This is a genomic window from Roseomonas sp. GC11 (assembly GCF_024437745.1).
GTDB lineage: Bacteria > Pseudomonadota > Alphaproteobacteria > Acetobacterales > Acetobacteraceae > Pseudoroseomonas.
This window is the reverse complement of sequence record NZ_JANFNY010000001.1, coordinates 56,707-113,090: the sequence shown is the minus strand read 5'-3', so window position 1 is coordinate 113,090 and position 56,384 is coordinate 56,707. Positions and strand designations below refer to the sequence as shown.

Sequence of the window (56,384 nt, the reverse complement as noted above, 5' to 3'; positions counted from 1 at the left end):
CCATCTCCGCGCCTTCCTGATGGTGGCCGAGACGCTGCACTTCGCCCGCGCGGCGGAGCGCCTCGGCCTTTCCGCCCCGGCCCTGACGGAGCAGGTGCAGGCGCTGGAGCGGCATCTCGGCGCGCGGCTGTTCCGCCGCAGCAAGCGCAGCGTGGCGCTGAGCGATGCCGGCGCGCTGTTCCGGCCGGAGGCCGAGGCGGCGCTGCGGCAGGTGGAGCAGGCGGAGCGCACCGGCCGGCAGGCCGGGCGGGGGGAGCGCGGCATCATCGGCATTGGCTTCGCCGCCTCGGCGGCGTTTTCCGGCGTGCTGGCGGCCAGCCTGGGGGAATGGCGCCGCGCCCATCCCGAGGTGCTGCTGCGGCTCCAGGAAATGGAGACAGTGCCGCAGGTGGAGGCGGTGGCGAGCGGGGCGCTGGATATCGGCTTCATCCGCCCGCCCTTCGTGGCGCCGCCGGGCGTCACCGCGCTGCGGCTGCGGCGGGAGCGGCTGCTGATCGCCCTGCCGGAGGCGCACCCGCTGGCGGCGCGGGCCGGGGTTTCCCCGGCCGCCCTGGCGGGGGAGGATTTCATCGTGCCGGACCCGGAAAAGGCGGGCTTCCACCACTTCACCCGGCAATTGGGGGAGCGTGGCGGCTTCACGCCGCGCATCGCGCATGGCGGGCGGGACCTCGTGGCGGTGGCCAGCCTGGTGGGGCTGGGGCTGGGCGTGGCGGTGGTGCCGGATTCGCTGCGCGACTGCGTGCGCCTGCCCGGGCTGGCCTACCGGCCCCTGGCGGGGGAGGCGCTGGTGGCGGATATCGCCGCCGTGTTCCGGCGCAATGAAGCTGCGCCGGCGGCGGTGGATTTTATCCGACAATTGCGCCAGATAGCCCGCGACATGCCGCCCGTTGCTCCGCAACCGATTGAAACGAACCCTCCCCTCGCCTAGAAGGAAGAGGTGCGGCGACGCCCAATGAAGCGCCGCGGGAGGAACATCCGATGAGCATGCTGCGCCGCGCCGCGCTGGCCCTGGGGCTGGCCGCCACCCTCTCCGCCGGGACCGCCCTGGCCCAGACCGAGATCACGCTCCAGCACCCGCTGCCCACCGCCAACAGCCACTACGGCGCCGGGGCGATGGTCTTCAAGGAGACGCTGGAGCGGCTCTCCGGCGGCAAATACCGCGTCACCATCCAGCGCAACGACAATGAGCGCGAGATGATCGAGAGCGTGCAGATCGGCACGCTGGATTTCACCATCACCTCCACCGGGCCGGTCGGCAATTTCGTGCCCGAGGTGCGCACGGTGGACGTGCCCTTCCTGTTCCGCGACTACGCCCATGCGCGCGGCGCGCTCGATTCGCCGATCGGGCAGGAGATCCTGGAGAAGTTCCAGCGCCGTGGCCTGATTGGCGTGATCTGGATGGAGAACGGCTTCCGCCACCTGACCAACAGCCGCCGCGAGGTGAACACGCCCGCCGATATCCGTGGCCTCAAGGTGCGCACCATGGAGAACCAGGTGCATATGCGCGCCTTCTCCACCCTCGGCGCGCTGCCGACGCCGATGGCCTTCTCCGAGCTGATCCCGGCGCTCCAGCAGGGCACGGTGGACGGGCAGGAGAACCCCATTCCCGTCATCGTCGCCAACAACATCAACCAGGTGCAGAAATACCTGACGCTGACGGGCCATGTGTATTCGCCCGCGCTGCTGATCGGCTCCCCCGCGCTGTGGGGGCGGCTGAACGCCGATGAGAAGCGCATGTTCCAGCAGGCCGCCACCGCCGCGCGCGACGCCAACCGCGCCAAGGTCACGGCCGACGAGCAGAGCGGCGTGGACGAGCTGCGCCGGCGCGGCATGACGGTGGTGACGAGCGTGGACACCGCGCAGTTCCAGACCGCCCTCGCCGCCGCCTTCACGCAGTACGAGAAGGAGCTGGACGGCAACCTGCTGCGCCGCCTGCGCGACTGGAAGTAAGCGCGCCCGCCCCTGCACCGCCCGCCTGCCGGGGGCGGCCATGCGCCCCCGGCCCCATGATCCAGCCTCCAGGGAAGAGACAGACCCGTGCCCAGCCGCGTTCCGCCCCCCTCCCGCCCGCCCTTTCGCGGCCGGCGCGCCGCATGAACACCCTGCCCCTGCAGATCATCGGGGCCGCCAGCCTGCTGGCGACGCTGCTGGCCTGGTGGCTCGGCGCCCGCCCCGGCGCGGCGCGGCGCGGCCTCCTGGCGGTGGACCGGGTGGTGACGGAGCTGGCCGCTCTGCTCGCCTGCCTCGCTCTGGCCGTGGCCTGCCTGGCCGGGCTGTGGCAGGTGGTGGCGCGCTTCGCCACCGAGACGCCGGCGGTGTGGAGCGAGGCGCTGGTGCGCACCGCACTGATCTGGATGGCCATGCTGGGCCTCGGCGTCGCGCTGCGGGCCGGCGCGCTGGTCTCGATCGACGCCGCGCACCGCTACAGCGGCGGCACGCTGCGCCGCGCGCTGGAGGCGGCGGCGCTGGCCAGCAGCCTCTCCCTGATGGGCGTGCTCTTCTGGTTCGGCTGGACCATGGCCGAGCGCGTGAAGTTCCAGGAGATGGCGGGGCTCGAGGTCTCGATGGCCTGGGGCTATGCCGCCATCCCGGCCGGGGCGGTCTTCGCCATGGTCGGCGCCCTCGCCAATTTCCTCGACCGCCGCTCGGACGAGCTGGAGGCCGCCGTATGAGCAGCCTCATGCTCACCGTCATGCTGGTGGGCTTCGCCGCCGGCATTCCCGTCGCCGTCGCCATCGGCCTCGCCGCCATCCTCGGCATCGAGGGCTTCACGCGCTTCCCGCTGATCGTGGCGGCGCAGCAGATCTTCGTGGCGCTCGACAAATTCCCGCTCGCCGCCATTCCCTTCTTCATCCTGGCGGGCAACCTGATGGATGTGGGCGGCATCAGCCGCCGGCTGGTGGAATTCGCCAAGTCGCTGGTGGGCGGCATCCAGGGCGGGCTGCCGGCCACCTGCATCGTCACCTGCATGATCTTCGCCGCCATCAGCGGCTCCTCGGTGGCCACCACCTTCGCCATCGGCACCATCATGATCCCGGCGCTGGTCAAGCATGGCTATCCGGTGGGCTTCGCCGCCGCGCTGCAGGCCACGGCGGCGGAACTCGGCGTCATCATCCCGCCCTCCATCCCGATGATCCTCTATGGCGTGACCACCCAGGTCTCGATCCCGGAGCTGTTCATCGCCGGCTTCATCCCGGGCTTCCTGATCGCCGCGGCGCTGATCGCGACCGTCCTGGTGTGGTGCCGCATCAAGGGCTGGGGCAAGCGCGACGGGGATGGCCGCCTGCCGCCGCTGGTGGCGCTGAGGCAGGCGGGCTTCGCCCTGCTGATGCCGGTCATCGTCCTCGGCGGCATCTATGGCGGCGTCACCACGCCGACGGAGGCGAGCGTCGTCGCCGTCTTCTACGCCATCATCGTCGGCATGTTCCTGCACCGCGAGATCGCGCCACGCGACCTCTACCCCATCTTCCGCAAGTCGGTCGTCTCCTCGGCGGTGATCATGTTCATCATCGCCTGCGCCGCGCTCTTCTCCTACCTGCTCAACCGCCAGGGCGTGCCGGATGCGGCGGCGGAATGGCTGGTGCAGACCTTCGACGGGCCGGGGATGTTCCTGCTCGGCGTCAACATCTTCCTCTTCATCGTGGGGATGTTCGTCGAGACCAGCGCCAGCATCATCGTGCTCGCCCCCATCCTGGCGGATGCGGCGCAGCGCATGGGGCTGGATGGCGTGCATTTCGGCACCATCATGGTGGTCAACCTCGCCCTCGGCATGATCACGCCGCCCTTTGGCGTGAATCTCTTCGCCGCCGCGCAGGTTGCCGGTTGTGGCATCGAGACGATGATGCGCTATCTTGGCATCTTCATCCTCGTGGTCCTGGCCTGCCTGATGATCCTCACCTATGTGCCCTCGCTGACGCTGGCGCTGCCGCATCTGGTGTTCCGCTGATGGCCCCGGCGGCGGCCCCGCTGCGCCCGCGCGCGGCGCGCAGCTTCCTCGCCGCCGACCCCATCCTGGGGCCCGTGGTGCGGCAGGTGGGGGCCATCACCCTCAAGCCCGCCCAGCGCGAGCCCTATGAGGCGCTGGTCCGCGCCATCGCCCACCAGCAGGTGCATGGCCGCGCGGCGGAGGCAATGCTGGGCCGCCTCATCGCCCTCTTCCCCGGCCAGGATTTCCCGCCGGCCGAGGGCGTGCTGGCCCTGCCGCCCGAGGCGCTGCGCGGCTGCGGCTTCTCCGGCGCCAAGGTGGCGGCCATCCGCGACATCGCGCTGAAGGCCACGGGCGGGCTGATCCCCAGCCGCCGCGCCGCCGCCCGCCTTGCGGACGAAGCCCTGATCGAGCGCCTCGTCGCCCTGCGCGGCGTCGGGCGCTGGACGGTCGAGATGCTGCTGATCTTCACCCTCGGCCGGGGCGATGTGCTGCCGGTGGATGATTTCGGCGTGCGCGAGGGCTACCGCCTCGCCACCGGCGCCGAGGCCCAGCCCAAGCCGAAAGAACTGGCCGCCATCGGTGCCGCCTGGGCGCCGCACCGCTCCGCCGCCGCCTGGTATCTGTGGCGGGCGGCGGATCTGGCCAAGGAAGGGCGCTTCAAGGCGCCTGTAGCGATTTAATCATTGAAGCATTCTTCTTTTTCTGAAGAAAAAGAAGCAAAAAGACTTTTTTCAGGCTGCCGCCGTCTCCCGTCCTGGCGGGACGCTGAACGGATAAAAGTTTTTTGGTTCTTTTTTCCAAAAAAGAACCTTCTTACTTCAAAAACCCTTCGACTGCCGCCGCGAAGGCTTCGGGCTTCTCGGCATGCAGCCAATGCCCGGCGCCCTTGAGCGTGGCGAAGCGCGCGGCGGGAAAGAGCCCGAGGAACAGCACGCGGTGCTCGGGGCGGATATAGTCGGAATTCTCCCCGCCCAGCACCAGCACCGGCCCGCCGAAGCGCGCGCCCTCCGGCAGGGGGGGCGCGTCCTCGATGACGGGCAGCGCGGTGGCGATGGCGTCGAGGCCGATGCGCCAGGCCGGGGGGTTGGCATCCAGCCGCAGGTTCTGCAACAGGAAGCCGCGCACGCCCGGGCCGGGCACGGCGGCGGCCAGGGCGGCATCCGCCTCGCGCCGCGTCAGGCCGGGTGAGAGCGGCAGGGCCTGCATCGCCTCGGCATAGGGGCGGAAGGCCGGCGGATAGGTGACGGGGGCGATATCCGCCACGATGAGGCTGGCCACGCGCCCCGGCTGGGTGAGCGCGAGCGTCATCGCCACCTTGCCGCCCATGGAGTGGCCGAGCAGGTGGAAAGGCCCCTCCCCCGCCAGTGTCTCCGCCACATCGGCGGCCATGGCGGGGTAGTCCATGCGCGCGTCATGCGGCGAATGGCCGTGGTTGCGCAGGTCCAGCGCGATGACGCGGCGGCGCGCCGCCAGCATCTTCTGCACGCTGGCGAAGTTCTGCGCCTGCCCGAACAGCCCGTGCAGCAGGATGAGGGGCGGCCCCTCCCCCTCCCCCAGGGTGATGGCGCGGAGTTGCATCGCTCCCCCCTCAGCCGCGCGTGGCGGCGACGACGCTGGCGCCGATCAGCACCCCGCCGATGATGACATCCCAGCCCAGCGGCTCGCCCAGCCAGAGGGTGGAGACGATGACGCCGATGGCCGGCGCCAGCAGGAAGCCCACGGAGGAGACGGCCCCCGGCAGGCGCCGCCCGGCCTCGATCACCGCCCAGGTGCCGACAGGCGCGACCAGCACGCCGATCAGCAGCGCATGCGGCCAGGAGGACCAGCCGATGCCGCCCTGCGGCTCCATCACGATGGCCATGGGCAGCAGCACCAGCCCCCCGAGCAGGAAGCACCAGGGCAGGTTCTCCAGCATGGTGGTGCGCGGCGGGTAGCGGCGGGTGACGATGATGGCGCAGGACCACAGCAGCGCCGCCAGCAGCAGCATGCCATGGCCGAGCAGGATCTGCGGATCCGCCCAGTTCACCGCCCAGGGGCCGGTGAGCGCGGCGACGCCGGCGAGCCCGAGCCCCGCCGCCACCCAGCGCGCGGCGGAAATGGCCTCGCCCAGCAGCAGCACCGACATCGGCACCAGCCAGTAGATGGTGACATTGGCCAGCACCGCCGTGCGCCCGGCCGGCACCAGCGCCACGGCGAGATGGCTGAGCGCGAAGAAACCGCCCAGTTGCAGCAGGCCCACGCCGAGCACGGCGGGCCAGTCCTGCCGGGTGGGGAAGGCGAGGCGGCGCACCACCGCCAGCCCGAGGGCGGAGACCAGCGCACCGAGCAGGGTGCGGGAGACCGCGAACCACAGCGGCGTCGCATCCGCGAGCGCGGCCTTGGTAACGGGCCAGGCCCCGCCGAACAGCGTAACCGCGATCAGCAGGAGCCGGAGATCAGCCAGACGAAACATGCAGGCCCTTAGGCGGAGAAATCGAGCAGGATCTTGCCGACATGCGTGCTGCTTTCCATCAGCGCATGCGCGGCGGCGGCCTGCCGGAAGGGGAAGACGCTGTGGATGACGGGAGAGATCCGCCCGGCGGAGAGCAGCGGCCAGGCCTTTTCCTCCAGTTCGGCGGCGAGGGCGCCTTTCTCGGCCGTCGTGCGCGGGCGCATCGTGCTGCCGGTGACGGTCAGGCGCTTCAGCATGATGGGGCGGAGATCCACCTTTTCCGCCTCGTGCCCGCCCAGGAAGGCGATGATGACCAGCCGCCCGTCCTTCGCCATGCAGCGCAGGTTGCGCGCGAAATAGCCCGCGCCCACCATGTCGAGCAGCACATCCACGCCGCGCCCGCCGGTGAGGCGCTTCACCTCCTCGGCGAAATCCTGTTCCTTGTAGTCGATGGCCGCATCGGCGCCGAGCTTCAGCATCGCCTCGCATTTGGCGGCGCTGCCGGCGGTGGCCAGCACCGTGGCGCCGAAGGCCTTGCCGAGCTGGATGGCGGTGACACCGATGCCGGAGGTGCCGCCATGCACCAGCAGCGTCTCCCCCGCCGCCAGCCGGCCATGGCCAAAAACATTGGCCCAGACGGTGAAGAAGGTTTCCGGCAGCGCGGCGGCGCGGAGCGCGTCGAAGCCCGCCGGCCAGGGCAGGGTCTGCGCCGCGGGTGCGGTGCAGTACTCGGCATAGCCGCCGCCATTGGCCAGGGCGCAGACCTTGTCGCCCACCCGGTATCTTGTTACCGTATCGCCCAGCGCAACCACCTCGCCAGCCACCTCCAGCCCCAGCACCGGGCTGGCGCCGGGCGGCGGCGGATAGAGGCCCTTGCGCTGCTGCACGTCGGGGCGGTTGACGCCGGCGGCCTCGACGCGGATCAGCACCTCATCGGCGGCGGGCTGCGGCACGGCCATGGAAGAAGGCACCAGCACCTCTGGCCCGCCGCCCGCGCCATGCGCGATAAAGATCATCTGCTGCGGCAGAGTGGTCATGCTGTGTCGTTTCCTTGCGGCCTGGGCTGTGGCAGGGTCGCGAGGGTCGGCGCCCGGCCGCTTCCCGTCAAGCCAAGCACGAGCATGTCACGATGATGCCTCCGTCCGGTTGCGCGGCCGCCACGCTGGCGGGAGTGCGCCACCCCTCGCGGCGGCGCCTGCTGGGCGCCACGGCAGGGCTGGCGATGGCCGCGCGCGCCGGGGCCGCGCTGGCGCAGGCGCGCGCGCCGGGGGCGGAATTGCGGCTCGGCGCCATCTATCCCTTTTCCGGCCCGCTGGCGCTGCTGGGCGATGAAAGCTTCCGCGGCCTGGAACTCGCCGTGGAGGCGCGCAACGAGGCCGGCGGCGTGCAGGGCCGCCCGCTGCGCCTGATGAAGGCCGAGGCCACCGAGGCCAGCCAGGCCAGCGATGCGGTGCGCCGCTTCACCGGGGCGGACAAGGCCGCCGAGAAGGTGGCGGCGCTGTTCGGCAGCTGCGCCTCCCCCCTCTCCTTCGCCGCGACCCAGGCGGCGGAGCTGGTGGGGATGCCTTTCTTCGAGCTGGGCGCCATCGCCGATTCGATCACCACCCGCGGCTTCCGCTACCTGTTCCGCGCCTGCCCGCGCGGCGAGGATTTCGCCGCGCTCGGCCTGCGCGTCGCGCGGGAGCTGCTGCCGGCGCAATGGCAGCAGCCGCTCTCCGGCCTGCGCGCCGCCATCCTGCATGAGGACGGGCTCTACGGGCAGAGCGTCGCCACGGCGCAGGAAGCGGGGCTGCAGGGGCAGGCGGCGCTGCTCGGCCGCTTCGCCTATACGCCGGGCGGGCAGGATCTCGCCGCGCTGCTGCCGCGCCTGCGCGCGGCGGATGTGCAGTTGCTGCTGCACACCGGCCACGCCTCGGAAGTGCTGCTGCTGTTCCGCGCCATGAAGGACCTGGGCTGGCGGCCGCGCATGGTGCTGGGCTCGGGCGGCGGCTACGCGCTGGCCGATACGGCCCAGGCTCTCGGTCCCGCGCTGGAAGGCGTGCTGAATGTCGATGTCCCACCCTATGCCAGCGCCGGCCGCGCCGGCGAGGAGGCCCGGCAGGTGGCCGAGTCCTACCGGCTGAAATACGGCCATGATCCGCGCTCGGCCCATAGCCTCGCCAATTATGCCGGCGCGCGCCTCTTCCTGGAGGCCATGCACCGCGCCGGGGGGATGGAGAAGGAAAGGCTGCGGGCCGCCGTGCTGGCCTTCGAGCTGGACGAGGCCCATGCGCCCTTCGGCTGGCCCGCCGATTTCGACGAGACCGGCCAGAACAGGCGGATGCGCCCGGTGCTGTCCCAATGGCAGGGCGGGCGGCTGGTGGCGGTGCTGCCGGAGAATTTTGCCCTGGCGCGGCCACGCGCCGAAATGGGGTAACAGCGGCCACGCGCCGAAATGGGGTGATCGCGGCCAGGCGCGGCCTGAAAAAAGCCGGGGCGCGGACGCCCCGGCGCAGGGGCATCAATCGGCCTTGATGCCGGCATCCTTGATGATCGGCTCCCACTTGGCCATTTCATCCGTCAGCCATTTCTGCGTGCTGGCCGGGGTGGAATCGCTGCGGGTCTGCATCGTCAGGTCGGCCAGCCTGGCCTGCACCGCCGGCATCGCCATCACCTGGTTGACCGCCTGGTTCATGCGCTGGACGATCGGCTCCGGCGTGCCGGCCGGGGCCAGCACCATGTGCCACGTATAGGCCTCATAGCCCTGCACGCCGGCTTCCTGGAAGGTCGGCAGATCGGGCAGCTGCGGCAGGCGCTGGGCGGAGGAAATCGCCAGCCCCTTCACCTCGCCCCGCTGCACGAAAGGCAGCGCGCTGTTGGCCACATCGAGCATCATCGCCACCGTGCCGTTCAGCAGGTCCGGCATGGCGGCGGCGGAACCGCGATAGGGCACGTGGTTGACCTTCAGCCCGCCCGCCTGCCGCAGGAAAAGCTCGGTCGCCAGATGCAGCGCCGCGCCATTGCCGGTGCTGGCATAGTCATACTTGCCGGGGTTCTTCTTCAGCAGCGCCACCAGCTCGGCCAGATTGCTGACCGGCACCTGCTTGTTGACCATCAGCAGCATCGGGATCACGCCCGTCAGCGCGACGGGGATGAAGTCCTTCACCGGGTCGAAGGGCAGGCTGGGATAGATGGCGCGGATCGCCGCCTGGGCGATGGTGGTGTAGAGGAAGGTATGCCCGTCCTTCGGCGCCTTCGCCACGGCATCGGCGCCCACCACCGTGCCCGCGCCAGAGCGGTTGTCGACGATGACGCGCTGCGGCAACAGCTTCGACAGTTCATCGGCGATCAGCCGGGCCGGGATATCGGTGGGGCCACCGGCCACGAACGGCACCACCAGGCGGATCGGCTGGCTGGGCCAGCTCCCCTGCGCACGCGCCACCGAAGGCAGCAGCGCCGGCATCGCCAGCCCCGCCGCAACAGCCATCACATCGCGCCTGTGAAGCTTCGTCATGATGTCGTTTCCCCAGTCCAAAAATTACCGGGGTTTTATATCCCCCCGGGCCAGGGCTTGGAAGGCACCGCCGCCCGGGGAGCCATCATGGATATGATAAGTATCTGATAATCATCTTCTTTTTCTGAAGAAAAAGAAGCAAAAAGACTTTTTCCAGGCTGCCGCCATCTCCCGTCCAGGCGGGACGCCAAACTGAAAAAAGTTTTTTGGTTCTTTTTTTCAAAAAAGAACGGCTGTCCTGAACTTTCTGTCAGAGCGGGGCGTAATCCAGCGCCGGCTGCGTCTCCCTCTCCAGCGCCAGCCGGCGGCCGGTGACAGGGTCGAAGAGATGCAGCCGTTCCGCCGGCAGATGCAGCCCGGCGCGCCCGCCGCGCGCCGGCGCCGCCTCGGCCGCGGTGTGGAAGGCCATGGCGAGCCCCTCGCCCAGCCGGGCATGCACCAGGGCGGAACTGCCCAGATCCTCCACCATCTCGACCTGCGCGGCGATCTCGCCGGGCTGCACATGCTCCGGCCGGATGCCGAGGGTGACAGCCGCGCTGCCATGCCGCGCACGCCCCGGCAGCGGCAGCACCGGGCCGCCGGCGATGCGCACCGCGCGCCCGCCCTGCACCAGCTCCGCCGGCAGCAGGTTCATCGCCGGGGCACCGATGAAGCCGGCCACGAACAGCGTCGCCGGGCGCTCATAGATCTCGCGCGGGCTGCCCACCTGCTCGACGCGGCCGGCATGCATCACCACCATGTGGTCGGCCAGCGTCATCGCCTCCTGCTGATCATGCGTGACCAGGACGGAAGTGGCGCCCAGCTGCTCATGCAGCCGCCGCAGTTCCAGCCGCATCTGCACGCGCAGCTTGGCATCGAGGTTGGAGAGCGGCTCATCGTAGAGGAACACCTTCGGGCGGCGCACCATGGCGCGGCCCATGGCGACGCGCTGGCGCTGCCCGCCGGAAAGCTGCCCGGGGCGGCGCTCCAGCAGCGCGGAAAGCTCCAGCGCCGCCGCCACCTCCGCCACGCGCGCCTGGCGCTCCGCCTTCGGCAGCCCGGCGACCTTCAGCGGATAGGCGATGTTCTCCGCCACCGTCATATGCGGGTAGAGCGCGTAGTTCTGGAAGACCATGGCGCAGCCACGGTCCTTCGGCTCGCGCTCGTTCATCCGCGTGCCATGGATGAGGAGGTCGCCGCCGGAAATCTCCTCCAGCCCCGCGATCATGCGCAGCAGCGTGGACTTGCCGCAGCCGGAAGGGCCGAGGATGACGACGAAGGCCCCCTCGGGCAGTTCGAGGTCCACGTCATGGATGGCGGTGTTGGCGCCATAGGTCTTGCGGGCCTTGCGGAAGGCAATGGCGGCCATGGTCACTTCTCCGTCTGAACGAGGCCGCGCACGAACCAGCGCTGCATCAGCACCACGATGGCGAGCGGCGGCAGCATGGCCAGCAGCACGCCGGCCATGACGATATTCCATTGCGGCAGCGCGTCGCCGCGCGGCACCATGCGCGAGAGCTGCACCATCACCGTCGCGCGCTCCGGCTCCGTCGTCACCAGCAGGGGCCAGAGATACTGGTTCCAGGCATAGACGAAGAGGATGGTGGCCAGCGCCGCCATGGTGGTGCGCGAGAGCGGCACCAGCACGTCGCGCAGGAAGCGCAGCGGCCCGGCGCCATCCATCTTCGCCGCCTCCACCAGTTCCTCAGGAATGGTGAGGAAGAACTGGCGATAGAGGAAGGTGCCGGTGGCGGTGGCGATCAGCGGCAGGATCAGCCCCGCCGGCGTGTTCAGCATGCGCCATTCCAGGCTGATCTCGATGCCCGTCAGCATCTGCACCAGCGCCGTCAGCCCGGTGGCGTCGAGGATGGCCTGGAAGGGGCGCAGCGCATTGGCGGCCACCGCGTAGGTCGGCACGATGCGCACCTCCAGCGGCAGCATCAGCGTCAGGAAGATGGCCCAGAAGACCAGCATCCGCGCGCGCCACTGGAAGAACACGATGGCGAAGGCGGCCAGCATGGCCAGCACGATCTTGCCGAGCGTGACGCCCACGGCGACGATCAGGCTGGTGGTGAAGCGCGTGGCGAAGCCGCCGCGTGTCCACGCCTCCTGCAGGTTCTCCCACAGATGCGGCCCCGGCAGCCAGTTGATCGGGATGCGGCTGACCCCGGCGAGATCCTGCGTGGCGGCGACGAAGGCGAGCCACACCGGCAGCAGCAGCGCCAGCGCCGAGAGCAGCAGCAGGAGATGGGTGAAGATGTCGAGCAGCGGGCGGCGTTCGACCATGGCGGTGCTCCCTCCCCTCAGCGGTAATGCATCTTCCGCTCGACGAAGCGGAACTGGACGAAGGTGAGCAGCACGACCAGCAGCATCAGGATGATGCTCTGCGCCGCGGCGCCGGAGTAATCGAGGCCCTTGAAGCCATCGGCATAGATCTTGAACACCATGAGGTCGGTGGAGCGCGCCGGGCCGCCATCGGTCATGATGTGGACGAGGCCGAAGCTGTTGGTGAAGCTGTCGGTCAGGTTGATGACCAGCAGGAAGAAGAAGGTGGGGGCCAGCAGGGGCACCTGGATGTCGCGCATGCGGCGCAGCGGGCCGGCGCCATCCATCGCCGCCGCCTCCGTCAACCCGCGCGGGATGGATTGCAGCCCGGCGAGGAAGAAGACGAAGTTATAAGCCACAAGCTGCCACGCCCCGGCGAGGATCAGCATCAGCATGGCGTGCGTGCCGTTCAGCGAGGGGTCCCACAGCCCCGGCATCATCTGGTTCAGCATGCTGAACACGCCCGCGCGCGGGTCGAAGACGAAGCGGAAGATCATGCCGATGGCCGGCGCGGCGATGGCGTAGGGCCAGATCAGCGCGATACGCCAGTGGCGGCTGCCCTTCACCTCGCGGTCCACGAAAAGCGCCAGCAGCAGCGCGGAGCCGATGGCCAGCAGCGAGGTACCGAGCGCGTAGACGATGCTGATGCGCACGGAATGCCAGTAGTGGACGCTGGAAAAGATCTCGGCGAAGTTCTGCCACCCCACCCAGGCGCGGCCGCCGCCCCAGGGCTGTTCCAGCGTGAAGGCCCAGACGAAGGCTTCTCCCGTCGGCCAGTAGAAGAAAACGAAGATGATCAGCAGCTGCGGCAGGACGAGCAGCCAGGGCAGCAGCGGCGTGCGGAAGGTGGCGCGGCGTTCCAACGGGAAACCCTCACAGGGAACGGAAAGAAACCCGCGCCACCCGGAAGGGCGGCGCGGGGCGGGCGTCAGGGATCAGGGCAGCTGGCGGCCGCGATAGGTCTGCTCGAAGCGGCGCAGCAGCTGGTTGCCCTGCGTCTCGATGGCGTCCAGTGCCTGGTCCATCGTCTTCTGCCCGCCGAAGGCCGCCGCCATCTCGTTGGCGTAGAGGGCGCGCACCTGGGTGAAGTTGCCGAGGCGCAGGCCGCGCGAATTCTCGGTGGGCTCGGTGGCCAGCAGCGAGGTCATCGCCACCTCGCGGCCCTGGTTCTGCGGCTGGGCGTAGAAGCCGCCGGCCTTGATCGCGTCATAGCCGCCGCGCGTCACCGGGATGTAGCCGGTGTTCTGCACCATGAAGAGTTCCTGCTGCGGCTGGGCGATGAAGGCCAGGAAGGCCGCGGCCCCCTTGTATTCCGCCGCCGGGCGGCCCTTCAGCACCCAGAGCGAGGCGCCGCCGACCATGCTGTTGGTGCGGTGGTGGCCCGCATAGAGCGGCAGCATGCCCACGCTCCACTCCAGCCCCTGCTTCGCGGTGCGGGTGATGCCGACATGGTTGGCGATGGAGCCCATGATCATCGCGCATTCGCCCTGGGCGAAGGCATTGACCAGCCCGCCGGCCTGCGGCGTGCGCACCTGCACCAGCCCTTCCTTGAACCAGGAGAGCAGGTTGTTGGCATGGCGGCGGAACAGCGCGTTGATCCTGATCTCGGCGTTCAGCCCGCCGAAGCCGTTCTGCTGCGTCGCCATCGGCAGGTTGTGGATGGCGTTGAACTGTTCCCAGTGCTGCCAGGAATCAAAGTCGATGGCGATCGGGCAGGCATGGCCCTGCGCCTTCAGCGCGCGCGCCGCCTTCTCGATGCCCTCCCAGCTCTCCGGCGGGTTCTCCTGGCCCACGGCGCGGTAGGCGCCCTTGTTCCAGTACAGCACAGCGGTGGAGGAGTTGAACGGGAAGCTCAGCATCTCCCCCTTGCTGGTGGCGTAGTAGTTGCCGATCGAGGAGATATAGTTGTCCCACTGCACCTGATAGCCGTTCTCGCTCATCAGCTGCCGGGCCGGCACATACTGGCCGGAGAGCATCAGGTCCGTCGTGCCGACGTCATAGACCTGCACGATGGTCGGGTGCTCATTGGCGCGGAAGGCGGCGATGGTGTTCTGCAGCGCCTGCGCGTAATCGCCCTGGCCGGTGCAGACGATCTCGTACTGGGTCTGCGCCTCGTTGAAGTTCTTGCAGTAGGACTGCATCACCTCGCCGAGCTGGCCCGTCAGGCCATACCACCAGGTGAAGCGCTGGCGCTGCTGCGCCTCGGCATTCTGCGCGCCGAGCGTCAGCGCCAGGCCCGTGGCCAGCGCCGTGATGGCGATCTTCCGCATGAAGGGTCCCCCGATTGTCCCGTTGGCGCGGCAGGGCCGCACCGGTCGGGCGGGGGATTAACCCTCAGCGATGACGCCAGCTTGACGCTTGCGTGACACTACGGAGACAGCGCGCCGACAAGGCGTGCATAGAGATCCGGATCGGTCGCGCCCTCGGTGCCAAAGAGCAGCACGCGGCTGCCGGCATCGAGGCCGAGCGCCGCGCGCGCCGCCGCATCCCCGGCGGCCAGCAGCAGCCCGGCGAGGCCCGCCACCGCGCTCTCCCCCGCCACCACGCGCGGGGCGCGCCGCGCCAGCAGCCGCATGGCATCCACCGCCGACTCATCAGGCACGGCCATGAAGGCGAAGGCGGCGCGCTCCAGCTCCTGCCAGGCGAGCAGGCTCGGCTCACCGCAGGCGAGGCCGGCCATCAGCGTGTCCAGCGCGCCCCCCACCGCCACCGGCGCACCGGCGCGGGCACTGGCCAGCAGGCAGGCGGCGCGCTCCGGCTCCACCACCACCAGCCGCACCCCCGGCGGGCATTGCGCGCGCAGCTGCACGGAAACGGCCGCCGCCACGCCCCCCACGCCGCCCTGCACGAAGACATGCGTGGGCGGCTCCGGCAGCGCCGCCAGCGCCTCCCGCGCCATCAGGCGGTAACCCTGCATCACGTCGCGCGGCACCTCGGTATAGCCGGGGTAGGAGGTGTCGGAGACGACGAACCAGCCCTCCCGCGCCGCCACCGCCGCCGCCTCGCGCACCGCGTCGTCGTAATGGCCGGGCACCACGCGGATCTCGGCGCCATAGGCGGCGATGGCGGCGCGCCGCCCGGCGCTGACATGCTCATGCACGAAGATGACGCAGCGCGCGCCGAAGCGCTGCGCCCCCCAGGCGACCGAGCGGCCGTGATTGCCATCCGTGGCGCAGGTGACGGTGATGGCGGCGGTGGCTTCGGCATGGGCGCCGGCCAGCAGATCGGCCACACGGGCGGCGGGCGCCACGCCACGCCGCGCCAGCTCCGCCACCAGCAGCCGCGCCACCGCATAGGCCCCGCCCAGCGCCTTGAAGCTGCCCAGGCCGAAGCGCCCGGCCTCGTCCTTGTAGTGGACCGCGGCAACACCGGCGGCGGCGGCGACATCGGGCAGGGCGAGCAGCGGTGTCTCGGCATAGCCGGGCCAGGATGCAATCTCCGCCGCGGCACGGCGGAAGCCGCCCTCGGGAAGGACAACCACGCCCGGAATGCCCTGGCCGGGGTTGGGGAAACAGGCGAAGGGGCGCTGGGGAATCATGCTGGGCGCTTTCGGAAGCCAGAACTGGAAAAAAGAGTCCGGGGGAAGGAATTCCCCCGGGCCCCCTTCTCTTTCTGTCAGTTGGGGGATTGCGCCTTGCACCAGCGCGCCAGCTCGGCATGCGTGCAGAACCACACATCGCCATGCATCTTGATATGCTCCACCAGGCGGTCCAGCAGGGCAATACGGCTGCGATGGCCAATCACATGCGGATGCATCGTCAGCAGGAAAGTGCCGCCCTCCGCATAGGCGCCATCGAACTCGGCCTTGAAGATCTCCTCCACGGCCGAAGGCGCGGTGTAGGGGCGCAGGGCCGAGAAACGCAGCATGTTGAAATACACGGCATCATCGCGGATCCACTCGGGCGGCAGCTCGACAATGCCCGTCGGCTCGCCATCGGCCAGCAGCTCGTAAGGCTCGTCATCGGCCATCAGGCTGCTGTCATACAGCAGGCCCATCTCGCGGATGATCGACATCGTGTCCACCGAGAAATCCCAGCTCGCCGTGCGGATGCCCACCGGGCGCTGGCCGGAGACCTTTTCCAGCGTGTCGGCGGCGCGCAGCGTCAGCTCGCGCTCCTTGCCCGGCGGCAGCGTGGTGTTGGCCTCATGGATCCAGGAATGGATGCCGATCTCATGCCCCTCCGCCGCCACGGCCCGCACCTCCTCCGGGTGCAGCAGGGCGGAGACGGCGGGGTAGAAGAAACTGGCCCGCACGCCATGCTGCTCCAGCAGGCGGCGGATGCGCGGCACGCCCTGCCGCGCGCCATACTGGCCCTGGCTGATGCGCATCGGGCTTTCATCCGCATCGCGCAGCGGAATGGTCTCATGGTCCGCGTCGAAGGACAGCGCCACGGCACAGCGCGCGCCCCCCGGCCAGCTCCTGGGCGAAAGGCTGCGCCCGGCATAGGCACGCCCGACAATGCGGCGCCACTCGGCTTCCTCCCATTCCCAGGGCTTGGCGGCATCGGTCATCGCGCATCTCCTCCGGCAGGCTGATTCGGCCGGCAGTCTGCCCCCCACGCCCCGCCCCGCCAAGACATCCCCCTCCTGGCGCGGCGTTTGCATAACGGTTCTCCATCGCAACAGGCCAGGGAGTGCCTTTCCCCATGGATGTCGGCGTCTTCATTCCCATCAACAACAATGGCTGGCTGATTTCGGAGAATGCTCCGCAATACATGCCGAGCTTCGATCTGAACCGGCAGATCGTGCAGAAGGCCGAGGGCTATGGCCTCGACTTCGCCCTCTCCATGATCAAGCTGCACGGCTTCGGCGGAAAGACGCAGTTCTGGGACCACGGGCTGGAAAGCTTCACCCTGATGGCCGGCCTCGCCGCCGTCACCAAGCGCATCCGCCTCTACGCCTCCACCGCCGTGCTGACCCTGCCGCCCGCCATCGTCGCCCGCATGGCCGTCACCATCGACAGCATCTCCGGCGGCCGCTTCGGCGTGAACATCGTCTCCGGCTGGCAGCGCAACGAATACAGCCAGATGGGCCTCTGGCCGGGCGAGGCGCATTTCGCCCACCGCTATGACTACAGCACCGAATATGTGCAGGTGATGCGCGAACTCTGGTCGCAGGGCGTCTCCGACTTCAAGGGGACCTATTTCCAGATGGATGCCTGCAAGCTCAGCCCGCCGCCCCAGGCCCCCGTCAAGATCGTCGCCGCCGGGCAGAGCGAGCGCGGCATGGAATTCGCAGCACAGCATGCCGACTATAATTTCTGCCTCGGCCAGGGGGTGAACCAGCCCACCCTCGCCGCCCCCATCCCCGCCCGCATGGCGGAGGTGGCGAAGCAGGCCGGGCGCGATGTCGGCTCCTACATGCTCTACATGGTCATCGCCGAGGAGACGGACGAAGCCGCCTGGGCCAAATGGGAGCACTACGTGGCCGGTGCCGACCAGGGCGCCCTCGCCTGGCTCAACGCCAAGACCAGCGAGGACACCAAGGCCAGCGACAGCTCCACCGCCCGCGCCATGGTGCGCGGCCCCTCGCCCATCAATTTCAACATGGGCACGCTCGTCGGCTCCCATGCCAGCGTCGCGCGCATGCTGGACGAGGCCGCCGCCATGCCGGGCGTGAAGGGCATCATGCTGACCTTCGACGACTTCCTGGCCGGCCTCGACAAGTTCGGGCAGCGCATCCAGCCGCTGATGGAAAGCCGCGCCCACCTGCTCGCGGCCGCCTGACCCCTCCTCCTGGCGGGCGCCGCGACCGCCGCCACCCGGCCTCCCGCCGGGTGGCGGCCCCCCCCTCTCTCCCCCCTGCCCTGGCATTCGCGCGCCGGGCGGGGCAAGTTGGCGGCCTGTGGTGGCCGCCCTGCCGCCGCCCCTCCTGATGCTTGAGAAGATCCGCGGATGTCCGAGACCGATCCCGCCCTGATGACGGCGGAGCAGCTCCTCGCCCTCTATGCCAGCCGGCGCCTCTCCCCGGTCGAGGCCTTGCAGGCGGTGCTGGAGCGCGTGGCGCGCAACAACCAGTGGGTCAACGCCTTCGCCATGCTGAACCCGCGCGCCCTGGCCCAGGCCGGCGAGTCCGAGGCCCGCTGGGCCGCCGGCCGCCCCATGGGCCCGCTGGACGGCGTGCCGGTGACGGTGAAGGACCTGCTGAACGTCCAGGGCATGCCCACCCGCCGCGGCAGCAAGACCACCGACAGCACCCCCGCCACCGAGGACGCCCCGGCCGTGATCGGCCTGAAGGCCGCCGGCGCCGTCATCCTGGGCAAGACCACCACCACCGAATTCGGCTGGAAGACGCCGGGGGACAGCCCGCTGCACGGCATCACCCGCAACCCGTGGAACTCGCAGCGCACCGTGGGCGGCTCCTCCTCCGGCGCGGGGGCGGCGGGCGCGGCGGGCTTCGGCCCGCTCCATGTCGGCACCGATGCCGGCGGCTCCATCCGCATCCCCGCCGCCTATTGCGGGCTGGTCGGGCTGAAGCCGACCTATGGCCGCATCCCGCAATGGCCGCACAGCGCCTTCGGCCAGGTCTCCTGCGCCGGGCCGATGACGCGCAGCGTGCGCGACGCCGCCCTGATGATGACGGCCATGGCCCAGCCCGACATCCGCGACCCCTATTGCGTCCATGAGCCGCCGCGCGACTGGCGCGAGGGCATCGAGGAGGGCGTGGCCGGGCTGCGCGTCGCCGTGGTGCGCCGCCTGGGCTACGCGCCCCCGATCGACGCCGAGGGCGAGGCGGCAGTGCTGGCGGCGGCGCAGGTGCTCTCCCGCCACGGCGCCATCGTCGAGGATGCGGACCCGGAACTGCCGGACACCCGCCACATCTTCGGCCGCGTCTGGGGCGTGGCGCTGGCGCGGATGGTCCACACCATGCCGGCGGAGAAGCGCGCCCTGCTGGACAAGGGGCTGGAGGAAGTGGCGGAGCGCGAGGGCGGCATGTCCGCCATCGACTTCCTGGGCGCCGAGGCGCTGCGCACCGAGGCGGCGCACGCCATGGCCCGCTTCCACCTGAAATACGACCTGGTGCTCTGCCCCACCACGCCCACCGCCGCCTTCGACGCCGATGCGCCGACGCTGAAGCCCACCGAGGCGCTGTGGCGCGACTGGGCGCCCTGGACCTTCACCTTCAACCTGACGCGCCAGCCCGCCATCACCGTGCCCTTCGGCCTGGATGAAGAGAATATGCCGCGTGGCGTGCAGCTCGCCGCGGCGCAGCTGCGCGACGACCTGTGCTTCCGCGCCGCCCGCGTGCTGGAGAAGGCCATCGCCGCCCAGGCGCCCAGGCCCGAGCCGCAGGCCTGCGCGCATCATCATCACTGAAGCTCTGGGGAGGCTCCGCCTCCCCAGAACCCTCCGCCGGGGTGGCGCGGCCACCCCGGACCCCGCGATCAGAAAGTGCCAGCGGATGGCGGGGTCCGGGGGGACCCTGTCCCCCCGGCGGGGGTGGGGGGGCAGCGCCCCCCCCAAAGCTCTCAGGCCGCCTTCACCCGCTCCCGCAGCCCGCGCAGCGCGTCCTCCAGCTGCATCATGGCGAAGGGCTTGGCCAGGAAGCCCATCCCCTCCCGCAATTCGGGCGGGATCTCCACCGAGCTTTCGGCATGGCCGCTGGCCAGCAGCACCGGCAACCCCGGGCAGCGCCGCCGCGCCTCCACCGCCAGCGCCACGCCATCCATCCCCGGCAGGCTGAGATCGGTGATCAGCACCGCAGGCGGCGGATTCGTGGCCATCCAGGCCAGGGCGCGGTCTGCCCGCCCGGCCTCCACCACCTGAAAGCCCAGCATCTCCACCATCTGCACCAGGTTCATGAGGATCAGCGGGTCATCCTCCACCACCAGGGCCACGCTGCCCTCCGGCCAGCCGGCGCCCTGGCCCCCGCCCTCCGGCTGCGGCGCGGCCAGGGCCGATGAGGCGCCGGCAGGCAGCGGGGCCGCCACGGCATCGCCACGCCGCCGCGCCGCGCCGGGCCGCGCCGGGCCCAGCGCCCGCCGCACCTGCCGCGCCAGTTCCTCCCGGCGATAGGGCTTGCTCAGAAGCTGCACTTCCCGGTCCAGCCGCCCGTCATGGATGATGGCATTGGCGGTATAGCCAGAGGTGTAGATCACCTTCATCCCCGGCAGCTGGCCCTGGGCGCGGCGCACCATCTCCCGCGTCGGCAGCGGGCCGGGCATCACCACATCGGTGAACAGGAGATCCACCTGCACGCCGCTCGACACCACCGTCAGCGCGGCCTCGGCATTCTCGGCGCGCAGCACGCGGTATCCCAGATCCTGCAGCATCTCCACCACGGCCTCCCGCACCTCCGCGTCATCCTCGACCACCAGCACCGTCTCCGTCCCGCCCATCACGGGGCCGGGCACCCCGCCACCCGGCACCTCCTCCGCGGCGAGGGAGCGGGGCAGGTAGAGCTTCACCGTCGTACCCTGCCCCGGCTCGCTGTAAATCTTCAGATGGCCGCCGGATTGCTTCACAAAGCCGTAGACCTGCGACAGGCCAAGCCCCGTGCCCCGCCCCTCCCCCTTGGTGGTGAAGAAGGGCTCATAGGCGCGCGCCGCCACCTCGGGCGTCATGCCGCTGCCGGTGTCGCTCACCGCGATCATCACATAGGAGCCCGGCTCCACCTCCAGATGCGCGCCGGCATAGTCCTGGTCGAGCACGCTGTTGCCGACCTCGATGGTCAGCTTGCCGCCCTCCGGCATGGCATCGCGCGCATTCAGCGCCAGGTTGAGCAGCGCGTTCTCCAGCTGGCCGGGGTCCACCAGCGCGTTCCATTGCCCGGCCGCCACCACCGCCTCCACCGCGATGCGCTCGCCCAGGGTGCGGCGCAGCAGGTCCGCCATGTCCTGCACCAGCCGGCCGGGGTTGAGCACGCGCGGGTCCAGCGGCTGGCGCCGGGCGAAGGCCAGCAGCTGCGCCGTCAGCCGCGCCCCGCGCGCCAGGGCCGAGATGGCATGCCCGAGATAGCGCCGCACCGGATGATCCGGCCCGAGGTCGCGCCCCATCAGGTCCAGATTGGCGCTGACCACCTGGAGCAGGTTGTTGAAGTCATGCGCCACGCCGCCGGTGAGCTGGCCCACCGCCTCCATCTTCTGGCTCTGGCGCAGCAGCGCCTCCGCCTCCACCCGCCGCGTGACATCGAGGCAGGAGAGCACGAAGCCACCATCCGGCATCGGGTTGCGGTAGAGTTCCAGCTCTCGCCCGGCATGGCCCAGCGGCAGCCGCGCCCCGGTGCCGGCCGGGCCGCGCAGCGTGTCCGGCGCCTCCAGCACCGGCACGCCACGCCGGCGGTCGATGGCCAGGAAGGCCGAATAGGGCGTGCCCGGCCGCGCCAGCGCCTGCGGGAAATCCAGCAGATCGAAGAAGCGCAGGTTGCAGGCCACCAGCTGCCCGGCAGCGTCGAAGCTGGCGATGCCGTCCTGGATGTGGTCCAGCGTCGCCTGCAGCACGGCGCCATTGGCGGCCAGCGCCGCCTCCGCCCGGCGCAGCCGCGCATTGCCGCGCAGCACCAGCCAGGCGCCCCCCGCCAGCAGCGCCAGCGCCAGCCCCATGCCACCCAGCGCCAGCAGCAGGTTGCGGTCATCCGCGCGCTCCGCCGCATCCAGGGAGCGACGCAGGCCGCTGGCCTGCTCGGCCAGGATCTCCTCCAGCAGGGCGCGGATTTCCTGCATCACCTGCCGGCCACGGTCGGTCTGCACCCGGGCGCGGGCAGCCTCGGTGCCCTCGGCGCGGGCCAGCGCCAGGGTGGCGGCCAGCTCGGCCATCTTCTCGGCCACCAGCCGCTCCAGCCGCTCCAGCCGCGCCGCCCGCGCGGCCAGATTGGCCGGCGGGCCGCCGCCGCCCGGGCTGGGAATGCCAAGGCTGCTGCTGGCAAGCAGGCCGCGCAGCCGCGCCAGGGCGGCCGGCACCTGCACCAGCGCCCCCTCGTAAGGCGCCAGATAGCTCTCCTGCCCGGTCAGGATGAAGCCGCGCTGCCCCGTCTCCGCATCCAGCACGGCAGAGAGCAGGCTGCGCGCCGCCTCGCCCAGCCGGAAGCCCTGCACCACCGCGCCACGCTCGGCGCGCAGTTCAGCCGAAAGCTGCCACGCCACCAGCAACCCACCCGACATGCCGAGCAAGGTGAGCGCCGTGATCACGACATGCCATTGGCGGCGCAGCGTCCTTGGCATCGCCCCGTCCCCGCACCCGTCGTTGCGGCTCTGGTTTAACCCGCCCGCCACGCCGGCGCCATGCCTCCCGCCCAGCGGGCTTTTTCCGGCCGGGCTTTTTCCAGCCAGCCTTTTCCTGGCGCGGCGGATCGGCCACCCTGCCGGCCGCAACAGACCGGATCACCGCGCATGACCACCCCCGAAAGCCGCATCACCGCCTGGCTCGCCACCCAGCAGGAGGCCATGCTGGCCGAGCTGGAAGCCATGGTGAACATCGATGGCGGCAGCTACGACAAGGCCGGCGTCGATGCGGTGGGCCAGCGGGTGAAGGAGTTCTGCGCCCGCTTCGACATCCCCGTCGAGACCATCCCCGGCGAGAAGCATGGCGACTGCCTGCGCGCCCTGGTCGGCGGCGAGGACGGCGCGGGGGCCAGCGGCAATGCCCGCACCAACATCGTGCTGATGGGCCACCGCGACACCGTCTTCCCCAAGGGCGAGCCGGAACGCCGCCCCTTCCGCATCGAGAACGGCATCGCCACCGGCCCCGGCGTCTGCGACATGAAGGCGGGGCTGGTGCAGAACCTCTTCGTCCTCGCCGCCTTCCGGCAGTTCGGCGGCGCGCCGGGGCCGCTGGTCGGGCTCTTCACCGGGGATGAGGAAATCGGCTCGCCCGAGGGCCGCCCGGTGATCGAGGCCGAGGCCCGCCGCGCCCGCGTCGTCTTCAACTCCGAGCCGGGGCGGCCCACCGGCGCCGTCGTCACCGGGCGCAAGGGCGGCGTCTTCATGGTGATGGACATCACCGGCAAGGCCGCCCATTCCGGCGGCAATTTCGAGGCCGGCATCAGCGCCATCGAGGAACTCGCCCGCAAGATCCAGGCGATCCACGCGCTGACCGACATCCCGCGCGGAATCACCCTCAATGTCGGGCTGGTCTCGGGCGGGCAGAGCGTCAACACCGTGGCGCCCTGGGCCCAGGGGCAGATCGACCTGCGCTACATCCACCCCGAAGACCGCGACGACATCATGGCCCGCATCGAGGCCATCATCGCCCAGAGCTTCGTCCCCGGCACCCGCGCCACGCTGACCATCCGCGGCGAATTCCTGCCGCTGGCGCGGAATCCGGGGACGGAGGCGGTCTTCGCCGCCTATCAGGCCGCCGCCGCCGAAAGCGGCTTCGCGACCATGGGGGAATTCGCCGGCGGCTGCGCCGATAGCGGCTTCACCGCGGCCCTGGGCGCGCCCACCCTCTGCGCCGTCGGGCCGGTGGGCGGCAAGGCCCATAGCCCGGAGGAATATCTGGAGGTCGCCAGCTTCGTGCCGCGCGCCCAGGCCCTGGCACGCGCCATCCTGAAGCTGGATGCGGCGGGGATATAAGGAGGTAAGTCTTTGAAGAACTTCTTTTTCTGAAGAAAAAGAAGCAAAAAGACTGTTCCAGGCTGCCGCCCTCTCCCGGCAAGGCGGGACGCCAGACTGAGGGCGGGGTCTGGGGGGACCCTGTCCCCCCAGCGGGGTCCGGGGCAGCGCCCCGGCTAGCCCAGCCCCGCCGGGTCGCCACACCCCTCGCCCTGGCGGCGATAGATCTGCAACCCATCCACCGTGCCGATCTGCCGGTAGCGCGCCCAGACGGCGGCGAAGCCCGCATTGGCCTGGGAGAGGATGGCGGGGTAGTTCAGCGATTCGCCGCGCCGGTCCACCACCACGAGGTCCGGGCAGCCCTCCATGAAGTCCTGCACCACCCAGTGGCGGATCGGCCATTCATCCGGCGCCACGCCATCCTTGCGCGAACGCCAGATCTCGCCGCGCAGCGCCCACATCGAGTCGAAGCGCGAGGCCCAGGTGACATTGGTGTTGTTCACCACCGGGAAGCCCAGCCCGATCCACTCGGAGAAGGCCATGTAGCTGCGCACCTTCTCGCGCTTGATCAGCCGCTCCAGCCGCACCTCGGTGCTGAGGTCCGGCTCTACCGCCAGGACCAGGCGCTCATACAGGCGGCCGGAAGTCTGCTGCGCGTAGAGCGCCAGCGGCAGCACGGCCAGCGCCAGCAGCGCGCCGCGCCAGCGCAGCGTGGCACCGCGCCGCAGCAGCACATCCGCGCACCAAAAGACCAGCGCGAAGGTCACCGCCATCAGCGCCGGAATGCGGTGGTAGAACCAGTTCTTGCCATCGAGGAACATGGCCAGGGTGGCGGCGGCGGCGAAGGCCGTCAGCACCAGCATCACCCCCGAGGCGGCGCCGCCGCGGTCCGTGCGCAGCGTCAGCACCGCGCAGGCGGCGAGGCCGAGCAGCAGCATCCAGGACTCGGCGGCCAGCGCCAGCAGCCCGGTATCCGTGCCGCCATAGAGCGTCAGCGCCAGCGGCACCGCGCGTTCCACGAAGGCGGGGACGAAGAGGATGACGCTGCCGAGATAGAGCGCCGCCGCCAGCCCGGCCACCACCGGCCCGAGGCGGATGCGGAAGCCGCGATGCAGCCAGCCCGCCAGCTCGATGGCGCCAAGGCAGAGGATGTAGCGCGGCTTCAGCGCGCAGCCGAGCCCGGCCAGCACGCCGCTGCCCACCACCATGCCGCGCGAGACCGGCAGCCCCTCCAGCATCCGCACCAGCACCGCCAGATGCGGCAGCACGGCGATGATGAGGAGATGCTCGCGCTGGCCGAACTCCACCCCCGGCATCACCAGCAGCACGCAGGCGATGGCGGCGAAGACGGCCGGCCGCCGCTCAAAGACCGGGGAGACGCCGCGCAGCAGCCCGGCGCTGGTCCAGGCCGAGCCGAGCGCCGCGGCGGCGATCAGCGGCAGCGCCACCTGCTTGGCCGAGAGCCCGAACAGATCCCCGAGCATCACCGGCAGGGCGCTGAGCCAGATGATCAGCGGCGGATTGACCTCGACGAGGTCGATATAGAGCTCCTGCCCCAGCAGCCATTGCCGGGCCACCCAGAGCAGCCAGGCGAGGTCGTCCTTCATCGGCGAGCGCAGCAGCGCGAACAGCACGACGCTGAGCGTCAGCGCCACGATGCCGAAGCAGATGGCCGCCTGCCGCGTGCCATCGCGCAGCAGGCGGTGACCGGGCGCCACACCCTGCGGCGCCCCTGGGAAGCTGAAGCTCAAGCGTACCCCCTCATCCCCGGCTGGAAAGCCGTCCTGGCCGAGGTTCCCCTCTCATTCTGGTGAGAATGAGGCAAAACGACCGGCAAGGCGAGACGTTCCGCGAGCGCCGCACGTGTCTCACGCCACCCGCCGGGGCGTCTCCTCCAGGCCGAGCAGGCTGCGCGCCACCGCCTCCGCCATCTTGATGCCATCCACCCCGGCGGAGAGGATGCCGCCGGCATAGCCCGCCCCCTCCCCGGCCGGGAACAGGCCGCGGGTGTTCAGGCTCTGCCCATCCGCGCCCCGCTTGATGCGGATGGGGGAGGAGGTGCGCGTCTCCACCCCCGTCATCACCGCATCCGGCCGGGCGAAGCCCTTGATCTGCCGGTCGAAGGCCGGCAGGGCCTCGCGGATGGCCTCGACCACGAAGGCGGGCATGAAGGCGGCGAGGTCGGTGGGGGTGACGCCCGGCTTGTAGCTCGGCGCCACATCGCCGAGGCTGGTCGAGGGGCGGCCGGCCAGGAAATCCCCCACCGTCTGCGCCGGGGCTCGATAGTCGCCGCCCCCGGCGACGAAGGCCGCCTCCTCCAGCCGGCGCTGGAAATCGACACCGGCCAGGACATGCTCCGGATAGTCGCGCTCCGGGTCGATGCCGACGACGATGGCGGCATTGGCGTTGCGCTCGGCGCGCTGGTACTGGCTCATGCCATTGGTGACGACGCGCCCCGGCTCGCTGGTGGCGGCCACCACCGTGCCGCCCGGGCACATGCAGAAGCTGTAGACGGAGCGGTTGTTCCGCCCGTGATGCACCAGCTTATAGTCGGCGGCCCCCAGTTCCCGGTGGCCGGCGAAGGGGCCGAAGCGGCACTCGTTGATCATGCGCTGCGGGTGCTCGATGCGGAAGCCGACGGAGAAGGGCTTGGCCTCCATATAGACCCCGCGGTCGCGCAGCACCGCGAAGGTGTCGCGCGCGCTGTGGCCGATGGCCAGCACCACATGGTCCGACTCGATCACCGTGCCATCGGCCAGGGCCACGCCGCGGATCTGCCGCGCGCCATCCGCCGCCGTCTCCACCAGGAAATCCGTCACGCGGCTGCTGAAGCGGTATTCGCCGCCCAGGCGCTCGATCTCGGCGCGCATGTGCTCGACCATCTGCACCAGGCGGAAGGTGCCGATATGCGGCTTGGAGAGGGTGAGGATCTCCTCCGGCGCCCCGGCCTTGACGAATTCCTCCATCACCTTGCGGCCGTGGTGGTGGGGGTCCTTGATCTGGCTGTAGAGCTTGCCGTCCGAGAAGGTGCCGGCCCCGCCCTCACCGAACTGGACATTGGATTCGGGGTTCAGCTCGGAGCGGCGCCACAGGCCCCAGGTGTCCTTGGTGCGCTCGCGCACCGCCTTGCCACGCTCCAGGATGATGGGGCGGAAGCCCATCTGCGCCAGCACCAGCGCGGCCAGCAGCCCGCACGGCCCGGCGCCGATCACCAGCGGGCGGCGCGTGAAGCCCTCCGGCGCGTGGCCGACGAAGCGGTAGCGCATATCCGGCGTCGGGTTCACATGCGGGTCGTCGCGGAAGCGGCGCAGCACCGCGCCCTCGTCCCGCAGGGTGACATCCAGCGAGTAGATGAAATGGATGGCGTGCTTCTTCCGGGCGTCATAGCCCCGGCGGAAGACCTCCACCGCCAGGAGATCGGCCTCGGGGATGTGCAGGCGGTCCAGCACCACCTGCCGCAGCGCCTCCGGCGCATGGTCCAGGGGCAGCTTCAGCTCGGTCAGTCGCAGCATCGGGGGGTTTCTATCCACCAGGGGAGCGATGCGGCGCCTATAGCGCGCCCCGGGCGCGGGATTCCAGGGGAGGCTTTGCCTCCCCTGACCCCTCCACCGGGGTAGCACGGCCACCCCAAATCTTCCCTTGGGGCCCCCGCGAACAGAAGGCGGGGTCCGGGGGGACCCTGTCCCCCCGGCGGGGGTCAGGGGGCGGAGCCCCCTGGCCTTTTACGGCTTCAGCGCGCGACGATGCGCAGCGCCGCGCAGACGGTCTCCACCTGGGCGTCGCTCAGTTCCGGGTAGATCGGCAGGCTGAGCACCTCGCGCGAGGCCAGTTCCGTCTCGGCGCAGCGGGCGGGGCCGAGGGGCACGCGCCCGGCATAGGCGCTCTGCTGATGCACCGGCACGGGGTAGTGGATGCCGGTGCCGATCCCCATGGCGCGCAGGCGGTTGGCCAACTCGTCCCGCTCGCCGCTGCGGATGACATACTGGTGGAAGACATGCTCCGCCCCCTCCCGCCGCGTGGGTGGCGCGATGCGGCCTTCCGCCAGCGCCGCGTCATAGGCGGCGGCGATGGCGCGGCGGCGGGCATTGCCGCCATCGAGCAGCGGCAGGCGCACGCGCAGCACGGCGGCCTGCACCTCGTCCAGCCGGCTGTTCACGCCGATGCTGTCGGAGATGTAGCGCTGTTTCCAGCCATATTGCCGCAGCGCCGCCATGTTGTCGGCCAGCGCCGCATCGGCCGTGGCGACGATGCCGGCATCGCCCAGCGCCCCGAGATTCTTGGTGGGGTAGAGGCTGAAGGCCGCGGCATCGCCCAGCGTGCCGAGCTTGCGCCCGCCGAGCGTCGCGCCATGGGCCTGGGCGCAATCCTCGATCACCAGCACGCCGGCGGCGCGGCAGGCCTCCAGGATCGGCCCCATGGCGCAGCCCTGACCATAGAGATGCACGGGGATGACGGCGCGGACGGGCGGCAGGCCCGGCGGCGGGTCCTCCAGCACGGCGGCCAGCTCATCCGGGTCCATCGTGTAGGTGTCGGGGTCGATGTCGAGCAGCAGCGGCGTGGCGCCCACCATCTCGATCGCCGCGACGGTGGCCACGGCGGTGTGGGAGACGGTCACGACCGTCATCCCCGGGCCGATGCCGAGGCCGCGCAGAATCAGCATGATGGCATCGGTGCCATTGGCGCAGCCGACGGCGCGCGGCAGGCCCAGCCAGGACGCGAATTCCCGCTCGAAGGCCGCGCCCTCGCTGCCCAGGATGTACCAGCCCGAGCTGAGCGCGCGCGACAGCGCCGCGTCGATCGCCGGCTGCTGGGCGCGGTAGGCGGCGCCCGGGTCGGCCTGGGGAACGGTGATCACGGGCAGATCCATTGCCCATCTCCTTGATGCCTGCGGGGGGTGCCTGCGGGCAGGCTGTCTGAAAATGTCAGAGATAATCGTGAAGGCGGGGGCGGAACCAGTCGAGGCTGCGGCGCAGCCCCTCCTCAAGGCTCACGGCCGGGGCCCAGCCGGTCGCGGCCCGGAAGGCGGTGTCATCGGCGTGGAAGCTGCCGATATCAATAGGCGCCCGGTCGGCGGGGAATTCGCGGGTGACGTATTCGCCACCGCCATGCGCCGCCACCACCGCCGCCGCCAGCTCCAGCAGCGAGACGGGCGGCGAGCCGCCGAGGTTGAAGGCCCGCCCGGCACAGGCCGGCGTTTCCGCCGCCCGCAGGAAGGCCGCCACCACATCGTCCAGATAGGCGAGGTCGCGCAGCTGCGCGCCCCCCCACACCTCGAAGGGCTGGCCCTCCAGCAGGCGGCGGAACCAGATGCCGAGGAAGGTCTGCCGCGCATCCTTCACCCGCAGCCGCGGGCCATAGCAGTTGGTCAGCCGCAGCGAGACGACGGGGCGGCCCTGCACGCGGCCTTCCATCAGCCAGTATTGTTCCCCGGCCAGCTTGGAGACGCCATTGGGGTCGGGCGGGTTGATGGGGTGTTTCTCATCCACCGGCAGGTAGAGCGGGCGGCCATAGAATTGCCGGGTGGAGGCATGCACCAGCACCGCCTTCGGTGCGCCGGCGCGCAGCGCCGCCATCAGCCGCAGCTGGCCATGGCCGTTGATGGCGAGGTCCGTGAAGGGATCGGCCAGGGACCCGGCATGGCTGGTCTGCCCGGCGAGGTTGAAGACGGCATCGACCCCCTCGCAATGCGGGGCGAGATCGGCCTCGCAGAGATCGGCCACCACCAGTTGAACCGGGCTGCCGGCCAGGTTGGCCGGGTTGGCGCCGCCATCGGGCCGCATCGAATCGAGCGCCGTGACGCTGGCCCCGCGCGCCACCAGGGCGTGGCAGATGCCGCTGCCCAGGAAGCCCGCGCCACCGGTGACGAGGACGCGCTTGCCCTGCCAGACATCGCTCATGCCGCCACCCTCCACCGCCGGCAGGGGGCGGGGCGACAGGGCGTGGAACCTTCAGGCACGGCGGGCATCGGCGGTGTTCTCCCGGCGGATGAAACGGACGCTGCCCAGGCATTGCGGCGGAAGCTGGGCCGCCTCAAGGCCGCGCCAGGGCAGGCGCCGCCTGCCGGGAAGCGGCGAGCATGCCCGCTCCCACCCCTCAGGTGAAGAGCGTTCACGCCCGCGCGAGCACCAATCCTGGCAAAGTTTTGTCACCGCATCGTTTCGACACCCCGAGAAACCGCCGAAAACAGCAGCAGGAGCGCAAACACCGCAGCGCAGCAAGTTTGGGAAAACAATGGGGTGTATTCTTCTTTTTCTGGAGAAAAAGAAGCAAAAAGACTTTCTTTCCGTAAACCGCCGCGCCCAAGGTCAGGGGTGCGGCACCTGCCACGCCCCGAAGCACCCAGGCCCCGAAGCCCCCAGGCCCCGGGGCCGCCGGGCCTCACGCCACCGGCGCCGGACCCCGCGCCAGCTCCGCCCGCAGCGTCTCCCCGTCCAGCTCCCCCTCCCAGCGGCTCACCGCCACGCAGGCCACGCCATTGCCCACCAGATTGGTCAGCGCCCGGCACTCGCTCATGAACTTGTCGATGCCGATCAGCACCGCCAGCGCCTGGATCGGAATGTCCGGAATCACCGACAGCGTCGCCGCCAGGGTGATGAAGCCCGCCCCCGTCACGCCCGAGGCGCCCTTGGACGTCAGCATCGCCACCAGCAGGATCGTCAGCTCCTGCCCGAGCGTCAGCGGCGTGTTGGTGGCATAGGCCAGGAACATCGTCGCCAGCGTCATGTAGATGTTGGTGCCATCCAGGTTGAAGCTGTAGCCCAGCGGCACCGTCAGCCCCACCACATTCGGCGCGCAGCCCAGCCGCTCCATCTTGCGCATCACCTGCGGCAGCACGCTCTCGCTGCTCGAAGTGCCGAGCACGATCAGCAATTCCTCACGGATGTAGTTGAGGAAACGCAGGATCGAGAAACCGCAGGCCCGCGCGATGGAGCCCAGCACCAGCAGCACGAACAGCAGCGAGGTGATGTAGAAGGTCGCCACCAGCTCGCCCAGCCGCAGCAGCGAACCCACGCCATACTGCCCGATGGTGAAGGCCATCGCGCCGAAAGCCCCGGCCGGCGCCGCCTTCACCACGATCCGCACGATGCCGAAGAACACCGCCGCGAGCTGGTCCATCACATGCGCCACCGGCACCCGCGCCTTCTCCGGCAGGGCATTGATGGCGAAGCCCGTCAGCACCGCCAGGAACAGCACCTGCAGCAGGTCGCCGCCGACAAAGGCGCCAAAAAAGGTATCGGGGATGATGGCCATCAGATGGCCCACCACGCTGTCGCCCTGCGCCTTCTGCGTGAAGCCCTGCACCGCCTTCGCGTCCAGCTGCGAAGGGTCGATGTTGAAGCCCGACCCGGTGCGGAACAGCTTCGCCACGATCAGCCCGATCGCCAGCGCGAAGGTCGAGACCACCTCGAAATACAGGATCGCCTTCAGCCCGACACGGCCGACCTTGCTCGCATCCCGCACGCTGGCGATGCCATGCACCACGGTGCAGAACACCACCGGCGCGATCACCACCTTGATCAGCTTGACGAAGGCATCCCCCAGCGGCTTCAGCGCCGCCCCCGTCGCCGGATAGAGCGCGCCCAGCACCACGCCCAGCACGATCGCGATCAGCACCTGCACATAGAGCAGGCCAAGCCAGCGCCTTATCATCATCCATTCCCTGGTCTTGCCCGCCCCGCGGCAGCAGCAGGGGGCCGGGCTGGGCCGCGCCCGGGGCGCGGTCCTCCTGACAGGGTCCGGTGCCGTGTTGCTGTGCGGGAACGTTCCTCGGCATGCCGGGCCGCTCGCGCGGCGGGGCATGGAGCGTGGCGTAACGCCGCCACGGCCGGGCGTCATCCGCCCTTTCATGCTGCGCCGCCGAAGGAAACCGCCAGGACAGCGCCACCGCACCTTGGAAAGCACTGTCTTATAGAGGAATTTCAGGCACGAGCCAGAAAGATGAAATCACATCCATCTTTCTGCACCACAGCGGAGAGGCGGAAAAGACTGAAAGAAACCTTCTTTTTCTGAAGAAAAAGAAGCAAAAAGACTTCAGCCGCTTGGCGTCCCGCCCCAGGACCAGGGCGGGACGCCAGCCCAATCAGGGGGCGAGCGCCACGCCGGTGATCTCCACCTTCCAGCGCGGATCCACCAGCGGCGCCTGCACCGTCATCCGCGCCGGCTTGTGCGCCGGGTCCAGCCAGCGGTCCCAGGCGCGGTTCATCGCCGCGGCATCCGCGATGTCGGCCAGCACCACCTGCACCTGCAGCAGCGCCCGCTTGTCCGTCCCCGCCTCGGCCAGCAGCGCGTCGATCTGCGCCAGGATGTCCGCCGTCTGCCCCTCGGCATCCAGCGTGGCATCATCGGCCACCTGACCCGCCAGGAAGACGAAGCCATTGGCCACCGTGGCCCCGCTCAGGCGCGCCTCGGGCGCGAGGCGGCGGATGCCCGCGAGATTGTTGGTCATACTGGAAAAAACCCTTCGGCTGAGAAGGGGGCGGAGACTGGCATGGCGGCCCGCTCCGGGCGAGGGGCTAACCCGCCAGATGCGGCCGGCGCAGCAGCCGCGGCAGCACGCCATCCACCGGGCCAGCCAGCACCGAGACCACCCAGGCCCCGCCCGCCACCAGCACGATCGCCGGGCCGGTCGGCAGGTCGAGGTGATAGGAGAGCAACAGACCGGCCAGGCTGGAGAACAGCGCGATCCCCACCGCCGCCGCCGCCAGCCCGCCCACGCTGCGCCCCCAGTGCCGCGCCGCCACGGCGGGCAGCATCATCAGCCCCACCGCCATCAGCGTGCCCAGCGCCTGGAAGGCGGCCAGCACGTTCAGCACCAGCAGGCCCAGGAACACCATGTGCCACAGCCCGCCCCGCGCCCGCGCCGCGGCGGCGAAGCCGGGGTCGAAGCACTCCAGCACCAGCGGCCGCCACGCGAAGGACAGCACCAGCAGCGTCAGGCTCGCCACCCCGGCCATCAGGAACAACGCCGGGTCATCCACCCCCAGCACGCTGCCGAACAACAGATGAGACAGTTCGACCGAGCCGGCCCGCGTGGAAATCAGCGTCACGCCCAGCGCCAGCGCCACGAGGTAAAGCGCGGCCAGCGCCGCATCCTCCCGCCCGCCCGTGGCGCGGGAGACCGCCCCCGCCCCCACCGCCACCACCATGCCCGCCACCAGCCCGCCGATCGACATCGCCGTGACGGACAGGCCCGCCACCAGGAAGCCCACCGCGATGCCAGGGAGAATGCCATGCGCCAGGACATCGGCCGTCAGGCTCATCCGGCGCAGCACCAGGAAGACGCCCAGAGGGGGCGCGGCCAGCGAAAGCGCAAGGCAACCCACCAGGGCACGCCGAAGAAAACCGAACTCGGCGAAAGGGGACCAGAGGAGATCAACGGCAAGAGACAGCATGGGCAGCACAGCACCGGGGGAATGAATTCCCCCGGACCCCCTTCTTCTTTCTGGCAGGGCCGGGCGCCGCTGGCGCCCGGCAGGCTCACGCGGCGCGCGCGCAGGGCTCGGCGGCTTCGTCCCAGGACTCGGACATCATGCGCGCCTTCAGGCGGTTGGCGGGGCTCAGCGCCTCCTCCGTCGGGCCCCAGGCCACGGGCTCGCGCGCCAGCAACAAAGTCTGCGGGAAATGCTGGCGCACAAGGTCGAGGTCATGCAGCACCGCCAGCACCGTGCGGCCCTCGCCATGCCAGCGCGCCACCAGGGCCAGCAGATCCTGCGCCGTGCGCGCATCCACAGCGTTGAACGGCTCGTCCAGCAGGATCACCGGCGCATCCTGCACCAGCAGCCGCGCGAACAGCACCCGCTGGAACTGCCCGACCGACAGCGCCCCCACCGGCCGCGCCTCAAACCCCTCCAGCCCCACCGCCGCCAGCGCCCGCCGCGCCGCCTGCTGCTCCGCCGCGCGCAAAGCCCGGAAGGCGCCACACCGCGCCCAATGGCCCAGCATCACCACATCCAGGCAGGAAATCGGGAATTGCCGGTCCAGCGCCGCCGCCTGCGGCAACAGCGCGATGCCCTCGCGCGGCGCCTTCAGCACCCCCTCCACCGTGGGATGCAGCCCGGCAATGGCGCGCAGCAGCGTGGACTTGCCCGCGCCATTGGGGCCGACGATCGCCGTCAGGCTCCCCGCCTCGAACCGGCCGGAGACATGATGCACCGCCGGGCGCCGCCCATGCGTCAGCGTCACATCCGCGCAGGTGATCACCGCGCTCACGCCGCGCGCGCCCACAGCACACCGCCCCAGAGCAGGGCCAGCAGCACCCCCGCCAGCACGAGGCGGGACACCACGCCGGAAGACAGGGCAAGCGGATCGGGCAAGGTCATGCGTTACGAGATAACATTCCCTCCCCACCGGGCAAGGGATATTTGCCGCGTCGCCGGGGCGGCGGGAATGTCATCCCCGCATGCCTCGCCGCGCGGGGGGCGGCGCATTACCTTGGGGCGGATGCCGCCCTTCCCCGACCCCGAGGCCGAGGCCCGCCGCGCCCTGGCCCGCCATCGCCGCTTCGCCACCCTGCTGCTGGTGCTGATGGCCGCCCTGACGCTGGGCGCCTATGCCCTGCCGCCGGGCTATGGGGCGGATCTCCTCCAGGCCAGCGCCAAGGCCGGGCTGGTGGGCGGGCTGGCGGACTGGTTCGCCGTCACCGCGCTGTTCCGCCGGCCGCTCGGCCTGCCCATCCCGCACACCGCCATCATCCCGCGGCAGAAGGAGCGGCTGGGGCGCGGCCTCGGCCGCTTCGTCGGCAACCATGTGCTGACCGAGGCGGAGCTGGATCGGCTGCTGGCGCGGGTGGACCTCGCCGGTCTGCTGCGCCGCTGGCTGGCCGACCCCGCCGCCACCCGCCCCGCCGCCGAGGCCCTGGCCGCCGGCCTGCCCGCCCTGCTCAACGCGCTGGAGGATGGCCGCGCCCGCCGGCTGATCCAGCGCCTGCTGCCGCGCCTGGTCTCCGGCCCCGGCTCGGCGCGGCTGCTGGCGCGGGCGCTGCGCGCGCTGGTGGCGGGCGGGCAGCACCAGGCGGTGTTCGGCCTGGCGCTGGAGCAGCTCAAGGCCCTGCTCGCCGCCAAGGAGGAGGATCTGCGCGCCGCCATCCAGGCCCGCGTCCGCGCCGAGGGCGGCGCGCTGGTCGGCTGGCTGGCCGGCGGCGCCGTGGCGCGGCGCATCCTCTCCGCCATCAACCAGGAGCTGGACAAGGTGGAGCCGGGGGACAGCACCCTGCGCATCGCCTTCGAATCCTGGCTGATGGCCGAGATCGACCGGCTGGAGACCGACCCGGAGCGCGCCGCCGCCCTGGGCCGGGCGCTGCGCGGCGCGGTGGCGCATCCGGCCGTGGCGGCGTGGCTGATGGACCTCTGGGGGCGGCTGAAGACCATGGTGGCCGAGGACGCGGCGGCCCCCGAAGGGCGCGGCGTCGCCCTGATCGCCGGGCTTTTCGCCAATCTCGGCACGCTGCTGGCGGAGGACGCGGCGGCGCGGGAGCGGCTGAACGGCGCCGCCCGGCGCGGCCTGCGCGCCCTGCTGCCCACGGTGCAGGCCCAGGTGGCGGAGTTCATCGCCGGCGTCGTCGCCCGCTGGGACACCGCGACGGTGGTGGAGAAAATCGAGCTGCGCGTGGGCCGCGACCTGCAATATGTGCGCATCAACGGCACGCTGGTGGGCTTCCTGGCCGGCGGCGTGCTCTTCGCCCTGCTGCATGCGCTGTTTGGCCGGGTGGCGTTTTAAAAGAGAGCGTTCTTTTTTGAAAAAAAGAACCAAAAAACTTTTATCAGTTTGGCGTCCCGCTATGCCGGGAGACGGCGGCAGCCTGAGAGAAAGTCTTTTTGCTTCTTTTTCTTCAGAAAAAGAAGAATCCTTCCAATGAACTGAATTTTTGCGCCCTGACGTTGAGGCAGGGCGGCCCTGCGTGCGGAATGGTTGCCTCAGGCGCGCGGTCCGGGTAAAGCGCCGCCGCCCGCGCGGTGTGGCCTGTGGCTGCCCGCGCCTTGTTCCTTCAGCCCGATGAAGCAGGTGCCAAGCCCATGAAGCAGCAGGCCAACCAGATGCGGCCCGGTCAGGTCATCGAGTATGAAGGCCGGCGCTGGACGGTTCTGAAGATTCAGATCATCACCCCGGGCAAGGGCGGCGCCTTCATCCAGGTCGAGATGCGCGACATCAAGACCGGCTCCAAGAAGGACGACCGTTGGCGCACCGCCGACACCGTCGAGCGCCTGACCACCGAGGACAAGGAGTTCACCTACTCCTACGCCGATGGTGACAACCTCGTCCTGATGGATCCCGAGACCTTCGAGCAGACCATCGTCCCCTCGGCCATCCTCGGCGAGCGCCTGCCCTTCCTGACCGAGAACATGACGGTCTCGGTCAAGCTGATCGAGGGCGAGCCGGTGGCGATGGACCTGCCGCAGCATGTCGTGCTCGAGATCGCCGAGGCCGACCCGGTGGTGAAGGGCCAGACGGCCTCCTCCAGCTACAAGCCGGCGGTGCTGTCCAACGGCGTGAAGACCCTGGTGCCCCCCTTCATCACCGCGGGCGAGAAGATCGTGGTGAAGACCGAGGACGGCTCCTACGTCGAGCGCGCCAAGGGCTGAGGCCCTTCGCCCTCCCGGCGGCGGCCGCTGCCCGGCCGCCGGGAGAACCAGGGCCCTGGGCGCCTGCCCGGGTGCCCTGGCGGAAGAGCGCGGGAGGGCCAGGCCCTCCTGCCCGCAGCCTCCCCCCCGCAGCCTCCCCGTTGATTGAAATCCCTGGAGTTTACCCCCCGTGGCCGCATCCGCCCGCCTCTCCCCCGCCCTCAATGTCGTGGTCAATGCCGTGCAGAAGGCGGGCAAGCGCCTGCTGCGTGACTTTGGCGAGGTGGAGCAGCTCCAGGTCAGCATGAAGGGCCCGGGGGATTTCGTCTCCCAGGCCGATCTCCGCGCCGAGGAGACGCTGCGCGCCGAACTCGGCAAGGCCCGCCCCAACTTCGCCTTCCTCGGCGAGGAGCAGGGCGAGAGCGGCGATGCCAACTGGGAATGGCGCTGGGTGATCGACCCGCTGGACGGCACCACCAACTTCCTGCACGGCATTCCCCACTGGGCCGTCTCCGTCGGCATCGAGAAGCGCACGGGCGAGAACACCAGCGAGATCGTCGCCGGCGTCATCTACAACCCCGCCGCCGATGAGCTGTTCTGGGCCGAGAAGGGCATGGGCGCCTTCCTGAACGACCGCCGCCTGCGCGTCTCCGGCCGGCGCGACATGATCCAGGCCGTCTTCGCCACCGGCATCCCCTTCGCCAAGACCCCGCGCAAGGCGGAGTTCAGCGCCATCCTGGCGAAGCTGATGCCGCAGGTGGCCGGCGTGCGCCGCATGGGCGCCGCCGCCCTCGACCTCGCCTGGACGGCGGCCGGCCGCTACGAAGGCTATTGGGAACTCGGCATCAACAAGTGGGATATCGCCGCCGGGCTGATCATCCTGAAGGAAGCCGGCGGCTGGGCCACGGATATGGAGGGGAATGACCCCTACGTCTCGGGCAATGTCATCGCCGGCAACCCCCTGCTCCAGCCCAAGCTGCGCGACGTGGTGAATGAAGGCATCGCCCTCATCGAGCGCGCCCGCGGCTGAGCAGCAAAAGCGGCTGAGCAGCAAAAAAACAAGATAAAGCGCTGGGGGGACAGGATCCCCCCAGACCCCGCCTTCAGTTTTTTACTTTTTGTTGGCGCGTTTCCCCTGGAAGGCGATGTGGGCTAGGGTGCGGCGCAGAATGCCCCTCCGCCTTCCCTCCCTCGCCGCGCCCCTGCTGGCGCTGCTGCTCGCAGGCCCCGCCCTGGCACAGCCTGCCCAGGCGCAGCCGGGCCAATCACAGCCTGCCCCGGCCGAAGATGACGGCCCCGTGCCGCCCGAGCCGGCCCTCAGCGCCCCCCAGCCGCCCGACCTCACCCGTCCGCCCGAACCCGGGCGGACCGTGCCCCAGCCCGCCCTGCCCCTGGCGCGCGGCATGGAGGCCCTTCCCGGCGGCGGCTGGCGCCTCACCGGGCCGCTGGCGCGCGGACGGGTGGACGCACCCTCGCAGATCGCCCTGGCCGGCATCGCCCGCTGGCTCGCCCAGCAGACCCAGGGCCGCGTCACGCTCATTGCCCAGGTCGCCGGGCCGGAGGAAGATGTCTCCCTCGCGCGGCGCGATTCGCTGGACCATGGCCGCGCCATCCGCCGCGCGCTGGAACAGGCCGGGCTCGACGTGACGCGCATCGACATCCGCCCCCTCGGCCGCACCGAGGAACGGCGCGACGCCATCGAGCTGCTCCCCCCCAGCGCACGCCAGAAGCAGAGCCAGAGCCGCCCATGACCCGCCCCACCCATTACCTGCTGCGGATGCTGGCCTTCCTGGCCGCGGTGGGCGTGCTGGCCGCGCTGCTCTCAGCCGAGCTGGTCCACGCCTTCGCCGCCAACCCGCTGCTCAACAGCGTGATCCTGACGGTGCTGCTGCTCGGCATCGGCTGGAACATCCGCCAGGTGATGGGGCTGAAGCCCGAGGTGGAGTGGCTGGAAGGCTTCCGCACCGCGAAGCCGGGCAATCCCCGCCCCGCCACGCCCCACTCCGGCGCCCCCGCCCGCCCGGCGCCGCGCCTGCTCGGCCCCATGGCCTCGATGTTCGCGGCCAAGCGGGGGGACAGGCTCTCCCTCTCCGCCTCCGTCATGCGCAGCCTGCTGGACGGCATCGGCTCCCGCCTCGACGAAAGCCGCGAGCTGTCGCGCTACATGACGGGGCTGTCCATCTTCCTCGGCCTGCTCGGCACCTTCTGGGGGCTGATCCTGACCATCGGCGCGGTGGCCGATGTCATCAACTCCATGTCCGTGGGCTCGGGCGACCTGAACCAGCTGTTCAACCAGTTGAAATCCGGGCTGGCGCAGCCGCTCTCCGGCATGGGAGTGGCGTTTTCCTCCTCCATGCTCGGCCTCGCCGGCGCGCTGGTGCTGGGCTTCATGGACCTCCAGGCCGGGCAGGCGCAGAACCGCTTCTACTACGAGCTGGAGGAATGGCTGGCCGGCGTCACCCGCCTCTCCTCCGGCGTGCTGGGCGGCGATGGCGAGGGCGGCGGCTCCGTCCCCGCCTATGTCCAGGCGCTGCTGGAGCAGACCGCCGAGAACCTGGAGAACCTCCAGCGCATCATGGTGCGCGGCGAGGAATCCCGCGCCGCCTCCTCCCAGGCGCTGCACACGCTGACGGACCGCCTCTCCATCATGGCCGACCAGATGCGCGCCAATCAGGTGCTGATGCAGCGCATGGCCGAGGCACAGTCCGGCCTCGCCCCCACCCTGGCGCGGCTGGCCGAGGCCCAGGCCCATACCGGCATCGACGACGCCTCGCGTGCCCATCTGCGCAATATCGAGGTCTATCTGGCGCGGATGAGCGAGGATGTCTCCCAGGGCCGCGCCCAGTCCACCGCCGAGATCCGCGGCGAGATCAAGATCCTCGCCCGCACCATCGCCGCCCTGGCCGAGGAAGGCCCGCGGTGAGGGGCAGTCTGGCCAAGCTGCGCGCCGGTGGTCTTGAGGGGGCCTTGCCCCCTCAAACTCCCCCAGCAGGGGACGGGGTCCCCTGCACCCACCTTCAGAAAGGGTTTCCAAAGGCCTCAGGCCTTTGGTGGGGAGAGTTTGAGAGGGGCAAAGCCCCTCTCAACGGCGCGCGGCGGGAGGGCTGAACCATGGCGCTCGGACGGCGCGGCGGCAACCGTGAGGGGATGAATGCCTGGCCCGGCTATGTGGATGCCCTCTCCACCCTGCTGATGGTCATCATCTTCGTGCTGCTGGTCTTCGTGCTGGCGCAGGGTTTTCTCTCGGTGGCCCTCTCCTCGCGCGATCAGGCGCTGGACCGGCTGAACCGGCAGGTGGCCGAACTGGCCGAGCTGCTGGCGCTGGAGCGCGGCCAGGGCGAGGAACTGCGCGGCAACCTCACACGGCTGACCGAGGAACTCCGCACCGCCTCCGCCGCGCGCGACGCCGCACTTGGCCAGATCTCCGGCCTGCGCGAGGAGCGCGACCGCCAGGGCGGCGAGCGCGACGCGCTGCGCGCCGAGCGGGACCGCCTCGCCGCCCGGCTGGCCGATCTGGAACTCTCCGCCAGCGGCGCCGCCGCACGCATCGCCAGCCTGGAGCAGCGCCTGGCCGAGGCGCAGAGCCGGGCCGAGGCGATCGGCGGCGGCACGGCGCAGACGCTGGGCGACCTCACCGCCGCCCGCCGCGCCCTGGAGGCGGAGCGCGCCGCCCTGGCCCAGGCGCGCGAGCAGCTGACACAGTCCCAGGCCGCCCTCACCCAGTCCCAGGCGCGCGCCGGCTCCGCCGAGGCGGCGCGCGACCAGAGCGCCGCGCAGCTCGCCGCCGCGCAGCAGCAGCTGGCCGCGCTGCGGGCGGAGATGGAGGCGCTGAACCGCACCGTCACCGCGGACCGCGCCACCATCGAGGCGCGGCTGGCCGAGATCGCCCGGCTGACGCAGCAGGTGCGGCAGCTGACCGCCCTGCGCGACGAAATGGAACGCCGCGCCCAGGCCGCCCTCGACCGCGCCGGGGAGCAGGAGCGCGCGCGCAGCGCCGCCGAGGCGCTGGCCCAGGCCGAGGCCGCCCGCCGCCAGTCCGCCGAGGCCAGCGCCACCGAGGCCACCGCCGGCCGCCGCACCGCCGAGGCCGCCGCCACCGCCGCCGCCGAGGCCCAGCGCCGCGCCGAGGCCACCAGCGGCGAGCATGCCCGCCTCGCCGAGAGCGCCCGCGCCCAGGTGGCGCTGCTCACCCAGCAGGTGACCCAGCTGCGCGCCGAACTGGCCCGCATCTCCGCCCTGCTCGACGCCGAGGAGCAGGCCGGCCGCGACAAGGAGGCGCAGATCACCCAGCTCGGCCAGCGGCTGAACGCCGCCCTGGCCGCGCGCGTCGAGGAACTCCAGCGCTACCGCAGCGATTTCTTCGGCCGCCTGCGCGACGTGCTGGGCGACCGGCCGGAGGTGCGCATCGTGGGGGACCGCTTCGTCTTCCAGGGCGAGGTGCTCTTCCCCGTGGGCGGTGCCGATCTCTCCGCCGCCGGGCAGCAGCAATTGCGCGCCCTGGCGCAGATCCTCCTCGAGGTCAGCCGCCGCTTCCCCGCCGACCTGGCCTGGGTGCTGCGCGTCGATGGCCATGCGGACCGCAGCCCGCTGCGCCCCGGCGCCCGCTATGCCTCGAACTGGGAGCTTTCGGCCGCCCGCGCCATCGCCGTGGCGCAGTTCCTGATCAATGAGGGGCTGCCGCCCAACCGCGTCGCCGCCACCGCCTTCGGCGAATACCAGCCGATCGACACCGGCGACGCCCCCGACGCCCTGGCCCGCAACCGCCGCATCGAACTCCGCCTCACCGACCGTTAATTTTTCGGGCTGCCGCTGTCGGGTGGGGAGGCGGGACGCTGGAGGGGGCCGGCCGGGCGGTTGGGAGGGAGCAGCCCGCAACCCTGGGCCGGAGCGCCCCGGCTGAGTGAGGCGCCCGCCGTCCCGGCCCTGACCGGCAGCTGACAGAAAAATGCGAGAGGCGGGACTCGAACCCGCATGACCTGAGGTCGGACGATTTTGAGTCGTCTGCGTCTACCGTTCCGCCACTCTCGCGCGCGGTGTTCATGACATAGCGTAACAGGGCGGCCGCGTCACGGGGGGGTCAGGTCATCGGGATGCGGATATGGGTGGCGTAGCCGGGGCGTTCGCAGAGGTGCTCATACCACTGGCGCAGCGCCGGCAGGTCCGGGCGCTCGATCGGCAGGGCGAACCAGCGGTGGATGAAGGGGCCAAGGGCGATATCGGCCAGGGTCAGGGCCTCGCCCTCGGCGAAGGGGGTGGCCTGCAACTGGTGGTCGAGCAGCGCCCAGAGGCTGGCGGCCTTCTGGCGGGCGGCCTCGGCGGCATCCCAGTCGCGTTCCGGCTCAGGGATGCGGACATGGGTGAAGAAGAGGGTGGTCATGGGCTGGGAGAGATGCGCCAGCTGCCAGTCCATCCAGCGCTCGATGGCGGCGCGGCGGCGCGGCGCGGCGGGGTAGAGGCCCGCGCCCTCGGCGGTGGTGGCGCCGAGATAGCGGAGGATGCTGTTGCTCTCCCACAGCGCCCAGCCATCCGGCTCCTCCAGCACGGGGACGAGGGACATGGGGTTCATGGCCTTGTAGGCCGGCTCCTGCGTGCGGCCGAAGGCGCCGCCGGCGTCGCGCCGCTCGTAAGGCAGCCCGGTCTCGGCGCAGAACCAGAGCAGCTTCATGACATTGCTGCTGTTCGCGCGGCCCCAGATGATTCGCATGGCGTGCTTCCTTCCTTGCGGTGGCCCCTGTGGTGGCCCCTGTGGTGGCACGCTATGCGCGGGGCGCCAGCCGGTCCAGCCGCCCTGGCGCTTGACCCGGCGGCCGTGGCGGACAAGGTATCCTCCCGACACCCACCCCGGCGGGTGCCGGCCGCGCGAAGGAGCCCCCGCGATGAACCAGGCCCTGCCCTACCCCACCCCGCCGCGCGAGGCGCCGGAGGTGCTCGACCCCGTCTGGTCCCGCATCCGGCAGGAGGCGGAGGCGGCGGCGCTGCGCGAGCCGGAACTGTCGGGCTTCCTGCATGCCGCCGTGCTGCAGCACGGCACGCTGGAATCCGCCCTGGCGAGCCGGGTGGCGGACCGGCTGGACCATGCGGACATCCCCTCCGCCCTGCTGCGCCGCAGCCTGGAGCGCGCGCTGGAGGAAGACCCGGCGCTGCGCGAGGCGGTGCGCAGCGACATCATGGCGGTGGTGGACCGCGACCCGGCCACCTGCCGGGCGCTGGAGCCGCTGCTCTACTACAAGGGCTTCCACGCCCTGGCGGCGCACCGGCTGGCGCATGTGCTGTGGCATGAGGGGCGGCGGGACCTCGCCCTCTGGCTGCAGTCGCGCAGCTCCGTGGTGTTCCAGACGGATATCCACCCGGCGGTGCGGATCGGCCGCGGCATCTTCCTCGACCACGCCACCGGCCTCGTCGTCGGCGAGACGGCGGTGATCGAGGATGACGTCTCCATCCTCCAGGGGGTGACGCTGGGCGGCACCGGCAAGGAGGGCGGGGACCGCCATCCGAAGATCCGCCATGGCGTGCTGATCGGCGCCGGGGCGAAGGTGCTGGGCAATATCGAGGTGGGCGCCTGCGCGCGCATCGCCGCCGGTTCGGTGGTGCTGAAGCCGGTGCCCTCCGGGGTGACGGTGGCCGGGGTGCCGGCCCGGGTGATGGGCCGCGCCGGCTGCGCCGAGCCCTCCCGCGCCATGGACCAGATGCTCGACCCCACCGAAGAGTGACGCCGCTGACGTGATACCCCTTCCGCTCGTGGTGGCCGCACTGGCCGCCGCCGCTCCGCTCCTGGCCATGGCCTCGGAACGCTGGGGCGGGCTGAACCCCTGCGCCCTCTGCCTGCTGCAGCGCTGGCCCTACTGGGCGGGGGCGGCGCTGGCGCTGCTCGCCCTGGTGCTGCCGCGGCGGCTGATGCTGGCCCTGGCGGGGCTGGCCATCCTGGCCTCCGGCGCCGTGGCCGTGGTGCATGTGGGGGTGGAGGCGAAGTGGTGGCCCTCCCCGCTGCCGAGCTGCTCCGCCCCCAGCGCCGGCGGCGCCACCAGCGTGGATGACCTGCTGAAGGGCATGGATCTGCGCCCGGCCAAGCCCTGCGATGAACCGACCTACCTGATCCCCGGCCTGCCCGTCTCGATGGCGGGGATGAACCTGATCTACGCGCTGGGCCTGGGCGGGCTGGCCCTGTGGGGCGCGCGGCGGCGCGGCTGAGAGGCGCGGGGAGAGCGTCACGCGTGGTCTTGAGAGGGGCTTCGCCCCTCTCAAACTCTCCCCACCAAAGGCCGGAGGCCTTTGGAAACCCATCCGTTCGTGATGCCTGATGAGGTTCTGCCGCCGGCCAGGGGGACAGGACAGGGCGGCCATGCTGGCGTGCTCCTCGTTTCGCGGGCATGATGGCGGGCCTTTCCTGCCGGACCCGCCTGCCATGCCGCCTCGCCTGACCGCCCTGTTGCTGCTGCCGCTGCTGGCAGCGGGCTGTGCCGCGGAGCAACGGGATCCCAGGGGGCAGCAGCATCGCCACATCCTGCTGCAACGCCTGCCCACCGAGGTCACGGGCTTCACCGTGCAGCCCGATGGCATCCAGGCCCTGCCGGCCCAAGCGGCACCCCAGGGCGGGGTCGTGCTGCAATACCGCTTCCGCCAGAGCGGGCCGGATATCCGCATCAGCCTGCGTGGCAGCCTGGCGGCCGGGGCGGCGGAAGGCCCGGCCACCCCCGAGATCGCCCGCTGGCTCCAGGCCCAGTCCATGGGCTTCTTCCTGCTGGCCGGTGCCCAGCCGGGCATGACGGTGGAGCGCGGGCCGGATTTCTCGGTCAACCGCAGGGGCAGCACGGTGCCGCTGCTGCACTGCATCGATGTGCGCGCGCGCCGGCAGGAGAATGTGCTGCGCGACCTGACCTGTGCCACCACCGTCGAGGGCCAGCTCCTCAGCGTGCAGATGCTGACCGCGCACAAGGCCGAGCATATGGAGAATCTGGCGCGGATCATGGGCGAGTTCTCCGGCACGGTGGTGGCGCATCTGCGCCAGGAGACGCCCGCGCCCGACACCACGCCGGGCGCCACCCCCCCCGCGCCGCCCACCGAGGGCCTGCCGCCGGAGATGCTGCGCCAGCTGCGGCGAACCTGAGGCGGGCCGCCACCGCGCCGGAAATTCATTGCGGCGCGATATCCTCTCTGTCACGCCCCTGTGAAACGCGTCACGGCTTTCCTAAATCCGCCCGCCGGAAGGAGAGCCCCGATGACCGACCCCGCCGATCCCCAGCCCGGAAACCAGCCCGGTGCCCTGGAGGACCTGTTCGCCGGCTATCGCCGCTTCCGCGAGGAAGTCTGGCCGGAGCGCCGCCGCCTGTTCCAGACCCTGGCGCGCGAGGGGCAAAGCCCCCGGGCGCTGGTGATCTCCTGCTCCGACAGCCGGGTGGACCCGGGCATGGTGTTCAACGCCGCGCCGGGGGAGCTGTTCATCGTCCGCAACGTCGCCAACCTGGTGCCGCCCTACAACCCGGATGGCGACTACCACGGCACCAGCGCGGCGCTGGAATTCGCCGTCTGCGTGCTGCAGGTGCCGCGCATCATCGTGCTCGGCCATGCCATGTGCGGCGGCGTGCAGGCGCTGCTGCGCGGCTTCCCGCCGGGGGCGCAGGATTTCGTGGCGCCCTGGATGAACGGCATCGCCGCCGAGGCGCGCCGCCGCACCCTGGAATGCGTCGCCGCCGATTCCGCCGAGGCCCAGGCCACCTGCGAGCTGGAGACGGTGAAGCTCTCGCTGCGCAACCTGATGAGCTTCCCCTGGGTGGCCAGCCGCGTGGCGGCGGGCACGCTCACCCTGCATGGCGGTTCCTTCGATATCCGCAGCGGCATCCTCTCACGTCTCGGTGAGGATGGCAGCTTCTCCGCCGTCGACTGAAGGCGGCCATCGTCGCGGCCCATTGGCGCCGCAATCACCCCCCTCTCTGACGGCACCGAAGCGGCAGCGCGGCGGCAGGCGCAACCGAAAGCCCGCCGCCCGCGTTCGCCCGACGCCGCCTGAGGGGGAGTATGACCACCGTGAACCGCCGCGATGCCTTGCTCGCAGCCCTGTCGCTGTCCACCGTCTTCCTGGCGGAGGAGACGGCCCACATCTCCGCGGCCCATGCCGCCGGGCCGGAGGAAACCCGCTTCGATGCCGGGCTGCTGCGCGAGATGGCGCGCAGCCTGGCGCAGCAGCCCTACAAGGCGCCACCCGAGAGCCTGCCGAAGCCGCTGGCCGAGCTGAGCTACGACCAGTACCGCAATATCCGCTATCGCCCCGCCCAGGCGCTGTGGCGGGCGGACGGGCTGCCCTTCCAGATGCAGCTCTTCCACCGCGGCTTCCTCTACCGGCCACGCATCGAGATGTACGAGGTGGCCGGCGGCATGGCCCGCCCCCTGCGCTACAGCACCGAACTGTTCGACTTCCAGGGCATGGACCGCCCGGCCCAGGAGGAGATGGGCTTCGCCGGCTTCCGCCTGCATGGCCCGCTCAACCGCCCGGACTATTATGACGAGGTCTGCGCCTTCCTCGGCGCCAGCTATTTCCGCGCCGTGGCGCGCGGGCAGATCTACGGCCTCTCCGCCCGTGGCCTGGCCATCGGCACCGCCGACCCGAAGGGGGAGGAATTCCCCGTCTTCCGCGCCTTCTGGGTGGAGCGCCCGCGCGAGGGGGTGAATGCCATCAACGTCCACGCGCTGCTCGACAGCCCCTCCTGCACCGCCGCCTTCCGCTTCGCCATCCGCCCCGGGCGCGACACGGTGTTCGATGTGGAAGCGACGGTTTTCCCGCGCGTGGACATGGCGGCGCCGGGCATCGCGCCGCTGACCAGCATGTTCTGGTTCTCCCCCCTCAACCGCGACGGGCGCGACGACTGGCGCCCGGCCGTGCATGATTCCGACGGGCTGCTGATGCTCTCCGGCCGGGGGGAACGGCTCTGGCGCCCGCTGAACAACCCGCGCGACCTCCAGGTCTCGGTCTTTGGCGATGCCAATCCGCGCGGCTTCGGCCTGATGCAGCGCCGCCGCGACTTCGCCGCCTATGAGGATCTGGAGGCGCGCTACGAGAAGCGCCCGAGCCTCTGGGTGGAGCCGATCGGCGACTGGGGCGAGGGCGCGGTGCATCTGGTGGAAATCCCCACCCAGGGGGAGATCCATGACAACATCGTGGCTTTCTGGCGCCCGAAGGAGCCGCTGAAGGCCAAGGGCGAATACCGCTATGTCTACCGCCTGCACTGGTGCGACGAGGCACCGGGCAACCCGGAGACGGGCCGCATCCTCGCCGCGCGCTCCGGTGCCGCGGCGGCGCAGGGCGGGCGGCTCTTCGTGCTGGAGGCGCAGGGCGGCGCGCTCGACGCCCTGCCGGCCGAGGCGAAGCCGGAGCTGGCCGTCACCGCCAGCCGCGGCGAGATCCGCAACCCGGTGGCGCAGCGCAATCCGGAGACGGGCGGCTGGCGCCTCAGCTTCGAGCTGTTCCCGGCGGATGCGCGCGAGGTGGAACTGCGCGCCGTGCTGAAGGCCAATGGGGAGGCGGCGGCGGAAACCCTGCTCTACCGATGGACGGCCTGAACCCGGCCACGGCGGCACGCCCCGCCCCAACCCCCGCCCCTGCCCCTGCCGCCGCCCCTGCCGCCGCCATGGCACCCGGCCCTGGCGGGCCGATGCCCGCGCACCTGCCGCCCGAGGCACCGCTGGACATGCCGGTGCAGGACCTCCGCGCGGCCCCGGCGCGGAGCGCCAGCACCACCATACCCGGGCGCCTGCCATCCAGCCCGGGGGGGCTCTGGCTGCGGCGGCTGGTGGTGATCGGCGGCGCCATCCTGCTCACCGCCTTCGCCACGCGCGAGATGTGGCTGGTGCTGAACAGCGGCCGGCCGACGCCACTCCAGGCCGTGGTGCTGGGGCTGTTCGTCGTGCTCTTCGGCTGGATCGCGCTGTCCTTCACCAGCGCCACCTGCGGCTTCCTGCGCCTGCTGCTCGGGCCGGACCGGCGCCTCGGCATCGCCCCAAATGGCCCGCCCCCCCTGCCCGCCAGCCGCACCGCCCTGCTGATGCCCTGCTACAACGAGGACCCGGCGCGCATCATGGCCGGGCTCCAGGCGATGCAGGAATCCCTCGCCGCCGCCGGGGCGCTGGACCGCTTCGACACCTTCATCCTGAGCGACACCACCCAGCCCGAAGCCTGGGTGGCGGAGGAGGCCGCCTTCCTCGCCCTGCATGGCCGCCTCGCGGCGCAGCTCGGCGCGCCGCCGCGCCTCTTCTACCGCCGCCGCCCGAAGAATATCGAGCGCAAGGCCGGCAACATCGCCGAATGGGTGCGGCGCTGGGGCGGCGCCTATCCGCAGATGCTGGTGCTCGACGCCGACAGCGTGATGGAGGCCGATATCATCCTCCGCCTCGCCGATGCGATGGAACGCCACCCGGATGTGGGGCTGATCCAGACCCTGCCCATCATCGCCGGGGGCAACACGCTCTTCGCGCGGATGCAGCAATTCGCCGGGCGGGTCTATGGCCCGCTGATCGCCGAGGGCATCGCCTGGTGGCATGGCTCGGAAGGCAATTACTGGGGCCACAACGCCATCATCCGCACCGCCGCCTTCGCCGCCGCCGCCGGGCTGCCGGAACTGCCAGGGCGCAGGCCCTTCGGCGGGCATATCCTCAGCCATGACTTCGTCGAGGCCGCGCTGCTGCGCCGCGCCGGCTGGGCGGTGCACATGGTGCCCTGGCTGCGCGGCAGCTACGAGGAAAGCCCGCCCTCGCTGATGGACCTCGCCATCCGCGACCGCCGCTGGTGCCAGGGCAACCTGCAGCACGCCGCGGTGCTGCCGGCGCGCGGGCTGCACTGGGTCAGCCGGCTGCACCTGCTGACGGGCATCGGCAGCTACATCACGGCACCGGTCTGGCTGGTCTTCCTGCTGGCCGGCGTGCTGCTGGCCATCCAGGCGCGCTTCATCCGGCCGGAATACTTCCCCGCCGGCCCCAGCCTCTTCCCCGAATGGCCGGTGGTGGACCCGGTGCGCGCCATGTGGGTCTTCATCGGCACCATGGCGCTGCTGCTGGTGCCAAAGCTGATGGCCTGGTTCGCCCTGCTGCGCCACCCGCTGGACCGGCGCGGCAGCGGCGGCATGATCCGCGCCTTCCTCTCCCTGCTGGTGGAGACGCTGCTGGCCGGGCTGCTGGCGCCGGTGACGATGCTGACGCAGTCGGTGGACATGGTCTCCATCCTGCTCGGCCGGGATTCCGGCTGGAACGCGCAGCGGCGCGACGATGGCAGCCTGCCCTTCGCCCAGGTGGCGCGGCTCTACTGGAGGCACACGCTGTTCGGGCTGGTCTTTGGCGCGGCGGCCTGGGCGGTCTCGCCCTATCTGGCGCTGTGGATGTCGCCCGTGGTGCTGGGGCTGGCCCTGGCCATCCCCCTGGCGGCGCTGACGGCGCGGCGCGATCTCGGCCTGGGCCTGCGCCGCCTCGGCCTGCTGTGGACGCCGGAGGAGCGCGCCACCCCCGCCGCCCTGGCCCGCGCCCGCCAGCTTCAGGCCGAGCTGGCCGCCCGCCCGCCGGTGACGCTGCCCGAACTGCTGCGGGACGAGGCCCTGCTGGCCGGGCACCGCGCCATGCTGCCACCGCCGCGCCGCCCGCGGCTGGACCCCTTCGACCCCGCCCTGCTGGTCGGGCTGGCGAAGCTGGAGGAAGCGGCCAATCTGGAGGACGCACAGCGCAGCCTCTCCCGCGCCGAACTGGCCGCCGTGCTGGCGGATGCGCGCGGGGTGGAGCGGCTGGTGGAACTGGCATAAGAGAAAAAGAAATGTTCTTTTTTGGAAAAAAGAACCAAAAAACTTTTTCAGTTCAGCGTCCCGCCGCGCCGGGAGATGGCGGCAGCCTGAAAAAAGAGTCCCGCCGCGCCGGGAGACGGCGGCAGCCTGAAAGAAAAGCGGCAGCCTGAAAGAAAAATCAGCCTTCTAGTTCGGAGTCCCAGTAGAGATAATCCCGCCAGCTTTCATGCAGATAGTTTGGCGGGAACATCCTGCCGTTCTCCTGCAATTCCCAGCTTGTCGGCTGCCGGGGCGTGCAGCGCGGGAACATGCGGATTTCCGCCGGCAGCTTCGACCCCTTGCGCAGGTTGCAGGGCCCGCAGGCGGTGACGACATTCTCCCAGCTGGTCCGCCCGCCGCGGCTGCGCGGGATGACATGGTCGAAGGTCAGCTCGTGGGTGGGGCGCTCATCGCCGCAATAGACGCAGGCGAAGCTGTCACGCAGGAAAACGTTGAAGCGCGTGAAGGCCGGGCGCCGCGCCGCGGGGATGTAGTCGCGCAGCGCGATCACGCTCGGCAGGCGGATGGTATGGCGAGGTGAGCGCACCGCCATGTCGTATTCCGAAAGCACGGAGACACGGTCGAGATACACCGCCTTCACCGCATCCTGCCAGGACCACAGCGACAGCGGAAAATAGGACAGCGGACGGAAATCCGCGTTCAGCACCAAGGCCGGGAAGTGCCCGGCAGCGCCGCCGCCCTGGCTTCCCGCAGACATCCCGTCAGGCAAGCGCCGCTCCTTTCAAGCTGCGCGCCTCAACCGCTGGGGCCGGACCGGGCGGGCGGGCCCCAGATATCGTGGCGCCGCCGGTGTGCGGCCCGATTCATGCCAGCCCCGCGCGGCCGGTGCAAGAACCGGCCACACGGGTTTCACGGCTCTGTCACGCCCCCGCGCCGATCCGCGCCGCGTTGCGCTGCAAAAACAACGCCCCGGCGGTCAGCCCGGCATCGTCGATGCCATGGCCCAGGCGCGGGCACCACAGCGACTCCACCGGCACGCCCTGGGCCTGGAGCGCGGCCTCGGCGGTGTGGCTGGCCTGCACCGGCACCACCTCATCCGCCTCGCCATGCACCAGCAGCACCTCCGGGCGGTGCGCCATCTCGGTGGCCAGCAGCTCCTCGCCGATCAGCCGGCCGGAATAGGCCAGGAGGCCGGCCGGGGCGGTGCGGCGGCGCAACCCGGTGAAGAGGGCCATCATGGCGCCCTGGCTGAAGCCCATCAGCATCACCGCGCTTTCCGGCAGGCCGGCGGCGGCGCATTCGCGGGCGATCAGCGCATCCAGCAGCGGGCGGGCGGATTGCGCCCCGGCCAGCATCGGCGCCGGGCGGCGGTCGGCCAGGCTGAACCACTGCCGGCCATAAGGCCCGGCCTCGCAGGGATGCGGCGCGTGCGGGGCGATGAACAGGGCCTCCGGCAGCGCCCGCCCCCAATGCGGGGCGAGGTCGATCAGGTCGTTCCCATCCGCGCCATAGCCGTGCAGCAGGAAGACGATGAGCTTCGGCGCGCCCCCGGATTGCGGGCCCCAACGCGGTCCATCCAACGCGGCCATGCGGCTCCCCCTTGCTGTGATGCCGCTCCCTCCGCTACGCGCGAAAGCCGATGGCCGCAACACCTGTGACGCGCTTCGCCCCCAGCCCGACCGGGCGCCTCCATCTGGGCCATGCCCACAGCGCCCTCCTGGCCTGGGAGGCGGCGCGGCGCGCGGGCGGGCGCTTCCTGCTGCGCATCGAGGATATCGACCCGCTGCGCTGCCGCCCCGAATACACCGCGGGCATCCTGGAGGACCTCGCCTGGCTGGGGCTGGACTGGGACGGGCCGGTGCGCCGCCAGTCGGAGCATATGGCCGAATACCGCGCCGTGCTGGACCGGCTGGCAGGGATGGGGCTGCTCTACCCCTGTTTCTGCACCCGCGCCGACATCGCGCGCGAGGTGGCGGCCATCGGCCATGCCCCGCACGGGCCGGACGGGCTGCTCTATCCCGGCACCTGCCGGCGGCTCCCGGCGCGGGAGCGGGAGGCGCGCATCGCCAGCGGCCAGCCCTATGCGCTGCGGCTCGACATGGCGGCGGCCCTGGCCCACGCGCCGCGCTGGCTCTCCCGCATCGAGCACGGCACGCGCCGCCGCTGCGACCCGGCGCAGTTCGGCGATGTGGTGCTGGCGCGCAAGGATACCCCGGCCTCCTATCATCTCTGCGTCACCCATGACGACGCGGTGCAGGGGGTGACGCTGGTGACGCGGGCGGAGGATCTGGCGCCGGCGGCGGAGCTGCACCGGCTGTTGCAGGCGCTGCTGGGGTGGCGGGCGCCACGCTACTGCCACCACGGGCTGCTGCTGGGGACGGATGGGAAAAGACTGTCCAAGCGGGATGGGGCGCCGACCCTGGCGGCGCTGCGGGAGGCCGGGATCAGCGCGCGCGAGGTGCGGGACAGGGCCAGGGGCTCCGCCCCCCTGGCAACCCCGCCGGGGGGATAGGATCCCCCCCCCCGACCTCGCCTTCCGCCCCCTGCCTTCAGCCCCCGCCTTTCGTCAGTCAGGCCCTGCCATAAGTGTCCTCGAAGCGGACGATGTCGTCCTCGCCCAGGTAGGAACCGGACTGCACCTCGATCAGCGTGAGCGGGATCATGCCCGGATTCTCCAGGCGGTGGACGCAGCCGAGCGGCAGATAAATGGATTCATTCTCCCGCAGCATGATCCGCTCGGCATCGCGCTCGACGATCGCCGTGCCGGCCACCACCACCCAATGCTCGGCCCGGTGGTGATGCTTCTGGAGCGAGAGCTTGTGGCCGGGCTTGACCAGGATCTTCTTCACCTGGAAGCGGTCGCCCTTGATCAGGCCCTCATAATGGCCCCAGGGGCGGTACATGCGCCGGTGCTCGGTGGCCTCGGGGCGGCGCTGCGCCTTGAGCTGCTCCAGCAGCTTCTTCACATCCTGCGCGCAGTCGCGGTGCATGGCCAGCACGGCATCATCCGTCACCACCAGGACGGCATCCTCCAGGCCGACGACGCCGGCCAGGATGCCCTCGCTGCGGACATAGCAGTTGCGGGCGCCCTGCAGCGCCACCGGCCCCTGCGTCACATTGCCCCGGGCATCCTTGGGCGAGACCTCCCACAGCGCGGCCCAGGAGCCGACATCGGACCAGCCGAGCGAGGCCGGCACCACCGCGGCGCGGTCCGTCTTCTCCATCACCGCGTAGTCGATGGAGATGTCCGGCGCGCGGGCGAAGGCGGCGGGGTCGAGGCGGATGAAGTCGAGGTCGCGCGTCGCCCCCTGCACGGCGGCGCGGACGGCCTCCAGCAGTTCCGGCGCGAGGCGCTCCAGCTCGCCCAGCAGCGTGGCGGCGGTGGCCACGAACATGCCGGAATTCCACAGATGGCGGCCGCCGGCCAGGAATTCCGCCGCGCGCGCGGCATCCGGCTTCTCGACGAAGCGGGCAATGGCGGAGACGCCCGGCACCCCCGCCAGCGGCGCGCCGGTCTCGATATAGCCATAGCCCGTCTCGGGCGCGGTGGGCTGCATGCCGAAGGCGACGATATGCCCCGCCCGCGCCGCCGCCGCCGCCTGCTCCAGCGCGGCGTGCAGCGCCTCGGTATCGCTGATGGCGGCATCGGCGGCCATCAGCCACAGCACGTCCTGCGGGTCGCTCTCATGCGCCAGCAGGGCGGCGGCGGCGATGGCGGGGGCGCTGTTGCGCGCCACCGGCTCCAGCACGATGCGCGGCTCCGGCCCCTGCATCGCCCGCAGCTGCTCGGCCACCAGGAAGCGGTGCGCCTGGTTGCTGATGACCAGCGGGGGCGCGAAGCCCGGCCCCTGGGCCCGCGACGCCGTATCCTGCAGCATCGTCTGGCGCGACAGCAGGGGCCAGAACTGCTTCGGGAAGCCCTCCCGCGAGAGCGGCCACAGCCGGCTGCCAGTGCCCCCGCACAGAATGACGGGAACAATCCGCCGCTGATCCCTCTCGCCCATCGACCACTCCATGACTGACGCTCTTTGCGGCGGGAGGATAGGCGAAGGCGGGTAAAAGAAAAGCCGCCCGGGCCGGAAGGCCGGGGCGGCTTCGCGAAAGCCCCGCCGGAAGCCCCGCCGAAAGCCCCATTGGCGGGGCCGCCGGCGGGAAGCGGGGGTGGGCGGTGGGGCGGGCTCAGCCCGCCATCGCCGCTTCCTTCTTCTTGCGCATGCCGGGCAGCAGCATCAGGCCCAGCGCCAGGGCGGCCACCGCGAGCAGCACGGCGGAGATCGGCCGCTCGACGAAGACCGTCGGGTCGCCGCGCGAGAGCAGCATGGCGCGGCGCAGATGCTCCTCCATCATGGGCCCGAGCACGAAGCCCACCAGCAGCGGCGCCGGCTCCATCTTCAGCTTGGCGAAGACGTAGCCGAGGACGGAGAAGAACACCGTCTGGTAGACGTCGAAGACGCTGTTGTTGATGGAGTACACGCCGATCGCGCAGAAGGTGAGGATCGCCGGGTACATGTACTTGTAGGGCACCTGCAGCAGCTTCACCCACATGCCGATCAGCGGCAGGTTGATGACGAGCAGCATGACGTTGCCGATCCACATGGAGCAGATCAGGCCCCAGAACAGGTCCGGCTGGGCCTCCACCATGCGGGGGCCGGGCTGGATGCCCTGGATGATCAGCGCGCCCACCATCAGCGCCATGACGGCGTTGGAGGGGATGCCGAGCGTCAGCAGCGGGATGAAGCTGGTCTGCGCCGCCGCGTTGTTGGCGGCCTCGGGACCGGCGACACCCTCGATGGCGCCATTGCCGAACTCATGCCGGCCCTTCGAGATCTTGCGCTCCATCATGTAGGAGCCGAAGGAGGCCAGCGCCGCGCCGCCGCCCGGCAGGATGCCGAGGACGGAGCCGATCACCGTGCCGCGCAGCACCGCCGGCGTCGCGCGCTTCCACTCTTCCTTGGTCAGGAACAGGCTGCCGACCTTGGTGGAGAGGACGCTGCGGACCTCGGGGTTCTCGAGGTTCAGGATGATCTCGCCGATGCCGAAGACGCCCATGGCGATGGCGGCGAAGTTCAGCCCGTCCGACAGGTCGGGGATGCCGAAGGTGAAGCGCTGCTGGCCGGTCTGCACATCCGTGCCGACGAGGCCGAGCGCGACACCCAGCACCACCATCGCCACCGACTTCAGCACCGAGCCCTGCGCCAGCACGGCCGAGATGATGAGGCCGAGCAGCATCAGCGAGAAGTAGTCCGCCGGGCCGAAGGAAAGGGCGACCTCCGTCAGCAGCGGGCCGGAGGCGGCGACCAGGATGGTGGCGGCCGAGCCGGCGAAGAAGGAGCCGAGCGCCGAGATGGCCAGCGCCGCGCCGGCGCGGCCATTGCGCGCCATCTTGTAGCCCTCCAGCGTGGTCACCACGGAGGAGACCTCACCGGGCAGGTTCAGCAGGATGGCGGTGGTCGAGCCGCCATACTGCGCGCCGTAGTAGATGCCGGCGAGCATGATGATGGCGGTGGTGGCCGGCTGGCCGAAGGTGATCGGCAGCAGCAGCGAGATCGTCGCCACCGGGCCGATGCCCGGCAGCACGCCGATGGCCGTGCCGATCAGCGCGCCGAGCAGCGCGAAGAGCAGGTTGTCGAAGCTGAGCGCAACGCCGAAGCCATGCGCCAGATTGCTCAAAAGCAGGTCCATGGTGTCTCCGCGCCCTCAGAAGGTCGGCAGCACGTTCACGCGGATGTCGAGCTCGTGGATGAACACCCACCAGCACAGCGCCAGCAGGAACACCACGCAGCCGGCGACGCCGAGCGGACGATGATCGGGATCCGCCAGGGCGGCGACGATGACCATGGCGGTGATGGCGACGAACAGGCCACCCTGCTCCAGCAGGATGCCGAACAGCACCATCCCCAGCAGCACCAGGGCCAGTTTCCGCCAGCCCGGGCTGACCGCCAGCACGGCGAAGCCGATCGCCATGGCGATGCCGAGCGCGTACCAGTTGGCCGAAAGGGCCGGCATGGCCGCCAGCAGCGGATAGGCCACCAGCGTGGCGCCCGATCCGACCAGCAGCGTGGTGAAGTCCAGCTTCGTCCACTTCTCCAGCGGGTCCAGCCCGCCGAAGAAGGAGGCCGCGAGCACGATCCCCCCCAGGCCCAGCTCCAGCCAGAACACCAGCATCGGCATGTAGCCCGGCCCCATGCGGCGCGCCGAGCCCAGCGTGTGCTCCATGTTCAGCCACAACCCGACCGCTGCGAACAACACCAGCAGCAGGCCTGAGGCGAGGTCTTTTGCGTTGATCCTCATGCCGATCCCTTCTTGAACCCCGCGTGCGGCAGGCACGCGCCCCTCTACTTCCGACAACGAAAGCCGCGGCTTGCACCGCGGCCACCGATCCAGCGATCAGCCGTTGCCCAGGGCCCCACCCAGCAACTGCCAGGGCCCCCCTGTGTCAGGATGGAACCGCCGTGGCCACGCCATGCGGGCAGCCGGTCCTAAGGCCAGGCCATCTGCAGCGTGTTTCCACTTTCCACCCCTCCCCCTTCAGCGGAATGCGAGGCAACCTATGGCACGGGAATGGCCGCCGGCAAGGCAGCATCATTTACTTACCAAAAGTTCATTTTTGTGCGGCGCAATAAAAAAACTCTTCATGCGCCGTTCACAACGCGATCGGGATCCCCAACGCCATGACGAGTGAATTTCTGTTCAATGACCCCGCCGGCCCGCTCCGCCAGGCCGCCGCCAGCCTCGCCCCGCAGCTCATCGCCCTGCGCCGCGACATCCATGCGAATCCAGAGCTCGCCTTCGAGGAGGTCCGCACCGCCGGCCTCGTCGCCGCCGAGCTCACCCGCCTCGGCATCCCCCACCGCACCGGCGTGGGCCGCACCGGCGTGCTGGGCGTGATCGAGGGCGGCCGCCCCGGCCCGACGCTGGCCATCCGCGCCGACATGGACGCCCTGCCCATCCAGGAAGAGACGGGCCTGCCCTACGCCTCCACCGTGCCGGGGAAGATGCATGCCTGCGGCCATGACATCCACACCGTCACCCTGCTCGGCACCGCCGCCATCCTGAAGGAGCTGGCGCCGCGCCTGGCCGGGCGCATCCTCCTCGTCTTCCAGCCGGCGGAGGAAACCCTCCAGGGCGCCGCCGCCATGATCGCCGAGGGCGCGGCCGAGGGCATCGACCTCGCGCTGGGCTTCCACAACCATCCGGAGACGCCTGTCGGCCGCTTCGGCTTCGTGCGCGGCGCCTGCCTCGCCGCCTCCGACCTCTTCGACCTGACGCTGCGCGGCCGCTCCGGCCACGCCGCCCACCCCTATGCGGCGGTGGACCCCATCGTGGCGGCGGCGCATTTCGTCACCCAGGCGCAGACCATCGTCTCGCGCGAGGTCAAGCCGCTGCACCCGGCCGTCGTCACCATCGGCCAGTCGGTCGGCGGCACCA

The 56,384-nt window shown here is 70.8% G+C and carries 49 protein-coding genes and 1 tRNA gene (2 of these 50 only partly in view); 24 read left to right on the top strand and 26 right to left on the bottom strand.

Going from position 1 to position 56,384, the window contains the following annotated elements; translation table 11 throughout:
* The 5 genes from NON00_RS00510 to NON00_RS00490 form a co-directional block, all read left to right on the top strand.
* A protein-coding gene (locus NON00_RS00510) for a LysR substrate-binding domain-containing protein (protein WP_256016328.1) crosses the window boundary here: on the top strand, positions 1-928 show its 3' portion. Its footprint begins 11 nt before the window's first position; only the last 928 of its 939 coding nucleotides appear in the window; its start codon lies beyond the left edge, outside the window; its stop codon occupies positions 926-928.
* Positions 929-978: 50 nt separating this feature from the next.
* Positions 979-1,950: a TRAP transporter substrate-binding protein gene (locus tag NON00_RS00505; protein WP_256016326.1), complete on the top strand. Its 972-nt coding sequence runs from the start codon at positions 979-981 to the stop codon at positions 1,948-1,950.
* A 143-nt stretch (positions 1,951-2,093) separates the two neighbouring features.
* On the top strand, positions 2,094-2,672 hold the full coding sequence (locus NON00_RS00500) for a TRAP transporter small permease (RefSeq protein ID WP_256016323.1): 579 nt from the start codon (positions 2,094-2,096) through the stop codon (positions 2,670-2,672).
* Positions 2,669-3,946: a TRAP transporter large permease gene (locus tag NON00_RS00495; protein ID WP_256016321.1), complete on the top strand. Its 1,278-nt coding sequence runs from the start codon at positions 2,669-2,671 to the stop codon at positions 3,944-3,946. The genes NON00_RS00500 and NON00_RS00495 overlap by 4 nt, the downstream gene beginning before the upstream one ends.
* Entirely contained in the window at positions 3,946-4,608 is a 663-nt protein-coding gene (locus tag NON00_RS00490; protein ID WP_256016318.1) for a DNA-3-methyladenine glycosylase, read from the top strand. The genes NON00_RS00495 and NON00_RS00490 overlap by 1 nt, the downstream gene beginning before the upstream one ends.
* Positions 4,609-4,741: 133 nt before the next feature.
* On the opposite strand, the gene NON00_RS00485 is transcribed toward NON00_RS00490, so the two are convergent.
* From NON00_RS00485 to NON00_RS00475, 3 genes are read right to left on the bottom strand one after another with little or no spacing between them, the layout of a single operon-like run.
* Positions 4,742-5,506: an alpha/beta fold hydrolase gene (locus NON00_RS00485; protein WP_256016316.1), complete on the bottom strand. Its 765-nt coding sequence runs from the start codon at positions 5,504-5,506 to the stop codon at positions 4,742-4,744.
* Positions 5,507-5,516: 10 nt separating this feature from the next.
* Positions 5,517-6,380 (bottom strand): DMT family transporter, encoded by an 864-nt coding sequence (locus NON00_RS00480; RefSeq protein WP_256016314.1) that lies wholly within the window; start codon positions 6,378-6,380, stop codon positions 5,517-5,519.
* Between the two features lie 8 nt (positions 6,381-6,388).
* Positions 6,389-7,396, bottom strand: coding sequence for an NAD(P)H-quinone oxidoreductase (locus tag NON00_RS00475; RefSeq protein ID WP_256016311.1), 1,008 nt, complete (start codon positions 7,394-7,396; stop codon positions 6,389-6,391).
* 92 nt (positions 7,397-7,488) lie between these two features.
* On the opposite strand from NON00_RS00475, the gene NON00_RS00470 reads away from it, so the two are divergent.
* Positions 7,489-8,775 carry an ABC transporter substrate-binding protein gene (locus NON00_RS00470; RefSeq protein ID WP_256016309.1) on the top strand — a complete coding sequence of 429 codons (1,287 nt, stop codon included), beginning with the start codon at positions 7,489-7,491 and terminating at the stop codon, positions 8,773-8,775.
* An 84-nt stretch (positions 8,776-8,859) separates the two neighbouring features.
* Here NON00_RS00470 and NON00_RS00465 read toward each other — a convergent pair whose 3' ends face one another.
* The 7 genes from NON00_RS00465 to NON00_RS00435 form a co-directional block, all read right to left on the bottom strand.
* Complete coding sequence (locus NON00_RS00465) at positions 8,860-9,852, bottom strand: tripartite tricarboxylate transporter substrate binding protein (RefSeq protein ID WP_256016307.1); 993 nt, start codon at positions 9,850-9,852, stop codon at positions 8,860-8,862.
* 250 nt (positions 9,853-10,102) lie between these two features.
* Complete coding sequence (locus tag NON00_RS00460; protein ID WP_256016306.1) at positions 10,103-11,200, bottom strand: ABC transporter ATP-binding protein; 1,098 nt, start codon at positions 11,198-11,200, stop codon at positions 10,103-10,105.
* A 2-nt stretch (positions 11,201-11,202) separates the two neighbouring features.
* Entirely contained in the window at positions 11,203-12,117 is a 915-nt protein-coding gene (locus NON00_RS00455; RefSeq protein ID WP_256016304.1) for an ABC transporter permease subunit, read from the bottom strand.
* Positions 12,118-12,134: 17 nt separating this feature from the next.
* Complete coding sequence (locus NON00_RS00450) at positions 12,135-13,019, bottom strand: carbohydrate ABC transporter permease (protein ID WP_256016302.1); 885 nt, start codon at positions 13,017-13,019, stop codon at positions 12,135-12,137.
* Between the two features lie 72 nt (positions 13,020-13,091).
* Entirely contained in the window at positions 13,092-14,426 is a 1,335-nt protein-coding gene (locus tag NON00_RS00445; protein WP_256016300.1) for an extracellular solute-binding protein, read from the bottom strand.
* 98 nt (positions 14,427-14,524) lie between these two features.
* The gene (locus NON00_RS00440) at positions 14,525-15,694 is read right to left on the bottom strand and encodes a diaminopropionate ammonia-lyase (protein WP_256016297.1); all 1,170 of its coding nucleotides are present in this window, start codon (positions 15,692-15,694) and stop codon (positions 14,525-14,527) included.
* A 77-nt stretch (positions 15,695-15,771) separates the two neighbouring features.
* Positions 15,772-16,668 (bottom strand): polysaccharide deacetylase, encoded by an 897-nt coding sequence (locus NON00_RS00435; protein ID WP_256016295.1) that lies wholly within the window; start codon positions 16,666-16,668, stop codon positions 15,772-15,774.
* A gap of 134 nt (positions 16,669-16,802) precedes the next feature.
* Here NON00_RS00435 and rutA point away from each other — a divergent pair, with 134 nt between their 5' ends.
* Positions 16,803-17,882 (top strand): pyrimidine utilization protein A, encoded by a 1,080-nt coding sequence (gene rutA / locus NON00_RS00430; RefSeq protein ID WP_256016292.1) that lies wholly within the window; start codon positions 16,803-16,805, stop codon positions 17,880-17,882.
* Between the two features lie 168 nt (positions 17,883-18,050).
* Positions 18,051-19,472, top strand: coding sequence for an amidase (locus NON00_RS00425; protein ID WP_256016290.1), 1,422 nt, complete (start codon positions 18,051-18,053; stop codon positions 19,470-19,472).
* Between the two features lie 152 nt (positions 19,473-19,624).
* Here the strand turns inward: NON00_RS00425 and NON00_RS00420 are convergent, their stop codons facing one another.
* Positions 19,625-22,315, bottom strand: a complete 2,691-nt coding sequence (locus NON00_RS00420; protein WP_256016287.1) for a response regulator — start codon at positions 22,313-22,315, stop codon at positions 19,625-19,627.
* A gap of 168 nt (positions 22,316-22,483) precedes the next feature.
* On the opposite strand from NON00_RS00420, the gene NON00_RS00415 reads away from it, so the two are divergent.
* A complete protein-coding gene (locus NON00_RS00415) occupies positions 22,484-23,668 on the top strand; it encodes a M20 family metallopeptidase (RefSeq protein ID WP_256016285.1) in 1,185 nt (394 codons plus the stop codon).
* 155 nt (positions 23,669-23,823) lie between these two features.
* On the opposite strand, the gene NON00_RS00410 is transcribed toward NON00_RS00415, so the two are convergent.
* The 4 genes from NON00_RS00410 to NON00_RS00395 form a co-directional block, all read right to left on the bottom strand.
* On the bottom strand, positions 23,824-25,398 hold the full coding sequence (locus tag NON00_RS00410; RefSeq protein WP_256016283.1) for a hypothetical protein: 1,575 nt from the start codon (positions 25,396-25,398) through the stop codon (positions 23,824-23,826).
* 117 nt (positions 25,399-25,515) lie between these two features.
* Positions 25,516-27,159: an NAD(P)/FAD-dependent oxidoreductase gene (locus tag NON00_RS00405; RefSeq protein WP_256016279.1), complete on the bottom strand. Its 1,644-nt coding sequence runs from the start codon at positions 27,157-27,159 to the stop codon at positions 25,516-25,518.
* 218 nt (positions 27,160-27,377) lie between these two features.
* Positions 27,378-28,514, bottom strand: coding sequence for a DegT/DnrJ/EryC1/StrS aminotransferase family protein (locus NON00_RS00400; protein ID WP_256016276.1), 1,137 nt, complete (start codon positions 28,512-28,514; stop codon positions 27,378-27,380).
* A gap of 55 nt (positions 28,515-28,569) precedes the next feature.
* Entirely contained in the window at positions 28,570-29,544 is a 975-nt protein-coding gene (locus NON00_RS00395; protein WP_256016274.1) for an NAD(P)-dependent oxidoreductase, read from the bottom strand.
* A gap of 179 nt (positions 29,545-29,723) precedes the next feature.
* On the opposite strand from NON00_RS00395, the gene NON00_RS00390 reads away from it, so the two are divergent.
* Positions 29,724-29,936, top strand: coding sequence for a hypothetical protein (locus NON00_RS00390; RefSeq protein ID WP_256016272.1), 213 nt, complete (start codon positions 29,724-29,726; stop codon positions 29,934-29,936).
* 89 nt (positions 29,937-30,025) lie between these two features.
* Here NON00_RS00390 and NON00_RS00385 read toward each other — a convergent pair whose 3' ends face one another.
* From NON00_RS00385 to NON00_RS00370, 4 genes are all read right to left on the bottom strand, one after another.
* Positions 30,026-31,300, bottom strand: coding sequence for a dicarboxylate/amino acid:cation symporter (locus tag NON00_RS00385; protein ID WP_305123131.1), 1,275 nt, complete (start codon positions 31,298-31,300; stop codon positions 30,026-30,028).
* Positions 31,301-31,727: 427 nt separating this feature from the next.
* Entirely contained in the window at positions 31,728-32,093 is a 366-nt protein-coding gene (locus NON00_RS00380) for a RidA family protein (RefSeq protein WP_256016269.1), read from the bottom strand.
* A gap of 67 nt (positions 32,094-32,160) precedes the next feature.
* Positions 32,161-33,039, bottom strand: a complete 879-nt coding sequence (locus tag NON00_RS00375) for a metal ABC transporter permease (protein WP_256016266.1) — start codon at positions 33,037-33,039, stop codon at positions 32,161-32,163.
* 85 nt (positions 33,040-33,124) lie between these two features.
* Positions 33,125-33,856 carry a metal ABC transporter ATP-binding protein gene (locus NON00_RS00370; RefSeq protein ID WP_256016264.1) on the bottom strand — a complete coding sequence of 244 codons (732 nt, stop codon included), beginning with the start codon at positions 33,854-33,856 and terminating at the stop codon, positions 33,125-33,127.
* 177 nt (positions 33,857-34,033) lie between these two features.
* Here NON00_RS00370 and NON00_RS00365 point away from each other — a divergent pair, with 177 nt between their 5' ends.
* The 6 genes from NON00_RS00365 to NON00_RS00340 all read left to right on the top strand — a co-directional run bounded on the left by NON00_RS00365 (position 34,034) and on the right by NON00_RS00340 (position 40,998).
* Positions 34,034-35,362 carry a DUF445 domain-containing protein gene (locus tag NON00_RS00365; protein ID WP_256016261.1) on the top strand — a complete coding sequence of 443 codons (1,329 nt, stop codon included), beginning with the start codon at positions 34,034-34,036 and terminating at the stop codon, positions 35,360-35,362.
* A 296-nt stretch (positions 35,363-35,658) separates the two neighbouring features.
* The gene (gene efp / locus NON00_RS00360; RefSeq protein WP_256016260.1) at positions 35,659-36,225 is read left to right on the top strand and encodes an elongation factor P; all 567 of its coding nucleotides are present in this window, start codon (positions 35,659-35,661) and stop codon (positions 36,223-36,225) included.
* 169 nt (positions 36,226-36,394) lie between these two features.
* Positions 36,395-37,234: an inositol monophosphatase family protein gene (locus NON00_RS00355; RefSeq protein WP_256016257.1), complete on the top strand. Its 840-nt coding sequence runs from the start codon at positions 36,395-36,397 to the stop codon at positions 37,232-37,234.
* Positions 37,235-37,373: 139 nt separating this feature from the next.
* Positions 37,374-37,955: a hypothetical protein gene (locus NON00_RS00350; RefSeq protein ID WP_256016256.1), complete on the top strand. Its 582-nt coding sequence runs from the start codon at positions 37,374-37,376 to the stop codon at positions 37,953-37,955.
* Complete coding sequence (locus NON00_RS00345) at positions 37,952-39,127, top strand: MotA/TolQ/ExbB proton channel family protein (protein ID WP_256016255.1); 1,176 nt, start codon at positions 37,952-37,954, stop codon at positions 39,125-39,127. The genes NON00_RS00350 and NON00_RS00345 overlap by 4 nt, the downstream gene beginning before the upstream one ends.
* 188 nt (positions 39,128-39,315) lie before the next feature.
* A complete protein-coding gene (locus tag NON00_RS00340; protein WP_256016254.1) occupies positions 39,316-40,998 on the top strand; it encodes a peptidoglycan -binding protein in 1,683 nt (560 codons plus the stop codon).
* A 152-nt stretch (positions 40,999-41,150) separates the two neighbouring features.
* On the opposite strand, the gene NON00_RS00335 is transcribed toward NON00_RS00340, so the two are convergent.
* A tRNA-Leu gene (locus NON00_RS00335) sits at positions 41,151-41,232 on the bottom strand.
* A gap of 49 nt (positions 41,233-41,281) precedes the next feature.
* Entirely contained in the window at positions 41,282-41,908 is a 627-nt protein-coding gene (locus tag NON00_RS00330; RefSeq protein ID WP_256016253.1) for a glutathione S-transferase family protein, read from the bottom strand.
* A 172-nt stretch (positions 41,909-42,080) separates the two neighbouring features.
* Here NON00_RS00330 and cysE point away from each other — a divergent pair, with 172 nt between their 5' ends.
* From cysE to mdoH, 6 genes are all read left to right on the top strand, one after another.
* Positions 42,081-42,914: a serine O-acetyltransferase gene (cysE, locus tag NON00_RS00325; RefSeq protein WP_256016251.1), complete on the top strand. Its 834-nt coding sequence runs from the start codon at positions 42,081-42,083 to the stop codon at positions 42,912-42,914.
* 10 nt (positions 42,915-42,924) lie between these two features.
* Positions 42,925-43,392: a disulfide bond formation protein B gene (locus NON00_RS00320; protein WP_256016249.1), complete on the top strand. Its 468-nt coding sequence runs from the start codon at positions 42,925-42,927 to the stop codon at positions 43,390-43,392.
* 214 nt (positions 43,393-43,606) lie between these two features.
* Positions 43,607-44,308, top strand: coding sequence for a hypothetical protein (locus NON00_RS00315; protein ID WP_256016247.1), 702 nt, complete (start codon positions 43,607-43,609; stop codon positions 44,306-44,308).
* A gap of 111 nt (positions 44,309-44,419) precedes the next feature.
* Positions 44,420-45,085 carry a carbonic anhydrase gene (locus NON00_RS00310; protein WP_256016245.1) on the top strand — a complete coding sequence of 222 codons (666 nt, stop codon included), beginning with the start codon at positions 44,420-44,422 and terminating at the stop codon, positions 45,083-45,085.
* A 131-nt stretch (positions 45,086-45,216) separates the two neighbouring features.
* A complete protein-coding gene (locus NON00_RS00305) occupies positions 45,217-46,755 on the top strand; it encodes a glucan biosynthesis protein (RefSeq protein ID WP_256016244.1) in 1,539 nt (512 codons plus the stop codon).
* A gap of 68 nt (positions 46,756-46,823) precedes the next feature.
* Positions 46,824-48,977 carry a glucans biosynthesis glucosyltransferase MdoH gene (gene mdoH / locus NON00_RS00300; RefSeq protein ID WP_256016502.1) on the top strand — a complete coding sequence of 718 codons (2,154 nt, stop codon included), beginning with the start codon at positions 46,824-46,826 and terminating at the stop codon, positions 48,975-48,977.
* A 157-nt stretch (positions 48,978-49,134) separates the two neighbouring features.
* On the opposite strand, the gene NON00_RS00295 is transcribed toward mdoH, so the two are convergent.
* On the bottom strand, positions 49,135-49,713 hold the full coding sequence (locus NON00_RS00295; RefSeq protein ID WP_256016499.1) for an HNH endonuclease: 579 nt from the start codon (positions 49,711-49,713) through the stop codon (positions 49,135-49,137).
* A 163-nt stretch (positions 49,714-49,876) separates the two neighbouring features.
* Positions 49,877-50,545: an alpha/beta hydrolase gene (locus NON00_RS00290; RefSeq protein ID WP_256016243.1), complete on the bottom strand. Its 669-nt coding sequence runs from the start codon at positions 50,543-50,545 to the stop codon at positions 49,877-49,879.
* A gap of 50 nt (positions 50,546-50,595) precedes the next feature.
* Here NON00_RS00290 and gluQRS point away from each other — a divergent pair, with 50 nt between their 5' ends.
* Positions 50,596-51,468 carry a tRNA glutamyl-Q(34) synthetase GluQRS gene (gene gluQRS / locus NON00_RS00285; RefSeq protein WP_256016240.1) on the top strand — a complete coding sequence of 291 codons (873 nt, stop codon included), beginning with the start codon at positions 50,596-50,598 and terminating at the stop codon, positions 51,466-51,468.
* Positions 51,469-51,526: 58 nt separating this feature from the next.
* Here gluQRS and NON00_RS00280 read toward each other — a convergent pair whose 3' ends face one another.
* The 3 genes from NON00_RS00280 to NON00_RS00270 form a co-directional block, all read right to left on the bottom strand.
* Positions 51,527-52,972 carry a mannose-1-phosphate guanylyltransferase/mannose-6-phosphate isomerase gene (locus NON00_RS00280; protein WP_370688645.1) on the bottom strand — a complete coding sequence of 482 codons (1,446 nt, stop codon included), beginning with the start codon at positions 52,970-52,972 and terminating at the stop codon, positions 51,527-51,529.
* Between the two features lie 163 nt (positions 52,973-53,135).
* Positions 53,136-54,638, bottom strand: coding sequence for a tripartite tricarboxylate transporter permease (locus NON00_RS00275; RefSeq protein WP_256016239.1), 1,503 nt, complete (start codon positions 54,636-54,638; stop codon positions 53,136-53,138).
* A gap of 15 nt (positions 54,639-54,653) precedes the next feature.
* Positions 54,654-55,247, bottom strand: coding sequence for a hypothetical protein (locus NON00_RS00270; protein WP_256016236.1), 594 nt, complete (start codon positions 55,245-55,247; stop codon positions 54,654-54,656).
* A 380-nt stretch (positions 55,248-55,627) separates the two neighbouring features.
* On the opposite strand from NON00_RS00270, the gene NON00_RS00265 reads away from it, so the two are divergent.
* Positions 55,628-56,384, top strand: partial view of a M20 family metallopeptidase gene (locus NON00_RS00265; protein WP_256016234.1) — the 5' portion only. It continues 443 nt past the right edge of the window; 757 of the gene's 1,200 nt are visible here — the first part of the coding sequence; it begins with the start codon at positions 55,628-55,630; its stop codon lies beyond the right edge, outside the window.

Excerpts from the sequence above, each read along its gene's own strand:
- NON00_RS00505 (WP_256016326.1), top strand. The coding sequence starts at position 979 with ATGAGCATGCTGCGCCGCGCCGCGCTGGCCCTGGGGCTGGCCGCCACC.
- NON00_RS00500 (WP_256016323.1), top strand. The coding sequence starts at position 2,094 with ATGAACACCCTGCCCCTGCAGATCATCGGGGCCGCCAGCCTGCTGGCG.
- NON00_RS00495 (WP_256016321.1), top strand. The coding sequence starts at position 2,669 with ATGAGCAGCCTCATGCTCACCGTCATGCTGGTGGGCTTCGCCGCCGGC.
- NON00_RS00490 (WP_256016318.1), top strand. The coding sequence starts at position 3,946 with ATGGCCCCGGCGGCGGCCCCGCTGCGCCCGCGCGCGGCGCGCAGCTTC.
- NON00_RS00485 (WP_256016316.1), bottom strand. The coding sequence starts at position 5,506 with ATGCAACTCCGCGCCATCACCCTGGGGGAGGGGGAGGGGCCGCCCCTC.
- NON00_RS00480 (WP_256016314.1), bottom strand. The coding sequence starts at position 6,380 with ATGTTTCGTCTGGCTGATCTCCGGCTCCTGCTGATCGCGGTTACGCTG.
- NON00_RS00475 (WP_256016311.1), bottom strand. The coding sequence starts at position 7,396 with ATGACCACTCTGCCGCAGCAGATGATCTTTATCGCGCATGGCGCGGGC.
- NON00_RS00470 (WP_256016309.1), top strand. The coding sequence starts at position 7,489 with ATGATGCCTCCGTCCGGTTGCGCGGCCGCCACGCTGGCGGGAGTGCGC.
- NON00_RS00465 (WP_256016307.1), bottom strand. The coding sequence starts at position 9,852 with ATGACGAAGCTTCACAGGCGCGATGTGATGGCTGTTGCGGCGGGGCTG.
- NON00_RS00460 (WP_256016306.1), bottom strand. The coding sequence starts at position 11,200 with ATGGCCGCCATTGCCTTCCGCAAGGCCCGCAAGACCTATGGCGCCAAC.
- NON00_RS00455 (WP_256016304.1), bottom strand. The coding sequence starts at position 12,117 with ATGGTCGAACGCCGCCCGCTGCTCGACATCTTCACCCATCTCCTGCTG.
- NON00_RS00445 (WP_256016300.1), bottom strand. The coding sequence starts at position 14,426 with ATGCGGAAGATCGCCATCACGGCGCTGGCCACGGGCCTGGCGCTGACG.
- NON00_RS00440 (WP_256016297.1), bottom strand. The coding sequence starts at position 15,694 with ATGATTCCCCAGCGCCCCTTCGCCTGTTTCCCCAACCCCGGCCAGGGC.
- NON00_RS00435 (WP_256016295.1), bottom strand. The coding sequence starts at position 16,668 with ATGACCGATGCCGCCAAGCCCTGGGAATGGGAGGAAGCCGAGTGGCGC.
- rutA (WP_256016292.1), top strand. The coding sequence starts at position 16,803 with ATGGATGTCGGCGTCTTCATTCCCATCAACAACAATGGCTGGCTGATT.
- NON00_RS00425 (WP_256016290.1), top strand. The coding sequence starts at position 18,051 with ATGTCCGAGACCGATCCCGCCCTGATGACGGCGGAGCAGCTCCTCGCC.
- NON00_RS00420 (WP_256016287.1), bottom strand. The coding sequence starts at position 22,315 with ATGCCAAGGACGCTGCGCCGCCAATGGCATGTCGTGATCACGGCGCTC.
- NON00_RS00415 (WP_256016285.1), top strand. The coding sequence starts at position 22,484 with ATGACCACCCCCGAAAGCCGCATCACCGCCTGGCTCGCCACCCAGCAG.
- NON00_RS00405 (WP_256016279.1), bottom strand. The coding sequence starts at position 27,159 with ATGCTGCGACTGACCGAGCTGAAGCTGCCCCTGGACCATGCGCCGGAG.
- NON00_RS00400 (WP_256016276.1), bottom strand. The coding sequence starts at position 28,514 with ATGGATCTGCCCGTGATCACCGTTCCCCAGGCCGACCCGGGCGCCGCC.
- NON00_RS00395 (WP_256016274.1), bottom strand. The coding sequence starts at position 29,544 with ATGAGCGATGTCTGGCAGGGCAAGCGCGTCCTCGTCACCGGTGGCGCG.
- NON00_RS00390 (WP_256016272.1), top strand. The coding sequence starts at position 29,724 with ATGCCCGCTCCCACCCCTCAGGTGAAGAGCGTTCACGCCCGCGCGAGC.
- NON00_RS00385 (WP_305123131.1), bottom strand. The coding sequence starts at position 31,300 with ATGATGATAAGGCGCTGGCTTGGCCTGCTCTATGTGCAGGTGCTGATC.
- NON00_RS00380 (WP_256016269.1), bottom strand. The coding sequence starts at position 32,093 with ATGACCAACAATCTCGCGGGCATCCGCCGCCTCGCGCCCGAGGCGCGC.
- NON00_RS00375 (WP_256016266.1), bottom strand. The coding sequence starts at position 33,039 with ATGCTGTCTCTTGCCGTTGATCTCCTCTGGTCCCCTTTCGCCGAGTTC.
- NON00_RS00365 (WP_256016261.1), top strand. The coding sequence starts at position 34,034 with ATGTCATCCCCGCATGCCTCGCCGCGCGGGGGGCGGCGCATTACCTTG.
- efp (WP_256016260.1), top strand. The coding sequence starts at position 35,659 with ATGAAGCAGCAGGCCAACCAGATGCGGCCCGGTCAGGTCATCGAGTAT.
- NON00_RS00350 (WP_256016256.1), top strand. The coding sequence starts at position 37,374 with ATGCCCCTCCGCCTTCCCTCCCTCGCCGCGCCCCTGCTGGCGCTGCTG.
- NON00_RS00345 (WP_256016255.1), top strand. The coding sequence starts at position 37,952 with ATGACCCGCCCCACCCATTACCTGCTGCGGATGCTGGCCTTCCTGGCC.
- NON00_RS00340 (WP_256016254.1), top strand. The coding sequence starts at position 39,316 with ATGGCGCTCGGACGGCGCGGCGGCAACCGTGAGGGGATGAATGCCTGG.
- NON00_RS00330 (WP_256016253.1), bottom strand. The coding sequence starts at position 41,908 with ATGCGAATCATCTGGGGCCGCGCGAACAGCAGCAATGTCATGAAGCTG.
- cysE (WP_256016251.1), top strand. The coding sequence starts at position 42,081 with ATGAACCAGGCCCTGCCCTACCCCACCCCGCCGCGCGAGGCGCCGGAG.
- NON00_RS00315 (WP_256016247.1), top strand. The coding sequence starts at position 43,607 with ATGCCGCCTCGCCTGACCGCCCTGTTGCTGCTGCCGCTGCTGGCAGCG.
- NON00_RS00310 (WP_256016245.1), top strand. The coding sequence starts at position 44,420 with ATGACCGACCCCGCCGATCCCCAGCCCGGAAACCAGCCCGGTGCCCTG.
- NON00_RS00305 (WP_256016244.1), top strand. The coding sequence starts at position 45,217 with ATGACCACCGTGAACCGCCGCGATGCCTTGCTCGCAGCCCTGTCGCTG.
- mdoH (WP_256016502.1), top strand. The coding sequence starts at position 46,824 with ATGGCACCCGGCCCTGGCGGGCCGATGCCCGCGCACCTGCCGCCCGAG.
- NON00_RS00295 (WP_256016499.1), bottom strand. The coding sequence starts at position 49,713 with ATGTCTGCGGGAAGCCAGGGCGGCGGCGCTGCCGGGCACTTCCCGGCC.
- NON00_RS00290 (WP_256016243.1), bottom strand. The coding sequence starts at position 50,545 with ATGGCCGCGTTGGATGGACCGCGTTGGGGCCCGCAATCCGGGGGCGCG.
- gluQRS (WP_256016240.1), top strand. The coding sequence starts at position 50,596 with ATGGCCGCAACACCTGTGACGCGCTTCGCCCCCAGCCCGACCGGGCGC.
- NON00_RS00280 (WP_370688645.1), bottom strand. The coding sequence starts at position 52,972 with ATGGAGTGGTCGATGGGCGAGAGGGATCAGCGGCGGATTGTTCCCGTC.
- NON00_RS00275 (WP_256016239.1), bottom strand. The coding sequence starts at position 54,638 with ATGGACCTGCTTTTGAGCAATCTGGCGCATGGCTTCGGCGTTGCGCTC.
- NON00_RS00270 (WP_256016236.1), bottom strand. The coding sequence starts at position 55,247 with ATGAGGATCAACGCAAAAGACCTCGCCTCAGGCCTGCTGCTGGTGTTG.